The organism is Stenotrophomonas sp. YJH_SMC_46, assembly GCF_059370315.1.
Genome location: NZ_JCAFTO010000004.1, coordinates 1 through 56,311, shown reverse-complemented (window position 1 = coordinate 56,311; position 56,311 = coordinate 1). Strand labels below are relative to the sequence as shown.

The 56,311-nt window shown below is 66.6% G+C and carries 51 protein-coding genes and 2 rRNA genes (1 of these 53 cut by a window edge); 20 read left to right on the top strand and 33 right to left on the bottom strand.

Translation table 11 applies throughout. From position 1 onward, the window contains the following. Positions 1-408, bottom strand: partial view of a bifunctional [glutamate--ammonia ligase]-adenylyl-L-tyrosine phosphorylase/[glutamate--ammonia-ligase] adenylyltransferase gene (gene glnE, locus AC5P8C_RS13915; RefSeq protein WP_495218948.1) — the 5' portion only. It extends 2,388 nt beyond the left edge of the window; 408 of the gene's 2,796 nt are visible here — the first part of the coding sequence; the start codon lies at positions 406-408; its stop codon lies beyond the left edge, outside the window. 385 nt (positions 409-793) lie between these two features. Between glnE and scpC the strand changes: the two genes are divergently transcribed. Further along, complete coding sequence (scpC, locus tag AC5P8C_RS13910) at positions 794-2,308, top strand: succinyl-CoA:acetate CoA-transferase ScpC (protein WP_043399952.1); 1,515 nt, start codon at positions 794-796, stop codon at positions 2,306-2,308. A 134-nt stretch (positions 2,309-2,442) separates the two neighbouring features. Here the strand turns inward: scpC and hglS are convergent, their stop codons facing one another. The 9 genes from hglS to AC5P8C_RS13865 all read right to left on the bottom strand — a co-directional run bounded on the left by hglS (position 2,443) and on the right by AC5P8C_RS13865 (position 13,360). Beyond that, a complete protein-coding gene (hglS, locus tag AC5P8C_RS13905) occupies positions 2,443-3,804 on the bottom strand; it encodes a 2-oxoadipate dioxygenase/decarboxylase HglS (protein ID WP_019662194.1) in 1,362 nt (453 codons plus the stop codon). A 164-nt stretch (positions 3,805-3,968) separates the two neighbouring features. Next, positions 3,969-4,457: a hypothetical protein gene (locus tag AC5P8C_RS13900; RefSeq protein WP_019662195.1), complete on the bottom strand. Its 489-nt coding sequence runs from the start codon at positions 4,455-4,457 to the stop codon at positions 3,969-3,971. A 31-nt stretch (positions 4,458-4,488) separates the two neighbouring features. Further along, complete coding sequence (locus AC5P8C_RS13895; protein ID WP_019662196.1) at positions 4,489-5,238, bottom strand: HAD family hydrolase; 750 nt, start codon at positions 5,236-5,238, stop codon at positions 4,489-4,491. A gap of 84 nt (positions 5,239-5,322) precedes the next feature. Continuing rightward, positions 5,323-5,739 (bottom strand): EF-hand domain-containing protein, encoded by a 417-nt coding sequence (locus AC5P8C_RS13890; RefSeq protein WP_019662197.1) that lies wholly within the window; start codon positions 5,737-5,739, stop codon positions 5,323-5,325. Between the two features lie 232 nt (positions 5,740-5,971). Beyond that, positions 5,972-6,343: a hypothetical protein gene (locus AC5P8C_RS13885; protein ID WP_019662198.1), complete on the bottom strand. Its 372-nt coding sequence runs from the start codon at positions 6,341-6,343 to the stop codon at positions 5,972-5,974. Between the two features lie 211 nt (positions 6,344-6,554). Continuing rightward, a complete protein-coding gene (locus tag AC5P8C_RS13880; protein WP_019662199.1) occupies positions 6,555-7,268 on the bottom strand; it encodes a M15 family metallopeptidase in 714 nt (237 codons plus the stop codon). Next, positions 7,201-8,757: a serine hydrolase domain-containing protein gene (locus AC5P8C_RS13875; RefSeq protein WP_495218947.1), complete on the bottom strand. Its 1,557-nt coding sequence runs from the start codon at positions 8,755-8,757 to the stop codon at positions 7,201-7,203. Before AC5P8C_RS13875 ends, AC5P8C_RS13880 begins: the two co-directional genes overlap by 68 nt. Before the next feature lie 55 nt (positions 8,758-8,812). Next, the gene (locus AC5P8C_RS13870) at positions 8,813-11,836 is read right to left on the bottom strand and encodes a TonB-dependent receptor (protein ID WP_495218946.1); all 3,024 of its coding nucleotides are present in this window, start codon (positions 11,834-11,836) and stop codon (positions 8,813-8,815) included. A gap of 51 nt (positions 11,837-11,887) precedes the next feature. Then, positions 11,888-13,360 carry a transglutaminase-like domain-containing protein gene (locus tag AC5P8C_RS13865; protein WP_197597674.1) on the bottom strand — a complete coding sequence of 491 codons (1,473 nt, stop codon included), beginning with the start codon at positions 13,358-13,360 and terminating at the stop codon, positions 11,888-11,890. A gap of 132 nt (positions 13,361-13,492) precedes the next feature. On the opposite strand from AC5P8C_RS13865, the gene AC5P8C_RS13860 reads away from it, so the two are divergent. The 6 genes from AC5P8C_RS13860 (at position 13,493) to AC5P8C_RS13835 (ending at position 19,739) form a co-directional block, all read left to right on the top strand. Beyond that, positions 13,493-14,932, top strand: coding sequence for a C40 family peptidase (locus AC5P8C_RS13860; RefSeq protein WP_019662203.1), 1,440 nt, complete (start codon positions 13,493-13,495; stop codon positions 14,930-14,932). Next, positions 14,929-16,023 carry a dipeptide epimerase gene (locus AC5P8C_RS13855; RefSeq protein ID WP_058981456.1) on the top strand — a complete coding sequence of 365 codons (1,095 nt, stop codon included), beginning with the start codon at positions 14,929-14,931 and terminating at the stop codon, positions 16,021-16,023. Before AC5P8C_RS13860 ends, AC5P8C_RS13855 begins: the two co-directional genes overlap by 4 nt. Before the next feature lie 358 nt (positions 16,024-16,381). Next, positions 16,382-17,230 carry a MurR/RpiR family transcriptional regulator gene (locus tag AC5P8C_RS13850; RefSeq protein WP_019662204.1) on the top strand — a complete coding sequence of 283 codons (849 nt, stop codon included), beginning with the start codon at positions 16,382-16,384 and terminating at the stop codon, positions 17,228-17,230. A gap of 15 nt (positions 17,231-17,245) precedes the next feature. Next, positions 17,246-18,007 carry a L,D-transpeptidase family protein gene (locus AC5P8C_RS13845; RefSeq protein ID WP_495218945.1) on the top strand — a complete coding sequence of 254 codons (762 nt, stop codon included), beginning with the start codon at positions 17,246-17,248 and terminating at the stop codon, positions 18,005-18,007. Then, on the top strand, positions 18,004-19,305 hold the full coding sequence (locus AC5P8C_RS13840; protein ID WP_005407814.1) for an APC family permease: 1,302 nt from the start codon (positions 18,004-18,006) through the stop codon (positions 19,303-19,305). Before AC5P8C_RS13845 ends, AC5P8C_RS13840 begins: the two co-directional genes overlap by 4 nt. 110 nt (positions 19,306-19,415) lie before the next feature. Continuing rightward, entirely contained in the window at positions 19,416-19,739 is a 324-nt protein-coding gene (locus tag AC5P8C_RS13835; RefSeq protein ID WP_019662206.1) for a hypothetical protein, read from the top strand. Positions 19,740-19,846: 107 nt separating this feature from the next. Here the strand turns inward: AC5P8C_RS13835 and yiaA are convergent, their stop codons facing one another. Then, positions 19,847-20,299, bottom strand: coding sequence for an inner membrane protein YiaA (gene yiaA, locus AC5P8C_RS13830; protein ID WP_495218944.1), 453 nt, complete (start codon positions 20,297-20,299; stop codon positions 19,847-19,849). Positions 20,300-20,467: 168 nt separating this feature from the next. On the opposite strand from yiaA, the gene AC5P8C_RS13825 reads away from it, so the two are divergent. Beyond that, positions 20,468-21,637 (top strand): PQQ-dependent sugar dehydrogenase, encoded by a 1,170-nt coding sequence (locus AC5P8C_RS13825; protein ID WP_241875234.1) that lies wholly within the window; start codon positions 20,468-20,470, stop codon positions 21,635-21,637. A gap of 115 nt (positions 21,638-21,752) precedes the next feature. On the opposite strand, the gene AC5P8C_RS13820 is transcribed toward AC5P8C_RS13825, so the two are convergent. The 4 genes from AC5P8C_RS13820 to folB all read right to left on the bottom strand — a co-directional run bounded on the left by AC5P8C_RS13820 (position 21,753) and on the right by folB (position 26,460). Continuing rightward, entirely contained in the window at positions 21,753-22,310 is a 558-nt protein-coding gene (locus AC5P8C_RS13820) for a hypothetical protein (protein WP_233653321.1), read from the bottom strand. Between the two features lie 130 nt (positions 22,311-22,440). Further along, positions 22,441-24,615, bottom strand: a complete 2,175-nt coding sequence (locus tag AC5P8C_RS13815) for a glycoside hydrolase family 3 N-terminal domain-containing protein (RefSeq protein WP_019662210.1) — start codon at positions 24,613-24,615, stop codon at positions 22,441-22,443. Between the two features lie 128 nt (positions 24,616-24,743). Further along, entirely contained in the window at positions 24,744-26,015 is a 1,272-nt protein-coding gene (locus AC5P8C_RS13810) for a mechanosensitive ion channel family protein (protein WP_019662211.1), read from the bottom strand. Positions 26,016-26,106: 91 nt separating this feature from the next. Then, a complete protein-coding gene (gene folB / locus AC5P8C_RS13805) occupies positions 26,107-26,460 on the bottom strand; it encodes a dihydroneopterin aldolase (RefSeq protein ID WP_019662212.1) in 354 nt (117 codons plus the stop codon). 357 nt (positions 26,461-26,817) lie between these two features. On the opposite strand from folB, the gene AC5P8C_RS13800 reads away from it, so the two are divergent. After that, positions 26,818-27,483, top strand: coding sequence for a hypothetical protein (locus AC5P8C_RS13800; RefSeq protein ID WP_019662213.1), 666 nt, complete (start codon positions 26,818-26,820; stop codon positions 27,481-27,483). Between the two features lie 33 nt (positions 27,484-27,516). Here the strand turns inward: AC5P8C_RS13800 and tsaD are convergent, their stop codons facing one another. Continuing rightward, on the bottom strand, positions 27,517-28,542 hold the full coding sequence (gene tsaD, locus AC5P8C_RS13795; protein ID WP_019662214.1) for a tRNA (adenosine(37)-N6)-threonylcarbamoyltransferase complex transferase subunit TsaD: 1,026 nt from the start codon (positions 28,540-28,542) through the stop codon (positions 27,517-27,519). A gap of 166 nt (positions 28,543-28,708) precedes the next feature. Here tsaD and rpsU point away from each other — a divergent pair, with 166 nt between their 5' ends. From rpsU to AC5P8C_RS13765, 6 genes are all read left to right on the top strand, one after another. Then, positions 28,709-28,924 carry a 30S ribosomal protein S21 gene (gene rpsU, locus AC5P8C_RS13790; protein WP_002808376.1) on the top strand — a complete coding sequence of 72 codons (216 nt, stop codon included), beginning with the start codon at positions 28,709-28,711 and terminating at the stop codon, positions 28,922-28,924. Between the two features lie 133 nt (positions 28,925-29,057). Beyond that, positions 29,058-29,501, top strand: a complete 444-nt coding sequence (locus tag AC5P8C_RS13785; RefSeq protein WP_005415013.1) for a GatB/YqeY domain-containing protein — start codon at positions 29,058-29,060, stop codon at positions 29,499-29,501. Between the two features lie 104 nt (positions 29,502-29,605). After that, a complete protein-coding gene (locus AC5P8C_RS13780; RefSeq protein WP_019662215.1) occupies positions 29,606-30,526 on the top strand; it encodes a YihY/virulence factor BrkB family protein in 921 nt (306 codons plus the stop codon). 61 nt (positions 30,527-30,587) lie between these two features. After that, positions 30,588-32,327, top strand: a complete 1,740-nt coding sequence (gene dnaG, locus AC5P8C_RS13775; RefSeq protein ID WP_019662216.1) for a DNA primase — start codon at positions 30,588-30,590, stop codon at positions 32,325-32,327. 29 nt (positions 32,328-32,356) lie between these two features. After that, positions 32,357-32,857, top strand: coding sequence for a protein tyrosine phosphatase family protein (locus AC5P8C_RS13770; RefSeq protein WP_019662217.1), 501 nt, complete (start codon positions 32,357-32,359; stop codon positions 32,855-32,857). A gap of 28 nt (positions 32,858-32,885) precedes the next feature. Beyond that, a complete protein-coding gene (locus tag AC5P8C_RS13765) occupies positions 32,886-33,857 on the top strand; it encodes a bile acid:sodium symporter family protein (RefSeq protein WP_483017513.1) in 972 nt (323 codons plus the stop codon). Positions 33,858-33,972: 115 nt separating this feature from the next. Here AC5P8C_RS13765 and AC5P8C_RS13760 read toward each other — a convergent pair whose 3' ends face one another. From AC5P8C_RS13760 to AC5P8C_RS13740, 5 genes are all read right to left on the bottom strand, one after another. Then, positions 33,973-34,779, bottom strand: a complete 807-nt coding sequence (locus tag AC5P8C_RS13760; RefSeq protein ID WP_019662219.1) for a hypothetical protein — start codon at positions 34,777-34,779, stop codon at positions 33,973-33,975. Positions 34,780-34,919: 140 nt separating this feature from the next. Continuing rightward, entirely contained in the window at positions 34,920-35,813 is an 894-nt protein-coding gene (gene cyoE / locus AC5P8C_RS13755; protein ID WP_019662220.1) for a heme o synthase, read from the bottom strand. Positions 35,814-35,817: 4 nt separating this feature from the next. Beyond that, positions 35,818-36,981: a COX15/CtaA family protein gene (locus AC5P8C_RS13750; RefSeq protein WP_495218941.1), complete on the bottom strand. Its 1,164-nt coding sequence runs from the start codon at positions 36,979-36,981 to the stop codon at positions 35,818-35,820. A 10-nt stretch (positions 36,982-36,991) separates the two neighbouring features. After that, positions 36,992-37,561 (bottom strand): redox-active disulfide-containing membrane protein, encoded by a 570-nt coding sequence (locus AC5P8C_RS13745; protein WP_495218940.1) that lies wholly within the window; start codon positions 37,559-37,561, stop codon positions 36,992-36,994. A 108-nt stretch (positions 37,562-37,669) separates the two neighbouring features. Then, the gene (locus AC5P8C_RS13740) at positions 37,670-38,383 is read right to left on the bottom strand and encodes an SURF1 family protein (protein ID WP_495218938.1); all 714 of its coding nucleotides are present in this window, start codon (positions 38,381-38,383) and stop codon (positions 37,670-37,672) included. A gap of 57 nt (positions 38,384-38,440) precedes the next feature. Between AC5P8C_RS13740 and AC5P8C_RS13735 the strand changes: the two genes are divergently transcribed. After that, positions 38,441-38,659 carry a twin transmembrane helix small protein gene (locus AC5P8C_RS13735; RefSeq protein WP_010484233.1) on the top strand — a complete coding sequence of 73 codons (219 nt, stop codon included), beginning with the start codon at positions 38,441-38,443 and terminating at the stop codon, positions 38,657-38,659. A gap of 20 nt (positions 38,660-38,679) precedes the next feature. On the opposite strand, the gene AC5P8C_RS13730 is transcribed toward AC5P8C_RS13735, so the two are convergent. Genes AC5P8C_RS13730 through AC5P8C_RS13705 form a run of 6 tightly spaced genes read right to left on the bottom strand, consistent with a single transcriptional unit; the run spans position 38,680 to position 43,494 of the window. Continuing rightward, positions 38,680-39,555: a cytochrome c oxidase subunit 3 gene (locus AC5P8C_RS13730; RefSeq protein WP_005412024.1), complete on the bottom strand. Its 876-nt coding sequence runs from the start codon at positions 39,553-39,555 to the stop codon at positions 38,680-38,682. A 13-nt stretch (positions 39,556-39,568) separates the two neighbouring features. Further along, positions 39,569-40,159: a cytochrome c oxidase assembly protein gene (locus AC5P8C_RS13725; RefSeq protein ID WP_019662223.1), complete on the bottom strand. Its 591-nt coding sequence runs from the start codon at positions 40,157-40,159 to the stop codon at positions 39,569-39,571. Then, positions 40,156-40,374 (bottom strand): hypothetical protein, encoded by a 219-nt coding sequence (locus AC5P8C_RS13720; protein ID WP_019662224.1) that lies wholly within the window; start codon positions 40,372-40,374, stop codon positions 40,156-40,158. Before AC5P8C_RS13720 ends, AC5P8C_RS13725 begins: the two co-directional genes overlap by 4 nt. Positions 40,375-40,382: 8 nt before the next feature. Beyond that, positions 40,383-41,990, bottom strand: a complete 1,608-nt coding sequence (gene ctaD / locus AC5P8C_RS13715) for a cytochrome c oxidase subunit I (protein WP_005407790.1) — start codon at positions 41,988-41,990, stop codon at positions 40,383-40,385. A 59-nt stretch (positions 41,991-42,049) separates the two neighbouring features. Then, positions 42,050-43,006 (bottom strand): cytochrome c oxidase subunit II, encoded by a 957-nt coding sequence (gene coxB, locus AC5P8C_RS13710; RefSeq protein ID WP_495218937.1) that lies wholly within the window; start codon positions 43,004-43,006, stop codon positions 42,050-42,052. A gap of 11 nt (positions 43,007-43,017) precedes the next feature. Next, positions 43,018-43,494, bottom strand: a complete 477-nt coding sequence (locus AC5P8C_RS13705; RefSeq protein WP_004153894.1) for a DUF2244 domain-containing protein — start codon at positions 43,492-43,494, stop codon at positions 43,018-43,020. 274 nt (positions 43,495-43,768) lie between these two features. Between AC5P8C_RS13705 and putA the strand changes: the two genes are divergently transcribed. Beyond that, positions 43,769-46,987, top strand: coding sequence for a bifunctional proline dehydrogenase/L-glutamate gamma-semialdehyde dehydrogenase PutA (putA, locus tag AC5P8C_RS13700; protein WP_495218935.1), 3,219 nt, complete (start codon positions 43,769-43,771; stop codon positions 46,985-46,987). Positions 46,988-47,105: 118 nt separating this feature from the next. Here the strand turns inward: putA and pnuC are convergent, their stop codons facing one another. Continuing rightward, positions 47,106-47,705, bottom strand: coding sequence for a nicotinamide riboside transporter PnuC (pnuC, locus tag AC5P8C_RS13695; RefSeq protein ID WP_019662228.1), 600 nt, complete (start codon positions 47,703-47,705; stop codon positions 47,106-47,108). Positions 47,706-47,839: 134 nt separating this feature from the next. After that, entirely contained in the window at positions 47,840-49,267 is a 1,428-nt protein-coding gene (locus tag AC5P8C_RS13690; protein WP_495218933.1) for an outer membrane protein transport protein, read from the bottom strand. A gap of 227 nt (positions 49,268-49,494) precedes the next feature. Between AC5P8C_RS13690 and AC5P8C_RS13685 the strand changes: the two genes are divergently transcribed. Then, positions 49,495-50,187, top strand: coding sequence for a rhomboid family intramembrane serine protease (locus AC5P8C_RS13685; RefSeq protein WP_019662230.1), 693 nt, complete (start codon positions 49,495-49,497; stop codon positions 50,185-50,187). Between the two features lie 84 nt (positions 50,188-50,271). Here AC5P8C_RS13685 and AC5P8C_RS13680 read toward each other — a convergent pair whose 3' ends face one another. Both AC5P8C_RS13680 and AC5P8C_RS13675 read right to left on the bottom strand, forming a co-directional pair. Beyond that, complete coding sequence (locus AC5P8C_RS13680) at positions 50,272-51,720, bottom strand: S41 family peptidase (RefSeq protein ID WP_019662231.1); 1,449 nt, start codon at positions 51,718-51,720, stop codon at positions 50,272-50,274. Positions 51,721-51,827: 107 nt separating this feature from the next. Beyond that, on the bottom strand, positions 51,828-53,129 hold the full coding sequence (locus tag AC5P8C_RS13675; protein ID WP_495218932.1) for a murein hydrolase activator EnvC family protein: 1,302 nt from the start codon (positions 53,127-53,129) through the stop codon (positions 51,828-51,830). A gap of 95 nt (positions 53,130-53,224) precedes the next feature. Here AC5P8C_RS13675 and AC5P8C_RS13670 point away from each other — a divergent pair, with 95 nt between their 5' ends. Continuing rightward, a complete protein-coding gene (locus AC5P8C_RS13670) occupies positions 53,225-53,887 on the top strand; it encodes a DUF4097 family beta strand repeat-containing protein (protein ID WP_019662232.1) in 663 nt (220 codons plus the stop codon). An 84-nt stretch (positions 53,888-53,971) separates the two neighbouring features. Continuing rightward, positions 53,972-55,687 (top strand): M28 family metallopeptidase, encoded by a 1,716-nt coding sequence (locus tag AC5P8C_RS13665; protein ID WP_495218931.1) that lies wholly within the window; start codon positions 53,972-53,974, stop codon positions 55,685-55,687. A gap of 259 nt (positions 55,688-55,946) precedes the next feature. Here the strand turns inward: AC5P8C_RS13665 and rrf (AC5P8C_RS13660) are convergent. Then, positions 55,947-56,061: ribosomal RNA gene (gene rrf / locus AC5P8C_RS13660) — 5S ribosomal RNA — on the bottom strand. Between the two features lie 132 nt (positions 56,062-56,193). After that, a 5S ribosomal RNA gene (gene rrf, locus AC5P8C_RS13655) occupies positions 56,194-56,308 on the bottom strand. Positions 56,309-56,311: the final 3 nt, after the last annotated feature.

Genomic DNA, 56,311 nt, shown 5'->3' with positions numbered 1-56,311 from the left:
GAATTCCTGCTGCAGGGCGTCCAGTGCCAGCCGCAGGCAGTCTTCGGCCAAAGCGGTGGCGCCGGCGAGGGTCTGCGGCACGTCGTCGAGGCCGACCAGGTCGCGCCAGATCAGCCGCGTGGACATGGCGGTGCGCCAGCGCCGTATCTGCGCCGGCCAGTCGCTGGGCTGTAGCGGATCGAGCACCGGCGCCGGGATCGGCGGGCAACCGGGCGCGGCCAGCTGCGCCAGCAGCGCCGGTTGCCGCACGAGGGTGTCCAGCGCGAAGTCACTGGTCACCGCCAGCCGGGTCAGCAGCGGCAGCAGCTCGGCAGGAACGGGCTCGGGCAGGACCTGGGCCAGGCGCGCCAGGGCGCGGTCGACAAGGGGCTGCAGCGGGGCGGGCAGGTCAGCGGGGGCGAGGGTCATGGGCGGATTGTATCGACCCGGTCGGGACGCGACGGACCCGGTAGTGCCGGCCGCTGGCCGGCAGATCCCATGATCCTGCCGAAGGTTGCTGCAGTTGCCGGCCAGCGGCCGGCACTACCGATAATGGAGGCCGCGCATTCATACTGGGCGACAGGCAGTAAAAAAGCCCGCTTGCAGCGAACTGCCAGCGGGCTCTGCTCCCTCCCCCACGTCGGGATGCAGGGCCATCGTGCGGGCTGCGAAAGCACTTTGCACGCTGCACTGCAAAACAAAACCGGCGGGTATGGGTGAGCCCTCCGGGGAAAAGCCATTCCACGAAGGTAGAACCCCCCGTACGGATGAGGATGGCCGATAATCGGAATTCCCCCCAGCAACACTTGTCGTCATGTCTGTTGATCGCATCGCCAACGCGCGTCTCCGTGACCGCGTGGTCTCCGCAGAGGCCGCAGCCGCGCTGATCCAGCCCGGTGAAACCGTGGCCATGAGCGGCTTTACCGGCTCCGGGTATCCCAAGGCCGTTCCCGTGGAACTGGCCCGCCGCATCGAAGCGATGCATGCCCAGGGCCAGCCCTTCCAGATCAGCCTGATGACCGGCGCCTCCACCGCGCCGGAACTCGATGGCGCGCTGGCCAAGGCTGATGGCATCGCCATGCGCATGCCGTTCCAGAGCGACCCGGATGCGCGCAACCGCATCAACGAGGGCAAGCTGGATTACATCGACATCCACCTCAGCCACGTTGCCCAGCACGTGTGGTTCGGCTTCTACGGCGAGATCGATACTGCGGTGATCGAAGTCTCGGCCATCCGCGAAGATGGCTCGCTGGTGCCCTCCACCTCGGTCGGCAACAACAAGACCTGGTTGGACCTGGCGAAGAAGGTGATCGTCGAGGTCAACGAATGGCAGCCGGCCGGCGTCGACGGCATGCATGACATCTACTACGGCACCGCGCTGCCGCCGCACCGCAAGCCGATTCCGCTGGTGAACGCCAACGACCGCATCGGCGACACCGCGCTGCGCTGCGACCCGGACAAGATCGTGGCGGTGGTGCGCACCAACGGCCCGGACCGCAACAGCCCGTTCAGCCCGATCGATGCAACCAGCGAACAGATCGCCTCGCACCTGATCGAGTTCCTCAAGCACGAGGTGAAGAAGGGCCGCCTGCCGCCGAACCTGCTGCCGCTGCAGTCGGGCGTGGGCAACATCCCCAACGCGGTGCTGGCCGGCCTGGCCAAGAGCGGTTTCCGCGACCTGGCCGCGTTCACTGAAGTGATCCAGGACGGCATGCTCGACCTGCTGCGCGATGGCGTGCTGAGCTATGCCTCGTGCACCGGCTTCGCGCTGAGCCCGCAGGCCAACGAGACGTTCAAGGAGAACATCGATTTCTACCGCGAGCGCATCATCATGCGCACGCAGGAAATCTCCAACCACCCCGAACTGGTGCGCCGCCTGGGCTGCATCGGCATGAACGGCATGATCGAGGTGGACATCTACGGCAACGTCAATTCGACGCACGTGATGGGCACGCGGATCATGAACGGCATTGGCGGTTCGGGTGACTTTGCCCGCAATGGTTTCCTGTCAGCGTTCCTGAGCCCGTCCACCGCCAAGAACGGCACCATCTCGGCGATCGTGCCGATGGCCAGCCATGTCGATCACACCGAGCACGATGTGTCGGTGATCGTCACCGAACAGGGCTTGGCCGACCTGCGCGGGCTGACCCCGCGCAAGCGCGCGCAGGTACTGATCGACAACTGCGCGCACCCGGATTTCCGGCCGCAGTTGCAGGATTACTTCGACCGTGCCAGCCGCGAGAGCTACGGCAAGCACACCCCGCATCTGCTGCCGGAAGCGCTGTCGTGGCACCAGCGCTGGCTGGATACCGGCACGATGAAGGGCTGACGCCCGCGGCTGTAGAGTCGAGCCATGCTCGACTCTCCATCCCAGTGCAGCCGAGCATGGCTCGGCTCTACAAAGGGGCCGCTCCGCAGAATCCCTGTAGAGCCGAGCCCACGCTCGGCTCCACGGCAAGCGGTTTACCCGCGCAGCGCCGCCAGCGATTCGGCCTGCAGCCGCTCGTAGATCTCGAACTCGTCGTTCACCGCCACGCCCAATGCCTGCTCGAAGGCCTCGCGGTTGGCATGCGCGGCATAGGCGCGCTGTTCTTCGCCACCCAGGTTCGACTGGAAGATGCCCGCGGCGCTGACCGGCAGGAAATCCTCGTAGACGATCGGGTCAGCCGTCGCCAGGCCGGCGGCCACCAGCACTTCAGCGGGCAGATCGGCCACGCGCTCCGGCGCGGCGCGGCCGGCGTCGGTCAGCTGGTAGCGGTAATACCCCAGGCCTTCCTGGCGCAGCGTGTCATGGTCATCCGGGAAGCTGGCGAACACCGCCTGCAGGCGCTGGCCGTAGTCGCCGCCGGTGCTGCCTTCGCCACCGGCGTCGCGGGCCTGCGACAACAGTTGGTCGTACAGCGCGCGGCCCTTCGGGGTCAGCGCCAGGCCGCGTTGTTCGATCTCGCCGAAGCGCGCGGTATGCGTGCCGGCGTCACCACCTTCGGCATCCGGGAAATGAACGGCTTCTTCCAGGGCCTTGAAGCTGGTCTGGCGCAGCAGGATCGGGCAGGCACGGCGCGGCGGACCTTCGATGACCGCCTTGGCCGCCATGCCGTGCTCGATCATTGCCGCCTGCGCCGCGTCGATGTCCAGCGTTCGCGGGGTCAGGTGGTTGATGTGCGGGCCACGGAAGCTGACCACGTCGGCCACCAGCCGGTGCGCGTTGTGCAGCGCGCGGTAGGTCGGCAGGTCGACCGTGGCGTCACCATGCCAGCGGAAGGTTTCCAGTGCTTCATCGACGAAGCGCTCGGCATCGGCCTGCGACAGGCCGCCGTCACGCTCGGCCTGCTCGATCAGTGCCAGTGCGCCGTCGGTAAAGATGCGGCGGCGTGACAGGATCTTCGCCGACTCGGCACGCAGCGCTTCATCCTCGATCAGTTCCAGGCGCAGCAGCGAGGTGAACACGCGGAACGGATTCTGTGCCAGCGCCGCGCCGGTGAGTGGGCGGAACGCGGTGGAGTGCACCGGCACGCCGGCCACCGACAGGTCGTAGTAGCCGACGGGGTACATGCCCATCACCGCGAACAGGCGGCGCAGCGTCGCCAGCTCCTGCGCGGTGCCGACGCGGATCGCGCCATGACGCTCTTCATCCAGCCGCGCACGCTCGTCGTTGCGCTGCAGCTGCGCGGCCAGCGCCGGGTCATTGGCAAGCACCTGCGCGTTGATCCGCTCCACCAGTTCCACCAGCGTGCCATACAGCGGAACTTCGGTGCGGTACATGCGGGACATGGCCTGCGCAAACAGGCGGCGGATCACATCAGGCGAAACGAAAGAGGCGCTCATCAGTCACTCGATTACGGAAACGGGGAACAGCTCGGAACCGTATTGTCGCCGGAGCGCCCGGCGGCGGCGATACGCAGAGCAACATAAGGAAACCGGTAGTGCCGGCCGCTGGCCGGCAACCTCCGGATGCCTGGAATGGTGCAGGCGCCGGCCAGCGGCCGGCACTACCGCTTGAGCTGGCGCTTCAGGGTGGCATCCAGCGTGATCGGCCGGTCCCAGTGCTGGTAGCTGGCCACGATGGCATGGCGCACAGCCCGGTAGTGCAGATTGTCCGGCTTGGTGGGCATGCGCTTGACCAACGCCTCCCAGCCGCCCTCCGGGTCCTGGCTGAAGGCACGCACGCTGTCGCGGCAGGTCTGGCCACTGGCCTTGGCCCAGAAGCAGGCGAAATAGATGTCTCCGGCCTGCCAGCCGTGGGTGGTGAACAGCGCGCTGATGTAGCCGCGCGGCACGTCGGCATAGCGCGACACTTCGTCGAGGAAAGCGTCGGGGTAGCGTTCGGCGTAATGGTTGATGTCCCGCAGCTGGGCATCGACCCAGCTGTCGCCGGTGTCCACTTCGTAGGCGCTTGAGCGCTCGGCGGTCTGCTGGGCCAGCACGGTGGCCGGCGCCAACAGCAGGGACAACATCAGCGCGCGCAGTCGGTGGTTCATGCCCCGATTCTGCCGCAGCCGACGGGCCCTGTCAGGCCGCAGCGGCCTTGGCCTCGATCGCCGCCAGTGCGGCCGGCCAGTCGTGGGCGGTATCGGCAGTGACCATGCGCGGTTCGTCGTCGGCCACGCCATGCTGGGTCTCGTGGGCCCAGGTCACTGCGTACGGGGTATGCACGCCCCAGCCACCCAGGGTGACCACCGGCTCGATGTCCGAGCGCAGCGAGTTGCCGACCATCACGAAGCGCTGCATCGGCAGGTCGAATTCGGCCAGCACGCGGGCGTAGGTCTCCGGGTCCTTCTCGGAAACGATCTCGATGCGCGGGAAGAGCTCGGCCAGGTTGGCGACCTTGATCTTCGATTCCTGGTGGAACAGGTCGCCCTTGGTGATCAGCACCACCGGGTAGTGCTCGGCGATGGCCGCCACCGCTTCGCGCACACCGTCGATCAGCTCGACCGGGTGGCGCAGGGTGTCGTGGCCAATCTCCAGGATGCGCTGGATGTCCTTGGCCTCGATGCGCTGGCCGGTGATGTCGATGGCCGCTTCGATCATCGACAGGGTCATGCTCTTGACGCCGTAGCCGAAGGTGCCCAGGTGGCGCTGCTGCACTTCCAGCAGGTGGCGCGCGGTCTGGGTGTCATGCACGTCGACGTAGCGCGACAGCAGGTCAAGATAATCCTGCTCGGCCTTGCGGTAGTAGTCCTCGCTCTTCCACAGCGTATCGTCACCGTCAAAACCGACCAGGCCGATGGCGCGCGACGGCGCAGGCGTGGAGGTGTTCATCGTGCAAGGATACAGGGGCCGTGGTGACGAAAAAAACCCGGGCGGCCGAAGCCGCCCGGGTTCCCATACGCCCCGATACAGGTCTTACCTGCCCTGCGCACCCTGCGCTGCGCCGCCGGCGCCGGCCTGCTGGGCGGCCACATAGGCCTTGTACTCATCGGCGCTCAGCTCACCGTCCTTGTTGGTATCGGCCTGGTCGAACACCTGGGCCAGGCCGGCGTTCACCTGCGCCTCGGTCTTGCTGATGGTGCCGTTGCCATCGGTATCGATGCTGGCCCAGGTCTGGCCACCGCCGTTGGCCTGGGCCGAGGCCGCTGCGGCCGCATTGGTTGCCTGGTCAGCCGCCTGGCCCGCCTGTGCCGCTGCCTGCTGCGCCTGGGCGGCCTCGTTCTGTGCCTGCGCGGCCTGCTGCTTGGCCGACTGGGCCATCGCCGGGATGGCCAGCACGCTGCCGGCGGCGACGATCAGGGCGATCAGGGGCTTGCGGTTGCGAATAGTCATCAGGGGTGTCTCCTACCGATTGGGTGGTGTTGCGCGGCGTGTTGATTCCGCACGGCACCTACCCTGCCACCGCGTTTCTGAATCGATTTTGCGCCGCGATCGGCGCCCACACGCGCGATTAACCACTGGCCTCCACGCATGCTTTAGCGCGGTGGTTAGGGTGAAGTGAGTGGCTCATAAGATGCGCATTCAGCGCCTCTGCATTTAACCGGCAGGCAACGAAAAACCTGCGTCAGTCGACGGTTTTTTCCGATGACCGCGAACTGAACAACACCCATGCAAGAGCAACACCGGCGAGCGCACCGGCGATTTCCAGCACCACACGGCTGCCGAGCTCGTTGGGATCGTGGATGGTGGCCAGGAAGATGCGCGCGTACAGCGGCGATTCCAGCCGCACGATGCCCATGTAGAACAGCTTCCATGCATCGATGCCGGCGGAGATGATCACGGCGATGACGCAGGACCAGCCGATCGCATGCCCCGCTGTCCAGTGCAGGAGCCGGCACAGCTGCGACCACAGGAAGTACACCAGCAGCCCGACCAGCATGGCGATGGCGCCAGCTTCCAGGGTACCGAGCAGGCCGAAGTGCAGAGGAAGGTTCATCGGGTGGGCAGGGATGAAGAGGCGGCCAGTGTAAGGGATCTGCCCCGGACCCGATCCGGTAGCCACAGTAGATCCACGCCATGCGTGGATGAATCTCCATCCAAATCGAATATCTCGACGATTGAACAAGGAGCAGCCGAGCATGGGCTCGGCTCTACAACGGACCACGCGGGAAACTGTCAGAGGCGGGGCGGTGCCCTGCCGATACCGCCTAAAGCACTGGCACGTCGTACGCGGTGCCGGAATCCGGTTCGGGCTGCAGGGTGTAATGCCACCACTCCTGCGGATAGTTGACGAAGCCACGGCGCGCCATCGCCTGCACCAGCTGCTGGCGGTTCGCCTGCTGCACAGTGCTCAGCCCGCTCGTCTGCGTATGCGCACGTGGCCCGAAGAAGTCGAAGTCAGTGCCCATGTCCAACGGCGCACATGCACCGCTGCGGCAATCCAGCAGGCCCAGATCCACCGTGGCACCGCGGCTGTGGCCGGAGCGCTCGGCGATGTAGCCGTCAGCCAGCAGGCGTGGCTTGTCCAGATCCGGGTACTGCTGCGCCTTGCGCGAGAGCTCGCGCGGATCGTTCACCCAGGCCATGAACGCCTGCACCGAACGCACCGGCCGGTAGCAGTCGTAGAGGCGCAGGCCGAAGCCATCGGCGCGCAGGTCCTGTTCCACCTGTGCCAGTGCCTTTGCCACCGGCGCCAGCAGATAGCACGATGGCGCCTCGTAGCCGGGCACGCGCGCACCGGTGAAGTTGTTGGCACTCGCATAGCGGATATCGAGCTCGATGCGCGGCGACAAAGTGCGGATCTCCACCAGTCCGGCGCTGGCCGCGTCGGTGGCCGGTGAAACGCGCGGTGGCTCAGCGGCGCCGGTGGTCGCCGCCAGGGCAATCGCCAGTACGAGTGAAATGCAGGTCCTGGAAGTCATAGCTGAAGTCGATGTCCGGATCGATGGCGCGCAGGTCCAGTGTCGGTGCCGGGCCCTCGCCCGGCCGCAGCCACGCCTGTGCATCGTCACCCAGCGTATCCCAGCGCAGCAGCCAGCGCCCCTGCAACTTCAGCACGGCCGCCTGCAGCGCTGGCGACTTGTCGACGCTGAAGCGCAGGCCGTCCTTGCCCGGGCACAGCGAGGCCGGGCCCAGCCAGGGATCGGCGTAGCGGCCCTGCCAGCGCTGCAGATCGGAAGCCGCGAGTCGCTGCGCAGATGAAGTCACAGGTCGCTGATGCCCGGTTGCCGCACGAGCGGCCTGGTCCGCCTTCAGTTCGGCCAGGTATTCCATCGCCGGGCGCGCATCATTGGGGGCGGTGAAGCGTTTCAGTGCGGCCTGCATCAATGCCGTGCGCGCATCCTCGCCTTCACCGTTGATCAGCATCACCACGCCCACCTTGCGGTCAGGCAACAGCGCCAGCGACGAGTACATGCCCGACAGGGTGCCGGTGTGCGCCACCTTCCACTGCCCATCCATGTCCGACACCCGCCAGCCATAGCCGTAGCCATAGAAATGCGCGTTGTCCCAGCGCCGCTGGCGCTCGCCCAGCGGCATGGGCATGTGCAGGGTCCACAGCGTGCGGCGCTGCTCAGCGCCCAGCCATTCCGGCACCAGCGCAGGATCCAGCAGCACCTGCATCCAGCGCGTCATGTCGCGCAACGAACAGCGGATGCCCCCAGCCGCCATCGAGGGTTGGTCCGGGCTGATCGCTCCATCGGCGTTCACCACTTTATTATTGCGATCACCGCGCCGGGCATGCGGCTGCGCCACGTTGCCCACGCGCTTCACCGACCACGCCCCCACCTGGCAGCGCGTCATGCCCAGTGGTTCGAACACCTGCTCGCGCATCAGCTGGTCGTACGGCTTGCCACCCGCTGCCGCCGCCACTTCCCCGGCCACCACGTACATCAGGTTGTCGTAGGCGTAGCGGCTGCGGAAGCTGCTGACCGGTTTCAGGTGCGCCAGCCCCGCGATGATGTCCGCACGGGTGAACGCGTTCGGTTCCGGCCACAGCATCAGGTCACCGGCGCCCAGGCCCAGGCCGCTGTTGTGGATCAGCAGGTCGCGCACCTGCATCTGCTCGCCCACCCACGCATCGTGCATGCGGAAGCCCGGCAGATATTGCTGCACCGGATCATCCCAGCGCAGCTTGCCCTGCTGCACCAGCCGCGCCAGCAGCGCGGCGGTCATCGCCTTGCTGTTGGAGGCGATCTTGAACAGCGTGTCCTGGTCGATGCGGCCGCCGTCGCCACGCGCGCCTTCGGCGTGGCGATAGACCACCTGCCCGTTGTCGACCACCGCCATGGCCAGCCCGGGCAGGTGCTCGTGCTGGACCACGGCGGCGACGTCGGCATCGAGGGAGGCGATATCGGTCGGCGAAGCGGACGGTGCGGCCAGTGCCGCCGCGACGATCAACAGGTGGTACATGCGAGCAGCCCCTCCATTGCCCGCGCCGTCACGGTGGGCGGCGCGGATCGTGGCCTCAGAAGTTCCAGGTCACCACCAGCTGTGTATAGCGAGGGGCCTGCCAGCGCGTCCCGGTGGCGAACGTCGCTTCGCGGTACTGGCCGGGCTGCGCTTCATAGCGCTGGTGCACGTTGATGGTCTTCTGGTTGTTGAACAGGTTGTACACCGACAGCCGTGCACTGAGATCGATGCCCTCCACCGGCAAACGCCAGGTCACGTTGGCGCCCATGGTCCAGGTCCACGGCAGGCGACCGAACGCACCGCGTGGGCTGTACTCGAACTGCCGCTGGTTGTACGGGCCGGAACAGTTGGCCACGCACAGCCAGCCGGTACCACCGCCGCTTCCCTCGCTGGAAGTACTGCCACCGGCGATGGAATCGTTTGGCCACATCACGCCGTAGGCAGTGATCGGGCCACCGGACTGCACCTGCAGCGTGGTACCGAACGACCATTGCTTGTTCAGCGCGTAAGCGGCACGCAGCTTGAACTGGTGGCGGAAGTCGTTGAACAGCACGCCATAGCGCTCGTTGGTGGCCGGATGGTCCCAGAACTGGACCATGCCGGTGTCGCCGTAGTTGGTATCGGAATTCACCGGGCCTTCGAAATTGCCCTCGCTCTTCGACCACAGGTAGGACGCGTTGAACATCCACTTCTCGTCCCAGGCACGGTCGATCTGGAACTCCAGTGCCTTGTAGGTGCGCTTGGGCTTGGAGTAACCGATCACCTCGCCGCTGCCGCCCTTCCGATAGCCGCTGTTGGCGGTGTCAATGGTGATCCAGCCTTCGTTGGCGCAGCCGATGCTCTTGTCGCCCCAGATCGTCAGGCTCTCGCCCGGGTTGGCGATCGGCCACAGCGTGCTGGGGGTCGGGCCGCACGGGGTGTAATTGATGCGGATGTCGTCCAGCGCACGGGTCATCCGTCGATAGGTGGCGTTGACGCCCCACGACCATGCCTGGTTGATCATGTTCTGGAAGCCCAGGATGTACTCGTCCTGGTAGACCGCCTTGAGGTCGCGATCCACACTCTGGCGCAGGTCGGCACCGCCGGTGTTCATGCGGGTGTCGGTCGGGCCGATCTGCTGGCCGACGATCGGTGCCATGTACGGTGAGCCTGTCGGCGAGGTTTTCCGCTCCCAGCCGTTGAGCACGTAGTAGCTGTATTCGTCAGTGAGGCCACCGGCGAAGTTCACGTTGATGTTGTTGGTGACCGGCAGGTAGTAGCGGCCAGCGTTGCCGAACAGCTTGGTGCTGCCGTCACCGCGCATGTCCCACGAGAAGCCGACACGTGGCGCGATCAGGTCGTCCATCTTGATGAACGCCTTGCCGGCGGCGGTGCGGTTTTCGAAACGGTCCCAGCGCACGCCGAGGTTGAGCATCAGATTCGGCGTGATGTTCCAGATGTCCTCCACGTAGAAGGCATTGGCTTCAGTCTCGAACGTGCCGCCCGATTTGCGGTTTCGCGCACGCAGCATTTCGGTAACGCCCGCCGGCACGTAGGCGTTGGCGCCATCCCAGACTTCATCGCCCGGTCGCGCCACGTAGGCGGTATAGCTCAGTTCGGTCGGACCGGGGTAGCGTGTGGATTGCTTGGTGGTCATCAACTCACGGTCGACACCGAAGCGCAGCAGGTGGTCACCCAGCTGCCATTCGAAATCCAGTCGCGCCACGTCACGGGTATCGTCACGCTCGGCCACTGCCGTGCCCGTGGGGTGGCAGCCTGCGCGCAGGCCCTGCAGCTTGCCCAGGCGCGGGCCGTAGGTACTGTCGGTGAACACGGGGCTGCAGGCCTGATCCAGCGATGAATTGGTGAACGCACGCTGGTTGTTCTGGCCGACCATGGCGCGCGCGGTGAAGTTCTGTCCGAAGTGGCCGGTGTAGGTGGCCGACCAGTTGCGGCCGCCGGTCTCGGTGACCGAATCGCCGCCCCAGGCGCCGAGCTGGTCGGCGTTCCAGTTGTAACCGTACGACGCATTGGTGACATCGCCCTCATCCGAGAACGCCAGCAGCGCCAGGCTGTGGTTGTCGTTGATGTTCCAGTCCAGCTTGGTGCCCCAGAAGCCGTTGCCGGAGTCGTTCTTGAACCAGGTACTGCCATCAGACGAGGTGTTGTGTCCCTTGTCGCTGCGGTCTTCGTACATCGCGAACAGGAACAGCTTGTCCTTGACGATCGGGCCGGAGCCCCACACGTTGGTCTTCAGGAAGGAGTTGTTGTCGCGGCTGCCATAGGAATGCGGGGTGCCGTCGCGGTGGAAATGATCGCCGCCACTGGCGCGCCACGCACTGGGCTCGGCGGTGACTTCAACACCGCCCTCGAATTCGTTGCTGCCCGAACGGGTCACCGCATTGATCACGCCACCGGTGGAGCGGCCGAACTCGACCGAGTAGCCACCGGTCTTGACCTGGAACTCCTTGAAGAAGGCGAACGGCGCGGTGCTGAAGCCGCGACGGGTATACATGTCGGTGACATTCAGGCCATTGATGAAGACCGCATTCTCGGCCACCGATGAACCAGCGAATGACAGGCCGCCGAATGACGAGTTGCCGCCGACCACGCCCGGCGCCATCAGCGCGACCGCAGACAGGTCCTGCGCCACCGGCAGCCGCGAGATCTCCTGGCGGTTGATGTTGAAGGATGTCTCGGTGGAGTAGACATCCACGCGGTTGACCACGCGGGTGCCGACCACCTGCAGCGCATCGAGATTGGTGACGCCGCCGCCACTGGCCAGGTTGACCGTGGTGGTTCCGCCTACTGCCACACTGACAGCAATCTGATCGCCCAGCTTCTGGCCATCGCGGCTGAGCTGCAGCTGGTAGTCACCTACCGGCAGCTGGCCGAGGCGGTAGCTGCCGTCGGCGCCGACGGTGACGGTACGCGTCAGACCCGTACTGTTGCTGACCACGGTCACCTGGTCGCCCGCGGTTGCACGGCCGGCAACTGCGCCGCTCACGTTCTGTGCCATCGCGATGCCGGGCAGCACTACGCCCAGACACGCCCCAAGGGCGACGCACAACGCCGCCCGCTTGATGCTGTAAGCCTTCATCCCCTGCTCTCTCCTGCAAGAATTGAATGGTGTGGAATGCGGTGTGTCGCGCTAGCGTTGCCTGGCTGGCAGTACCCGCCACTGGAAGTCGTAGCTCCATTGGTCGAAGTACAGGTTGCCGCCTGCCCACTCGGCCTCGCCGCGCTGCGAGTCGACCGTTTCCGAGCGGAAGTGCTGCTTGGCCGGCACGAAGGGCTGGCCGAAATCGTCGTTGAAGGCGATGCGGTAGCCGTCGAGGCCACCCAGGTAGAAATCGCGCAGTGCAGGCACATCGCTGGCAAGCGCGCCGGTGGTCACGTCCATCGGCAGCCAGCCATACGGCGCCAGGTAGACCTGCCCCCAGTCATGCAGGTTGTTGTAGCCGCTGCCATCGCCGGAGAACACCATGCCCGACTGCCAGCGCGCGGGAATGCCGTTCATGCGCAGCAGCGCGATCAGCAGCAGGGTCTGTTGGCCGCAGTCGGCATGGCCGGCATGCAGCGCGTAATCGCTGATGTTGCTGAGCGTGGAGTATTCGCGCGCACCGGCCCAGGGAATGCGATCCACGGCAGCAAACAGCTTGCGCAGCACTTCATACGGACGTGTCTCGCCCTGCAGTACCTGGTCGGAGAACAGCTTCAGCGCCGGGGTGAAGCGCACATGCGGCAGCTGCTCGGCCAGATAGGGCTTCAAGGCCGGATCAGCCGGGGTTGGCTGTACCTTGGCCGGGTCGATCGCGGTATGCCGGGCGAGGATCGTGACCGCGTAGCGGATCTCGAAGCGCGTCGGCTGCCCAGCCACTGCCTTGGCTTCCAGGTACGCGGTGCGCTGCAGGGTACTGGCCGGTGCCACCCGCGCCTTGCCCGGGGTGCTGCCCAGCCACTGCACCTGTTCCTGCTGCCCGGGGATTTCGCGCGGGTACGGAATCCACGCGCGGATCGTTTCACCGGCGGGCACCACATCGGATTTCACCGTGAGCGACTGGGTGAATTCGTAGCGCTGCGGCAGTACCGACGCCTGGCCACTCTGTTCGGCCGCGGCAACCACGCCTGCGTGGTGGGCGTTGAGCACTTCGTTGGGGCCCGGAGGCGGCATCGGTGCATCCGTGCGGCGGCGCGCGCGTGCTTCGTCGCTGAGCAGGAACAGGTTCGACGGTGCGCGCTTGAAGTACCAACGCTCGCCATCGGTATCGAGATGCTCGATCAGGCCGAGTTGGTCCCAGCGCGCAAATTCCTCGTCGGTCAGATCGGGAATCCAGCGGCGCACGGCCGCCTTGGCCGCGGCCTCGTCGAGGGAAAAATCCAGGCGGATGCGGCGCATGCGCTCGCGCTGGAAGGTCCCCTCGGTGGTATCGCCTGCCGTTGCCAGCAGCGCTTCGGCATCGCTGAAGCGACCGCTGTCGATCAGGTCGATCACCTGCGTCTGGCGCGCCCGCTGCTGGCTGCTATGCCCATCCGTCGCCTGCGTGGCCGACACCCACAGCAGCAACACGGCACCCAGGCCGGCGGCGGCAGTCAGACGCGGTTTGCGAACGGCAGGATCCACAGCGACACTTCCCCAGCGCGGGTGGTAACGGCTGTGTAACACGGGCCGGGATGTTGGTCAATAATTTATTCTTGCTTTCGGAGCCAAAAGGAATAAATATTCCAACAGGCATTCGAGGAGGGTGTGCACCGCATGAGCCTGGCTTTCCGCGAACGGCACCGGCATTGGCCGCGCCGCTTGACCCTGGCCCTGTGCCTGCTGGCCGCTCCGGCCTTTGCACAGGCGGCCCCACCGCCCGACCCGGGTGCGCCGCTGCCCTATGTGATCGGCCTGCACGAGGCCTATCTGACCCCGCAGTACTGGGCCGCGCGCCTGGACAACGCCGATGCGCCGATTCTGGATCGCGCGCAGATCGAAGCACAGAACGCGCGGATGCGGGCGCAGGACAGCCACATCCAGGACATCGCCGCACTGCCCGCCCAGCTTGATGCGGCGACGGTTCGCGCCAGCATCACCGCGCTGTCGAGCTGGCCCACCCGCGCCCTCTACAACGACAAGGGCCAGGCGATCGCACCCGCGCTGCGCAGCGCGATCGAAGCCACCCTCGGTCTCGATGCGATCCCTGCCAAGGTGGCACCGGCCTACGGGCTGGTGGTGAAGCGCGCGGCACTGCGTACCTTCCCCACCCGCGAGCGGGTCTTCAGCACTGCCGGTGACACCGACATCGACCGCTTCCAGGAATCGGCACTGTTCCCCGGCGACAAGGTCGCCGTGGTCCACCGCAGCGCCGACGGCCGTTGGCTGTTCGTGCACAGCGAGCGCTACAGCGCGTGGATCGAAGCCGACACCATCGCCGGCGGCGACAAGGCCACGGTGCTCGGTTATGGCACGAAGGGCCCTTACCGCATCGTCACCGGCGCGACCGCGCAAACCGCCTACACCCCGGAGGAACCGCGCGTATCGCGCCTGCAGCTGGACATGGGCGTGCGCCTGCCGGTGCTGGCCGACTGGCCCGCTTCAGAACCGGTGAACGGCCAGCAGGCGCACGCCTCGTGGGTGGTGCAGTTGCCGGTGCGCGAAGCCGATGGCCGCCTGAAGCTGGTACCAGCGCTGCTGCCGCGCTCGCAGGACACCGCCGCCGACTACCTGCCACTGACCCCGCGCCTGCTGCTGCAGCAGGCCTTCAAGTTCCTCGGCGAGCGCTACGGTTGGGGCCACGACTACGACACGCGCGACTGCAGCGGTTTCGTTTCCGAGATCTACCGCAGCTTCGGCGTGCTGCTGCCGCGCAATACCAGTGCACAGGCGGTCAGCCCGGCACTGGATCGCCTGCCGTTCACCGACAAGGTCGGCAAGGCACTGCGCGACCGTGCCGTCACCGACCTGAAGGTCGGCGATCTGGTCTACATCCCCGGCCACGTGATGATGGCCATCGGCCACGTCGACGGCCGCACCTGGGTGATCCACGATACGGCGGGCGGCAGCTGGTTCGGTGCCGACGGCACGCGCGTGCAGGCCCATCTCAATGGTGTTTCGGTCACGCCGCTGGAGCCGATGATGGCCAGCGACACCGTCCGCTACATCGACCGCATCACCAACATCCAGCGCCTGCGGGCCAAGACTCCCGAATGAAGATCACCGCCATCGAACTGGGCATGCTGCGCGTGCCGTTGAAGACACCGTTCAAGACCGCGCTGCGCACGGTGGAAACCGTGGAAGACGTGGTCGTACTGATCCGCACCGACAGCGGTAACACCGGTTACGGTGAAGCCCCGGCCACCGCCGTGATCACCGGCGATACGCACGGCTCGATCATCGAAGCGATCCGCCACTTCATCGCCCCGCGCCTGATCGGCCAGGACGTGGTCAACCTCAACCATCTGTGCACGCTGGTGCAGACCGCCATGGAGCGCAACACCAGCGCCAAGGCGGCGGTGGAGATCGCGCTGTACGACCTGTGGGCGCAGCTGCACGGTGCGCCGCTGTACCAGATGCTCGGTGGCGGTGACCCGGTGATCACCACTGACATCACCATCAGCGTGGACTACATCGACAAGATGGTGGCCGATTCGTTGTCGGCGATCGAACGCGGCTTCGAGTCGCTGAAGATCAAGGTCGGCAAGGACATCGGCCTGGACATCGAACGGGTCAAGGCGATCCATGCCGCCGTGGAAGGCCGCGCCCTGCTGCGCTTGGACGCCAACCAGGGCTGGACCGCCAAACAGGCGGTGCATGCGATGCGTACCCTGGAAGACGCCGGAGTGGTGCTTGAACTGCTGGAGCAGCCGGTGAAAGCGGCCGACATCAGCGGCCTGAAGTACGTCACCGACCGCGTCAACACGCCGGTGATGGCCGACGAAAGCGTGTTCAGCCCCAGCCAGGTGATGGACCTGATCCAGCAGCGCGCGGCCGACATCATCAACATCAAGCTGATGAAGACCGGCGGCCTGTCCAACGCGATCCGCATCGCCGACATCGCCGGCATCTACGGCGTGCCGTGCATGATCGGCTGCATGATCGAGTCGAGCATCAGCGTGGCCGCAGCCGTGCACCTGGCCGTGGCCAAGAGTGATGTGATCACCAAGGTTGACCTCGACGGTCCCTCGCTGGGCCAGTTCGACCCGGTCAGCGGCGGCGTGCATTTCAACGAATCGGAGATCAGCATCAGCGACGTGCCGGGGTTGGGCATCACCGAAGTGCGTGGGCTGGAGATGCTGGGTTGATTTCTGCCTTGCGGCTGACGTTGCGTGCCACTGGCGTTGGGTCGCGCGTTACTTTTCTTTTCGCGAAAAGAAAAGTAACCAAAAGAAACGCTCCGCCGGCCGCGAGCCGGTGCTACGCACCGGTTCCCTGCGCTCCTCGGCCCGTCGAGGGACGGCGCGGGAACTCGCTACCCTCAGACACCCGCGCCTCTTCGCCCTCGCCGGACCTGCGGTGCCCGGCTCGCTTGAAGGCGGACTCAACGTCAAAAGCAACAACTGCGCTCCGTAACCTCTTCGAGGCTGGAACCCGCTCGACCCATTCCATGACACGCTCTACGCTGCCAGCCGCAACGCGCCCACACATGCCCGGACACCCCGCATGCCGCCCCTGCTGAAGATCCGCACCGAGCGCGGGCAGATGTCGGCCATCGAGCGCCGCATCGCCGACTTCATCCTCGACAACGCCCACCTGCTGCGCGACTACTCGTCACAGCAGCTGGCCAGTGCGCTCGGCATCAGCCAGTCCAGCGTGGTGAAGTTCAGCCAGAAGCTCGGCTTCAAGGGCTACCCGGACCTGAAGTACTCCATCGGCCAGGACGTCGCCCGCGCCGGTGCCGATCCGCAGCAGGCGCCCGACGAACCCGACAGCGGCGATGACTACCTGCGCCTGGGCGAGGCGCTGCGCCGCAGCAAGGCGCAGGCCGAGGAGGAAACACGCCAGGCCAATCCACGCGCGGAGATCGAGCGCATCGTGCAGCTGCTCGACGGTGCGCCCAAGCTGTTCGTGTACGGCCTGGGAGACGACGGCCTGTTCGCCCGCGAGTTTGCCATGCGGCTGTCGCTGCTCGGGCTGCTGGTGGTACCCCACACCGACCCGATCCTGATGCTGGCCAACCTCTCGGCCGCGCGCCCGGGCGATGCGCTGCTGGTGTTCTCCGAATTCGGCAACCTGCCGCAGCTATCGCAGCTGTCGCGCCAGTTCCAGGACATGGGTGGCAAGATGATTTCCATCACCCGCCATACCGCCAACCCGCTGCGCGCGCATGCTGACGCAGCGCTGGTGGTGTGCGCGCACGATCGCACGCCGCAGGTCGCGCAGCTGCTGTACCGTAGCGCCATGCACGCCCTGCTCGATTTCCTGTTCGTGCTGCTCTGCCACACCAATCCGGACCGCCAGCAGCAGCTTGCGGTGAACCTGGAGCGGATCGACCACCTGCTGGATTCCTGACCGGAGCACCTGTTGATGAAATCACTGGTCCGTCTCGCTACCGCTGCACTGCTGCTTGCTACGGCGGTGTCCGTTCACGCGGCGCCGCTGGATGGCGCGCGCCAGCTGATCGTGGTCACCAGCGAAGGCTGGGACAGCACCCAGGGGCAACTGCAGGCCTATGTGCGCGACGGCAAGGGCTGGCACGCGCATGGACAGGCGTTCCCGGTGGCGCTCGGCCGCACCGGCAGTGCCTGGGGCCTGGGCCTGCACCCGGCGCAGGCCGACGGCCCGCAGAAGCAGGAAGGCGATGGCCGCAGCCCGGCCGGCATATTCGCGCTCGGCAGTGCGTTCGGCTATGCCGTCACCCGCCGCGGCACCGCCATGCCCTACCAGCCGATGCTGGACAGCAGCTACTGCATGGACGTGCCCGGTTCGCCGTTCTACAACCGCATCGTTGATGAAAAGAAGGTCGGCAATGCAGCGGTCAAGGGCTCCACCGAGCCGATGCGGCTGGATCTGCACAACAAGGGCGACGTGCGCTACCGGGAGGGCTTCGTGATCACCCACAACCCGGACAACCAGCCCGGCAAGGGCAGCTGCATCTTCGCCCATCTGTGGCGCCAGCCCGGCGAGGCCACCGCCGGCTGCACGGCCATGCCGCAGGAACGCATGCAGGCACTGCTGGACTGGCTGCGGCCGCAGGACGCGCCGCGTTTCGTGCTGCTGCCGCGCGCCGAGTACAGGCGACTGCAGGCGCAATGGGGGCTGCCTTCATTGAATGGAGACGGCCATTGAGCGCACAGGACGAACCGCAGCTGCAACGCGCGGTCAGCCGCTGGCAGATCGTCGGCCTGTCGATCAATGATGTGATCGGCAGCGGCATCTACCTGCTGCCGGCCGCCACCGTCGCCCTGCTCGGCCCCTTCAGCCTGTGGGGCGTGGTCGCCGCCGGCATCGTCGTGGCCTTGCTGGTGCTGTGCTATGCGCAGGCCGCCAGCTACTTCGATGAACCCGGCGGCAGCTACCTGTATGCACGCGAGGCGTTCGGGCGCTTCGCCGGTTTCGAGATCGGCTGGATGATCTGGCTGACCCGCATCAGCTCGGCGGCCGCACTCAGCAACGCGCTGGCCGATGCCGTCGCGCGTTTCTGGCCGTGGGCCGGTGCCGGCATGGGGCGCATCGCGGTGATCGTGGTGTCACTGGGCTTCCTGACCGGCGTCAACATCATCGGCGTGCGCTCGGCCGCGCGTACCGGCGTGGTGCTGGTGATCGGCAAGATGCTGCCGCTGCTGCTGTTCGTGGCCATCGGTGCGTTCTACATCGACCCACAGCTGGCCTTCTCCGGCCAGCGTCCGGACCCGCATGACCTGCAGCGCATGGGCGAGGCCGCCTTGCTGCTGCTGTACGCCTATGCCGGCTTCGAGAACATCCCGGCCGCCGCCGGCGAGTACCGCAATCCGCGTCGCGATATTCCGTTCGCGCTGATCACCATGATCATCACCGTCACCGTCATCTACGGCGCGGTGCAGGTGGTGGCACAGGGCACGCTGGCCGGCCTGGCCAGCTCGGCCACGCCGCTGGCCGATGCTGCTGCCGGCTTCGGCGGCGAAGCACTGGCGCTGATCCTGACGGTCGGCGCCACCATCTCCATCCTCGGCACCAACAGCAACACGATGATGATGGGCCCACGCTTCCTGTTCGCACTGGCCCGCGATGGCTATGGGCCGAAGATCCTGGCGCAGGTGCATCCGCGCTTCCACACGCCGGCCGCGTCGATCCTGTGCCAAGGCCTGATCGCGCTGGGCCTGGCCCTGTCCGGTTCGTTCGTGCAGCTGGCCCTGCTGTCGATGACCACGCGCCTGTTCGCCTACATCGGCACTGCAGCAGCAGTCCTGGTACTGGCCAAGCGCTACGCCGACCGCCCGGGCGCGTTGAAGCTGCCGGGTGGCCCGCTGATTCCGGTACTGGCGCTGCTGCTGTGCCTGGCCCTGTTCGCCAGTGCCAGCTGGCAGAACATCGCTGCTGCGCTGGTGGCGTTCGCCATCGGCGCGGTGATCTACAAGCTGCCGCGCAAGGATGCCGACGCCGGATGACCGATAGCGCCGGGCCATGCCCGGCGGATTGATCTGGTGATCACGCTGCCGGACCGGGCCGTTAACCGCCACGCAGGCAGGATCAGGCTTCGTCCACAACGGAGCCTTCCATGACCGAGTACCAGATCCCCGGCCGCGTACCGGACGACAGCACGCCGCGCGATGCGGTCAGCAATTACTGGCGCGAGCGCTACACGGCCGAGCCGTACTACGACGACCAGCTGTTCTTCGAGGACTACGAGCCGGCCTACCGCATCGGCCACGCCGCGCGTGCGCAGGACATGATCCGCGCCTACGAACAGGTCGAAGCTGAACTGGAGTCGCGCTGGGCCAGCGAGCGTGGCCGCAGCCGGCTGGAATGGGCGCAGGCACGCAATGCCGTGCGCCGTGGCTGGGACGAAGCGCATCTGGCGGACCCGCTGTTGAAGCGATAGCGCCATGCTTCTGTAGAGCCGAGCCTACGCTCGGCTCTCGCACCACGCCTGTAACGTCGAGCCATGCTCGACTGAGCCGAGCATGGCTCGGCTCTACACCGGATCGATCACTCCTGTTCCGGCAGCGGCGGCACGATCGCGCTGTGCTTGCTCCCGCCACCACCGGCGGCGATCAGGTCGCGGGTGTTCTTCTGCACGGCCACCGCGCCGAACAGCGACAGTGCATACGCCATCACGTAGAAGCCCTTCTCGCTCGGTGCCAGCGTGGCATTCCACAGGCCAACCAGCAGCAGCATCAGCGCCGACAGCAACGCGAACCAGCACAGCGCGTAGTACAGGCCACTCACCGGAATGCCTTCCACGCGATCGCGCACGCTCTTCTGCAGCGACACCGCCGCGAACAGGTCGAACAGCAGCAGGGTCAGGTAGTAGCCCTTCTCGTTGAGCGCCATCGTGGCGTTGAACAGGCCGATCAGGTAGGCCGCCGCACCCAGCAGCAGCGCCACCCATGAGGCGGCGATGAAGGCGGTGGAGGGCTTGTGGGGCATGGCAGTGTTCATTGCAGGTCCTTGGCAGGCAGACGGGCACGCTTTGCCCGGGCGTGCCCACCCTAGACGATCCCGCCGCGCTCGCACAGGGGTCGCAGGACCTTCGGGCCACGACGCTCACGGCGCCAGTGGTATACAAGGGACAGCCCGGCCATCCGCATCCCCGCACTGGAGATACCCATGACCCGCACGCCCCTGCTGCTCGCCCTCGGCCTTGTGCCGATCCTTGCCACCTCCGCCTGCAATGCCGCTGACCCCGCCGCCAACGGCGCCCAGACCGCAGCGCCCGCTGCCTCCACCACTGCCGACCAGCGCCCGTTCACCGCCACCGAAATCAGCCGGTTCGACCAGCCGTGGGCGATGACCTTCCTGCCGGACGGCGGCCTGCTGGTCACCGAAAAGCGCGGCAAGCTGCAGCACCTGGACCTGGCCAGCGGCCAGAAGCATGAGATCACCGGCGTTCCGAAGGTCGCTTACGGCGGCCAGGGCGGCTTCGGTGACGTGATCCTGCACCCGCAATTCGCGAGTAATCACGTGATCTACCTCAGCTACGCCGAGGAAGGCACGCTGGACACCCGCGGTGCTGCCGTGGCCCGGGCCACGCTGGCACTGGATGCCAACGGCGGTGGCCAGCTGAAGGACCTGAAGGTGATCTGGCGGCAGAGCCCCAAGGTCAGCGGCGAGGGCCACTACGGGCATCGCCTCGCGTTCGGCCCCGACGGCAAGCTGTGGATCAGTTCCAGCGAGCGCCAGAAGTTCGATCCGGCGCAGGACATGGGCGGCAACCTCGGCAAGATCATCCGCCTCAACGACGATGGCAGCCTGCCCGCCGACAACCCGTTCGCCTCACAGGGCGGCGTTGCCGCGCAGGTGTGGTCGCTGGGCCACCGCAACATTCTGGGCATGGCCTTCGACGCGAACGGCAAGCTGTGGGCACACGAGATGGGCCCGGCCGGCGGCGACGAACTGAACCTGATCGTGCGCGGCGCCAACTATGGCTACCCGATCGTTTCCAATGGTGACCATTACGACGGCCGGCCGATTCCCGACCACGACACGCGCCCGGAATTCGCCGCGCCGAAGGTGACCTGGACGCCGGTGATCTCGCCGGCCGGCTTCGTGATCTACAGCGGCAACCTGTTCCCGCAGTGGAAGGGCAGCGGCTTCATCGGTGGCCTGTCGTCGACCTCGCTGGTGCGTGTGGCCTTTGATGGCGACGGCGCGCGCGAAGCTGAGCGCTTCAGCATGGGCGAGCGCATCCGCGAAGTGGAACAGGGTCCGGATGGCGCCCTGTGGCTGCTGGAAGACGGCAGCAAGGCGCGCCTGCTGAAGCTCACCCCGAAGACCTGATGCCCCGGTAGTGCCGGCCGCTGGCCGGCACCTGGATCCTTCCGGCACCCGGCGGTTGCCGGCCAGCGGCCGGCACTACCCTGCCAAACGGCCCCGCACGCGGGGCCGTCTGCGTTTACTGGATGGTGATGACCTTCACCTCGGTCTTCGTGCAGGCCTGGTCCAGGCACTGGCCGCTCAACCACACCTGGCCGCTGCCGATCATCACGCCCTGCTGGTTGACGAACACCTTGCCGAAGTCCTGCTCGGACACTGCCTTGACCACCTCCGGCGTGATGATCTTCTCGTAGTTGCGCTGGAACTCTCCGGGGCCGGAGATCTTCTTTCCGCCGCTGATGTTCAAGGGGAATCGCACTTCTTCGACCACCGCAGCGCGATCACCGCCAACCACGGCGGTCTTGAACGCATTGAAGACCTTCTCGAACTGCGCGGCATCGCCAAGCAGCGACTCGATGCGCGCACGCGCATCCTCGGCGGGCGCCTCGGCTGCTGGTGCGGGCGGTGCTAAGTCGGCGGGTCCAGCAGCCGGCGCTGTCGGTTCAGCGGAAGGCGTCGCTGCCGCGCTGGCCTCCATCGGCGGCGGCGCATCCGCCGCAGGCTCGGCCGGCGGTGCCGCCGGCTGCGAACAGGCGGCCAGCATCAGGGCGGGAATCAGGTAGGCCATCCGGCGCATGCGCGCACTCCATCGAAACAGGAAGCCCGATGGTAGCGCCGCCACAGTGACGGCAACAAAAAGGGGACGGAGGGGATTAAGTCGTTTGTGCCACTAACGACTTAATCCCCTCCGTCCCCTTTTTCTTCAATCAGGCCTTCAGCAGTTCGAACTGCACCGCTTCGCCAGCCGCCGAGGACGCGCACACCCACAGGTCGAACAGGCCCGGCTCGGCACGCAGCACGCCGTCGCGGCCGGTAAACGCCAGCTGCTCGCGGGTCAGGGTGAACACCACGTCGGTCGACTCGCCCGGCTGCAGTGCCACCTTGCGGAAGTCCTTCAGTTCGCGCACCGGACGCACGCGGCTGGCCACACGGTCGTGGATGTACAGCTGCACGACTTCCTCGCCAGCAACGCTGCCGGTGTTGGTCAGCGTGGTGGTGATGGTCAGGGTGTCGTCCCAGCCGAGCTGTGCAGTGCTCAGCTGCGGCACGCCGTAGGCGAAGGTGGTGTAGCCGATGCCATGGCCGAACGGGTACAGCGGTTCGTTCGGAATCTCGCGCCAGCGGGCCTTGAACTCCGACATCGTCGGCAGTTCCGGGCGACCGGTGCGCGGGTGGTTGTAGAAGTACGGCTGCTGGCCGGACACCTGCGGGAAGCTGACCGGCAGGCGGCCGGACGGGCTGTAGTCGCCGAACAGCACATCGGCCACGGCATGGCCGGTCTGCGTGCCCAGGTACCAGGTCACCGCCACAGCCTGTGCATTGCGCACCGCGCCCTGCAGCGCCAGCGCGCGGCCATTGCGCAGCAGCACCACCAGCGGCTTGCCGGTCATCGCCACGGCCTCGGCCAGCGCCTGCTGTGCCGGCGGCAGGGTAATCTCCACGCGCGACTGTGCTTCACCGCTGTAACGCTGCGGTTCGCCCAGCGCCAACACCACCACATCGGCTCGCAGCGCGGCAGCCACCGCCGCTTCGGTACCGCCTGGAATGGCCGCTTCCAGTTCGCAGCCCGGCACGATTTCCAGCAGCGCTTCGTCGCCGATGGCGGCACGCACGCCGGTCTCCAGGTCCACGTAACGCTGCTTGTCGCCGAACAGCGTCCAGCAGCCTTCGATGTTCTCGCGGTCCTGCACGAACGGGCCGATCAGCGCGATCTTCTGCCCGGTCTTCTGCAACGGCAGCACGTTGTCGCGGTTGTTCAGCAGCACGATCGAACGCCGCGCGGCGTCGCGCGACAGTTGGTCATGCGCGTCGAGGTACGAGGTATCGGCTTCGCGTGCCGGGTCAAGCGAACGGTACGGGTCGTCGAACAAGCCGATGGTTTCCTTCAGCCACAGGATGCGCCGCACGCCCTCATCCAGCACCGCCATCGGCACCTCGCCGCTCTCGACCAGGCCCGGCAGGTGCTCAGCATAGAAGCCGCTCTGCATGCTCAGGTCCAGGCCGGCGGTGAACGCCTTGGCGGTGGCATCGCGGTCGTCGGCGGCATAGCCGTGGGCGACCAGCTCCATGTCGGCGGTGTAGTCGGAGATCACCACGCCCGGGAACTTCCATTCGCCGCGCAGGATGTCGGTCAGCAGTTCAGCGTTGGCACTGGCCGGCACACCATTGATGTCATTGAACGAGGACATCACGGTGATCGCGCCGGCATCGAAGGCGGCCTTGAACGGTGGCAGGTGCACGTCGCGCAGGGTCTGCGGCGAGATGTCCACCATGTTGTATTCCATGCCGGCCATCACCGCGCCGTAGGCGGCGAAGTGCTTCGGCGTGGCCAGCAGCGAATCGGCGGCGCGCAGGTCGCTGCCCTGGAAGCCGCGCACGCGGGCGGCGGCGAACGCACAGCCCAGCACCACGTCCTCACCGGCCCCTTCGGCGCCACGGCCCCAGCGCTGGTCGCGGGCGATATCCACGGCCGGGGCGTAGGTCCAGTGCAGGCCAGCGGCCGTGGCCTCGATGGCGGTGGCGCGCGCGGTGCGCTCGGCCAGGTCCGGCTCGAAGCTGGCGGCCTCGCCCAGCGGAATCGGGAACACGGTGCGCATGCCGTGGATGACGTCGGCGGCCAGGATCACCGGGATGCCCAGGCGGCTCTCCTCGGTGGCGACCTGCTGGATGCGACGGCCCAGCTCGGCGCCCACGCCATTGAACAGCGAGCCGACCTTGCCCTCGCGCACCTGCTGCAGCACCTGGTCGGCATTGCGCACGTTGGCTTCCGGGTTCACGTCCGGGGCGAACGGGCGGACCATGTCCGCGAAGACACCCAGCTGGCCGACCTTTTCCTCGACGGTCATCTGGGCAATGAGGGATTCGATGCGTTCGGAGGCCACCGGCAGTCCTTGATGAAAACGTTTACAAGCCCGGCATTCTAGCGATCCCGAGCCATTTGGCGAGAGGTTTCTTCATTCAGTTTCAGCCACCAGCGGGGTCCGTATGGCTCCGTCGGGGCCACCGCAGCTTACTCCGAGCCGGCCAGCTGGCGCTGCCCGGCCATCAACATGGCGTCGCTGGACGCCTGGAACACGCGCAGCCCGAAGGCTGGCAGGATCGCCAGCAGGTGGTCGAAGATGTCCGACTGCACGGCCTCGTACTCGCCCCAGGCGGTGCTGCGGGTGAAGCAGTACAGCTCCAGCGGCAGGCCCTCGGTGGTCGGCTGCAGCTGCCGCACCAGCAGGGTCATGTCGGTATGGATGCCCGGATGGCTGCGCAGGTAGCGCTCCACATACGCGCGGAACGTGCCCAGGTTGGTCACCCGGCGGCTGTTGACCTCGGCCATGCCCTGCTCGCGCAGGCGCCCGTTCCACTGCCCCAGTTCCTGTTCCTTCTCCTGCAGGTAGTCGCGCAGCAGCGCGAACTGGCCGAGGAAGGCCAGGTCGCCCTGGTCCAGGAAACCGACGCTGTGCTGGTCCAGGTACAGCGCGCGCTTGATCCGGCGGCCACCGGCTTCCTGCATGCCGCGCCAGTTCTTGAACGACTCGGTCACCAGCTTCTTGGTCGGGATGGTGGTGATGGTCTTGTCGAAGTTCTGTACGGTGATGGTGTGCAGCGCGATGTCGATGACGTCGCCGTCGGCGTTCTGGCTGGGCATCTCGATCCAGTCGCCAATGCGCACGCGGCCATCGCCACTGATCTGCACGCTGGCCACCAGCGACAGGATGGTGTCCTGGAAGATCAGCATCAGCACCGCCGTGGCTGCGCCCAGGCCGGTGACCAGATAGCGCAGGTCGACGCCCGCCAGGGTGGCAACGATCGACAGGCCGGCGATCACGAAGAGGACGATCTTGGCGACCTGCAGGTAGCCCTTGATCGGCTTGTTGCGTGCCTCGGGGCGGCGCTCGTACAAATCGTTGGCCGCATCCAGCGCATGCGAGATGGCCAGCACCACGGTCAGGATCGCCCACGCCTGGCAGGCGCCGATGATGAAGCTGACCAGGCCCGGCGGCAGGTCCGGCACGATGCGGATGCCCGAGGCGATCACCTGGCTGGGCACCACGTTGGACAGGCGCGAGATCACCCGCATCAGGTGGCTGCCGCGGCCGGTGTCAGCGCCGGGGAGGCGGCTGAGCAGGCGCCGCAGGCCACGTAACAGGATGCGTTTGGTCACCCAGTTGGCCAGGCCAGCGGCGATCAGCAGCGCCGAGATCATCAACGCCAGGTAGGCGCCGGGATAGGGTTCCAGTGTGTTCTGCAGCCGTTCCAGCCACTGTACCGCCACCACCGCGTCCACCATCGGTTGTCTCCTGTCTGTTTCGTTGTTGCCAAGGTTGCCGGCCAGCGGCCGGCACTACCGGGGTCGTCGGCCAACGGCCGGCACGACCGGGTCAGTCCCGCATGCGTTCGATGATCACGCCCACCGCACGCGCGCCGCGCACTGCGCCCGGCTTGCTCAGCTTCAGGCGCAGCCACTTCACGTCGAATTCGTCCAGCACGATCTGCGCGCAGCGCTCGGCCAGCGTCTCGACCAGGCCGAACTCCGACTCGCGCACGAACTGTTCCAGGCGCTTGCTCACCGCCTTGTAGTTCAGGGTGTGGGCGATGTCATCGGTGGCTGCGGGGCGACGGTTGTCGAAACCCATTTCCAGGTCGAACACCAGGTCCTGGCGGATCCGTCGTTCCCAATCGTAGATACCGATCAGGGCGTCGATCGTCAGCCCTTCGATGAAAACCTTGTCCATTGCGCTTACCGGCACGAATACAGGCGGCCATGGTAACGGCACGGCGGTGAGCCTGCCCGGAACGGGCGGTGGGCCACCGGCGTGGGGCGGCCCGGAAAAAACAAAGGGCCCTGCTAGCGGGGCCCTTTGGTACTACCGTTTGTCCCCAGGGGGAGCTGGAATCCAGCCGCGAGTCCCGGTGGCGCAGGCACGCAGATTAGGCAAGGACCAGATCGCCGGTCAAGGCCAAATCCGACAGGACAGGTCAGGTATTCGTCCGAGGCAAAACGCAGAAAATCAGCCGCGCGGACAAGGACGTTCCCTGATGGTCGCCGCCGCCCACTCTCGCGAACATCGATCCCTCCTTCACCACCGCACATGACGATGGCTCCATACGATGTACTGCGGCGCGCGTTGTCAGCGGAGCGTCTGTCTACTTACGAGAGAATCGCATCGACCTGCGGCCCCGACGTCACAGCCGAATCCCTCTACCTCTGGAACATGCGGCTGTGCAGTGCACTGATGATGCCGGTCCATCTGTGCGAGGTGGTCACCCGCAACGCCGCGGCAATGGTTCTTGTTCGGCAGCACGGTCCACGTTGGCCCTGGAATGATGCCTTCAGACGCAGGCTGCCAACTTCGTCCAGTACTTCTCCACGCACGGCACTGGAACAACTTGCCAGTCGCGCAAGCGATACACCTGAAATCGTCGCCAACCTGCCTATGGTGTTCTGGCAGCAGCTATTCACATGTCGCTTCGATTCCACGCTGTGGATACCGGCACTCAGCGGAGTCCTGCGCCATGCGCCTTGCGCCCACCCCAGTGTCATCCGGAAAGTCATCCACGCGGATATTGGCCGCATCCGCCACCTGCGCAACCGCATCGCCCATCACGAGCCCATCCTCGAGCGCGACATCGGCGCCGACCTGGCCGCGATCGGGCGGCTGATCCATGCCCGCTGCCCACACACCCTGGGCTGGCTGCAGCGCCATGAGCGGGCGACAACCGTGCTGGCGGCGTCGCCGTTGGCAGTGCATCGGTAATGCGTCCGCCGGGCATGGCCCGACGCTATCGGTTCACACCGCCGGCAGGGTCGCCATGTCCCAGCGCGGGGTCACGTCCACCTTCGGCGGGCTGTGCTGGCCAGCCTGCAGCCGCAGCGCGCCAGCGAAGGCGATCATCGCGCCGTTGTCGGTGCACAGTGCAGGCCGCGGGAAGCAGGCGCGGCCGCCGAGGCGCTCGGCCATCTGCTGCAGGCGGGCGCGCAGGCGCTTGTTGGCACCTACACCGCCGGCAACCACGATCACGTTCGTCCCGGCCGCTTCCAGCGCGCGCTCGCACTTGATCGACAGGGTCTCGACCACCGCGTCCTCAAAGCCCCGGGCAATATCGGCGCGGGTCTGGTCGCTCTGGTCGCTGTCGCGCCAGGCCATCAGGACCTGGGTCTTCAGGCCGGAGAAGCTGAAATCCAGCCCCGGGCGGTCGGTCATCGGCCGCGCGAAGCGGTACGCGCCCGGCGTGCCCTGCTCGGCCAGCCTGGCCAGCTGCGGGCCGCCCGGGTACGGCAGGCCCATCAGCTTGGCGGTCTTGTCGAAGGCCTCGCCAGCCGCATCGTCCAGGGTTTCGCCCAGCAGCCGGTACTGGCCGATCGCATCCACCGCCACCAGCTGGGTATGGCCACCGGACACCAGCAGCGCAACGAACGGGGCCTGCGGCGGGTCGTCTTCCATCAGCGGTGCCAGCAGGTGCCCCTCCATATGGTGTACGCCGACGGCCGGGACCTCCAGCGCCCAAGCCAGTGATCGGGCCACGCCCGCACCCACCAGCAGCGCGCCGACCAGGCCGGGACCGGCCGTATAGGCGACGCCATCGATATCGCCTACACCCAGACCGGCGTCGGCCAAGGTCTGGCGCACCAGCGGCAGCAGCTTGCGGACGTGGTCGCGGCTGGCCAGCTCGGGCACCACGCCACCGTATTCGGCGTGCAGGGCGATCTGGCTGTAGACCGCATGGGCGCGCAGGGCTGCGCTGCCGGCCAGGTCGGTGTCATACACCGCCACGCCGGTCTCATCACAGGAAGATTCGATGCCAAGGACTCGCATGCCTGCTATTATGACGCCCCTGCCGTCCCCTCGGGGAGCGTGCAGATCTCACTGCTTTCGAACCGCCGGCCCGTATTCAGGGTTGGCCGCTTGCAGTTTGTCGATTCGCCGCTATAATGTGCGGCTCGCCGGGCGTGACCCGGTTCTACTGTGTCCCGGAGATTCCATGCCCAGCGTCAAAGTCCGCGAGAACGAGCCCTTCGAGTTTGCTCTTCGCCGCTTCAAGCGCACTTGCGAAAAGGCCGGTGTGCTGGCCGAAACCCGCAAGCGCGAGTTCTACGAAAAGCCGACCCAGGAGCGCAAGCGCAAGGCCGCCGCTGCTGTGAAGCGTCAGCTGCGCCGCTCGTCGCGCGACGTCACCAAGCGTCAGCGCCTGTACTGATCGGACGCATCTTCATTGCGGCGGGCCTGCCCGTTGCGATGGAGCCGAAGCCGGCACGCGCGAGCGTCGCCGGCTTTTTGCGTTTCCGGGTTCGGGCATCCGCCCCGCCCCACCTACCACCACGAGGTTCCTCATGAGCATGAAGCAGCAGCTCACCGAAGACATGAAGGCCGCCATGAAGGCGGGCGAGAAGCACAAGCTGGGCGTGATCCGCCTGATCAATGCCGCCATCAAGCAGCGCGAAGTGGACGAGCGCATCGAGCTGGACGACACCGCCGTGATCGCCGTGCTCGACAAGATGGTCAAGCAGCGCAAGGACTCGGTCAGCCAGTACGAAGCCGCCAACCGCGAAGACCTCGCCGAGATCGAGCGCGCCGAGATCGTGGTCATCGAAGCCTACCTGCCGGCCAAGATGGGCGAAGCCGAGATCGTGGCCGCCATCCAGGCCGCCATCGCCGAGACCGGCGCCTCCGGCCCGGCCGACATGGGCAAGCTGATGGGCGCCCTGAAGCCCAAGCTCGCTGGCCAGGCCGACATGGGCCTGGTGTCCAAGCTGGTCAAGCAGCAGCTGGCGTAATCCGGCAACGGGGTCGGATCCCTTTCGCAACGCGAAAGGGCTCTGACCCCATTGATGTACCCGTTTCACCGCACCTTCGTCGGTCGCCTGCTACAACCGCACACATGGTTGAACCCGAGCTCAACGTTCCCGTGTCCCTGCACAAGTATCTCAAGCGCCTGCAGGACAGCTTTCCGATGGCGGTGGCCAAGCGCTTCATCGACGTCGACGTGCTGACCCAGGCCGCCTCCGTCTCGTTCTACGCCCTGCTGTCGATGGCACCGCTGCTGGTGCTGCTGCTGTGGTTGACCGCTTCGCTGTACCCGCCGGCACAGCAGGCGCTGGTCGACCAGATCAGCTCGGTGGCCGGCAGCAGTGCTGCGATCGTGGCCGAGACCGTCCTGAAGAACGCCGACAACCAGCCCGACGTCGGCTCGTTGGCAGGGCTGTGGAGCACGCTGCTGCTGTTCGTGGGCGCCACCGCCGTGTTCGCGCAGCTGCAGAACGCACTGAACCTCATCTTCCGCACCAGCGGCGAGCGCCTGGAGGGCCTCAAGGCCTGGCTGCGCAAGCGCGTGTTCTCGTTCGGCGTGGTGCTGGCCCTGGGCTTCCTGCTGATCCTGTCGATGACTGCCACCACGGTACTGCAGGTGGCCTTCGCGCAACTGCCCTCGATCCTCCCCGCGCTGGGTTACGTCACCAGCCTGCTGCTGTACGCGGTGGGGTTCGCTTTCATGTACCACTACCTGCCCGACCGCCGCGTGGCTTGGCGCCAGGCCTTCATCGGCGGTGCCATCACCTCGGCGTTGTTCGCACTGGGCCGCTACGGCATCGGCGTCTACATCGCCACCGTGGCCCCCGGCAGTGCCTACGGCTCGATGGGTGCGCTGGTGATCTCGCTGGTCTGGATCTACTACGCCACCGTCGTGTTCTTCGTTGGCGCCCTGATGACGGCGGTGATCGATGAGCGCCTGCGCGCGCGCCATCACCTGGCCGCAGCCGGCATCGATCCGGCAACCGCCAGCCAGGTGCCCGACAGGGGGTAAACTAGGCCGACCGCCCCCGGTTCCGTCGCGTGGTCCTGCACCGCGCCCTGCCCTGTTGCCCATGGCCCGTATCCCCGACGCTTTCATCGACGACCTGCTCGCCCGCACCGACATCGTCGAGGTGGTGGGCAGCCGCGTGCCGTTGAAGCGCCAGGGCAAGGAGTACGCCGCGCGCTGCCCGTTCCATGACGAGCGCTCGGCCTCGTTCACGGTCTCGCCCACCAAGCAGTTCTATCACTGCTTCGGCTGCGGCGCGCACGGCACCGCGATCAGCTTCCTGATGAACTACGACCGCCTCGAGTTCCTCGACGCGGTGGATGAGCTGGCCAAGCGTGCCGGCATGGAAGTACCGCGCAACGAAAACCCGCGCAGCCCCCAGCAGCAGGACGACAGCCGCGAGCTGTACTCGGCGCTGGACGCCGCCACCAAGTTCTTCCAGAAGAATCTGGAAGGCAGCGAGAAGGCACGCGCGTATCTGGAAAGCCGTGGCGTGGACGAAGCGAACCGCGCGCGCTTCCAGATCGGCTACGCACCGGATGGCTACAGCGGCCTGCGCGATGCGCTGGGCAAGGACGAGCGCCGCATGAAGCTGCTCGACCGCGCAGGCCTGTTCTCCAAGAATGATCGCGGCCACGTCTACGACAAGTTCCGCGACCGGGTGATGTTCCCGATCTTCGACCGTCGTGGCCGGGTGATCGCCTTCGGCGGGCGCGTGTTCGAGAAGGACGACGGCCCCAAGTACCTCAACTCGCCCGAAACCGCGCTCTTCCACAAGGGCCGCGAACTGTACGGCCTGTGGCAGGTGCGCCAGGCCAACCAGAAGATCGAGCGGTTGATCGTGGTCGAGGGCTACATGGACGTGGTCTCGCTGTTCCAGTTCGGGGTCACCCAGGCGGTGGCCACGCTGGGTACGGCGACCACGCCGGACCACGCCGAGCTGCTGTTCCGCAACGCACCGGACGTGTTCTTCTGCTTCGACGGCGATGCCGCCGGCCGCCGCGCCGGCTGGAAGGCGCTGGAGTCGGTGCTGCCGCGCATGAAGGATGGCCGCCAGGCCTTCTTCCTGTTCCTGCCCGATGGCGAAGACCCCGACACCATCGTGCGCAAGGAAGGCGCCGGGGCCTTCAACGAGCGCCTGAAGCAGGCCACGCCGCTGTCGCAGTTCTTCTTCGATGAACTGACCCGCGAGATCAACCTGGGCACGCTGGACGGCAAGGCGCGCCTGGCCGAACGCGCAAAGCCGATGCTGGCGCAGATTCCCGACGGTGCCTTCGGCGACCTGATGAAGCAGCAGCTGGCGCAGCTGACCGGGCTCGGCGGCAACGCCCCGTCTGTGCGCGCACCGATGCCGCAACGCCAGCCACAGCGGGCGATCCAGCCGGTGGCCAGGCGCAGCCTGGTGCGAGGCGCGATCGCTGTGCTGCTGCAGCAGCCCTCACTGGCGCTGACCCTGGGCGGCCAGCACCACTTCCAGGGCCTTCGCCTGCCCGGTGTGGAACTGCTGCTGGAACTGCTGGGGCTGGTCGAACAGCGCCCGGACATCAGCACCGGCGCCCTGCTGGAACACTTCGACGGCCGCGAGGAACAGGCGTCGCTGCATACGCTGGCCGCTCAGACGCTGCCCGGCACCGAGGCCAGCTGGACCCAGGAACTGCACGATGCTGTGGCCCAGTTGGAGAAACAGCTGCTGGTGCAACGCCTGGAGGAGTTGTTGGCAAAGCAGCGCCAGCAGGGCCTGGACGATACTGACAAATACGAACTGCGCGAGCTGTTGAAGGCCCGCGCCGGGCTGCGCCTGTAGAGGGGCAGGACGCTTTCACGGAGAGGACCATGCTGCTGCGCCTGACCTGCCTGCTGTTGCTGTCGCTCTGCCTGCCACTGGCGGCCCTGGCCGCAGATGGCCCGCTCAATGAAGTCCGCCCCGGCCTGTATGCCGCCGGCCAGCCCAGTGCCGCACAACTGCGCGAACTGGCTGCACAGGGTGTGCGCACGGTGATCGACCTGCGTCAGCCCGACGAAGACCGCGGTTTCGATGAAACCCACGTGGCCGAATCGCTGGGCCTGCGCTATGTGCGCATTCCGGTGGCCGGCGCAGAGGGGCTGGATGCGGCCAATGTGCGCGCCGTGCATCAGGCCCTGCGGCAAAGCCAGGGACCGGTGCTGCTGCACTGCGCCTCCGGCAACCGTGCCGGTGCCGTGCTCGGCCTGGTCAATGCACGTTACGAACACGCCAGCCCGGAACAGGCCCTGCAGCTCGGCCAGCGTGCCGGCCTGAAGTCGCTGGAAGCCGCCACCCGCCAGCGCCTGGCCACGCCATCCATTTCGCCCTGACTCCACCGCACCAAGGACTCTGCCCACCATGACCCGCTGGTGGTCGCGCCTGCGACCGGACAACTTCACCCTCGCCCTGCTGTGCACCGTCGGCCTGGCCTCCCTGCTGCCGATGAAGGGCGCCGCCGCCATCGTCCTCGACGATGTCACCACGGTCGCCATCGCGGCGTTGTTCTTCCTGCATGGCGCACGCCTGCCGCGCGAGTCGATCATCGGCGGCCTGCTGCACTGGCGGCTGCACCTGACCATCCTGGCCTGCACCTTCCTCCTGTTCCCGCTGCTCGGGCTGATGTTCAAGCCGCTGTCGGGCTGGCTGCTGACGCCGGAGCTGTACCTGGGCGTGCTGTTCCTGTGCACCCTGCCCTCCACCGTGCAGTCGTCCATCGCGTTCACCTCGATGGCGCATGGCAACGTGCCCGCAGCGGTGTGCAGTGCTTCGTTGTCGAGCATCCTCGGCGTATTCCTGACCCCGCTGCTGCTGACCGCGCTGGCGGGCACCTCCGGCGGCGTGCACGACCCGCTGCATGCGATCGGCGGCATCATGCTGCAGCTGCTGGTGCCGTTCGTGGCCGGCCACCTGCTGCGGCCGTGGATTGCCGGCTGGGTGGAAAAGCAGCGCGCGCTGCTGCGTTACACCGACCAAGGCACGATCCTGCTGGTGGTGTATTCGGCGTTCGGCGAGGCGGTGACCGAAGGACTGTGGAGCAAGACGCCGCTGCTCTCGTTGCTGGCCGTGGCGGTCGTGGCCGCCGTGCTGCTCGGCATCGCCATGCCTCTGATCACCTTCATCGCCCGCCGCCTGCGCTTCAACCGCGAGGACGAGATCGCCATCGTGTTCTGCGGCTCGAAGAAGAGCCTGGCCACCGGCGTGCCGATTGCCAAGGTGCTGTTCGCCGGCGGCAGCCTCGGCGCCATCGTGCTGCCGGTGATGATCTACCACCAGATCCAGCTCATCGTCTGCGGCGTGATCGCGCAGCGGTACGCGAAGCGCGCGCCCTGACCCGACGGGAGGACATCCACGCATGGCGTGGATCTGCTGTAGAGCCGAGCCCGCGCTCGGCTAACACCTGTGATCCGGAGTAGATCCACGCCATGCGTGGATGGTTTGCCTGACGCTACGGATCCACCAGCGTCCCGACGCTCAGTTCCGGCATCCATACCCATAGGTCGTACGGCCGTTCCGCACCGGCAGCGACCCGCGGCCCCGTGGCAACCTGCTCTCGAAGTGGCCGCGCCATGCAACCGCCCGCGCATCCCCACGTCTGACCACGTTGCGCGCCCAACCGTACGCTGTAGATATCCAGGTCCCGCAGCTGCGACGCCATCGGATGCATCTGCATTTCTGGCGGCATACCTTGCGGCCTTTGCAGCATCGCGTGCACGTTACCAGTCAGCACCAGCATGCGCGCATTGGCCGGTAGGCCTCGATAGAGCCGCCGCAACTCGGCTGCCATGAGGTCATCGCGTACCTGGTTGCCGCCTTTGCTGGCGTTGACGTCATAGCCAACGACGTCGATCACACGTCCCTGCGACTTCAGCACGCGCAGGCTTTCGATCATTGCCAGCATGTCGCGGCTGCGACGGCCGTCATGCTGGTCATCGCGCAGGGTCCAGAACGCACGCCCGCGCAGATGCTGGCGTGCCTTCTCCCCGCCATCGGAAGCCAGGTAATCGCGCAGCGTGGGGGTTTCCCCGCGTGGCAGTTCCAGCGCCAGCAGGACCGGCCCGGTGCGGCTGTAGCCGTCCACCAGCTGCCGCACCAGCAGCGGCGTCTCGCGGGTTCCATGGAATTCGCCCAGCACCAGCAGGCGGTGATCACCGGCGTGCTGGTGGATCTGCGCGGCGGTGTCGTCGGCATGCGCGGTCACGGCCATGCCCAGCGCCAGAATCAGCGCGGTGGTCCAACGGACGATCGTATGCATCCCTGCTCACTCCTTTCCTTGGGGTCAGGAACAGCAATGGCGACGCCGCTGGAAGAGATCAAGTGCAGAGCCGAGCCCACGCTCGGCTGCTCTTCCAATCCCCCTCAGCGGAGCATGGGCTCGGCTCTACAGGTGGTGCTTCACAACCAGGGCAGGATCCAGTGGTCGACCAGCAGGAAGGCGAACAGCGCCATCAGGTAGACGATGGAGTAATAGAACATCTTCATCGAGAACAGCTCATCCGGCGGGTTGAGCATGCGCCAGGCGTACCAGAGGAACACGGCGTTGAGCACGATCGCGCCGCCCAGGTAGAACGCACCGCTCATGCCCACCAGGTATGGCAACAGGCAGACCAGCGCCAGCACCACCGAATACACCATGATCTGCTTGCGGGTGTGCACCACGCCGTGGGTCACTGGCAGCATCGGGATCTCCGCCTTGGCGTAGTCCTCGCGGCGGAAGATCGCCAGCGCCCAGAAGTGCGGCGGGGTCCAGATGAAGATGATCAGCACCAGTAGCGACGAGTACGCCCAGTCCGACGAACCCTGCATGCCGGTCACCGCGGCCCAGCCCAGCATCGGTGGCATCGCGCCGGCCAGGCCGCCGATGACGATGTTCTGCGAGGTCGCGCGCTTGAGGTACACGGTGTAGATCACCGCATAACCGATCAGCGAGGCGAAGGTCAGCACCGCAGTGATCAGGTTCACCCACAGCACCAGGAGGGTCATCGACAGCACGATCAGTACGCCGGCGAACACCAGCACCTGCCACGGCTTGACCTTGCCCACCACCAGCGGACGCCACGAAGTGCGCGCCATCTGCGCATCGATGTGCGCATCCAGCAGCTGGTTGATCGCGGCGGCGGCCGAAGCGGCCAGCCAGATGCCGAGGAAACCGAGCACGCCGGCGCGTACCTGCTCCCAGCTGGGCACGCCGGGGATGGCCAGGACCATGCCGACCAGGGCAGTGAAGACGATCAGCGCGACGACCTTGGGCTTGGTCAGGTCCCAGTACTGGCGGTAATTGGAAAACATGGAGTCAGTCCGGGGCGCGCAGGCGGGCCAGCAGGCTGACCAGCACGAACAACAGGGCAACGGCCACGCCGTTGTGGGCCACCGCCACTTCCAGCGGCAGCGCCAGCTTCACATTGAGGATGCCGAGGGTGACCTGCAGCACCAGCAGCGCGATCAGCGCGCTGGCCCAGCCGCGCATGCTCGGCAAACGGAACAGGCGCACGCCCAGCCACAGCAGGTAGACGGCCACCACCACGGCGAACAGGCGATGGGCCATCTGGATGGCGATACGCGAGGCGCCATCGAGCACGCCGCCTTCGTAATCCACGCCGATGCCACGCCACAGCGTGAAGCCTTCGACGAAGTTGTGCTGCGGCCACCACTGGTTGGCGCAGCGCGGGAAGTTGTCCAGCGAGGCGCTGCCACCGCCGCAGGCCAGCGCCGCGTAGTTGGCGCTGACCCAGCCGCCCAGGGCGATCTGGGTGACCAGCACGGCCAGGCCGATGCGCAGCAGCCACTTCAGCTTCGGCGCCTCGGCCAGGGTGATCGGCATGTGCGTGGCACGCCACGCCATCCAAGCCAGCAGCGCGAACATCAGCATGCCGCCCAGCAGGTGCCCCATCACCACGATGGGCTTGAGCAGCAGGGTCACCGTCCACATGCCCAGCAGGGCCTGGAAGATCACCACGGCCAGGGTCAGCAGTGCAGCGCGCGTCAGGTCGATGTTGCTCCAGCGCAGCGCGGCGATCAGCAGGATCGCCTCGCCGATCAGAGCCAAGGTACTGGCGGTGCCATGCCAGCCCATCATGTACAGCGGTATGCCGGCGGCCACCAGCACGCAGGCGGTCACCACCGCCGTGCTTCCGAATCGCCGCTTGCGCGTGGCCAGCAGCGCCAGGGTCAGGATCTCGATGCCCAGTGCGCCGGCCAGGAACCGGTGCACCTGTTCACGCCAGGCCTTGTGGGTCTCCAGCGGGCGGATCTCCGCCGCCGGGTGGCCGATGGTCTCTTCCACGTGCTGCGGCCAGGTGGCCTGGCCATAGCAGGTCGGCCAGTCCGGGCAGCTCAGGCCGGCATCGGACAGGCGCACGAAGGCGCCGAACATGATCGTGCTCGCAGTCATGATCATGGCGAACCACGCCAGGCGGTGGAAATTGCGGTGCAGCGCCGGACGCGCGGAAAGGCTCATCAAACGGGACTCACTTCAGTTTCAGCAACGTGGCCATGTCCTTGCGCAGGCCGCCCAGATCACTACCAGGGGCATGGCGCATGATCACGAAGCCGTTCGGATCGATCACGTAGACCGGCAGTCCAGCCGGATCATCGACGCCGGGCAGCGCCGCGCGCAGGGCTGGCGACGGAGCCAGCGGCCGCAGCGCAGGCAGCGAGGCGATCGACGCCGGTGGCGTTCCCAGCCACAGGATCTCGACATTATCGGCGTTATGGCCGAACAGCTGCCACACCTTGCCCAGTCCCTGCGACAAAGTGACGCACTGCGCGTCGCAGACTCCGGCCGGCGCCACCAGCAGGCGCCAGGTACGGGCTTCGGGGTTCCAAGGGTACGGCTGGCCGTTGGCCAGGGTCGGCGCCTGCTGGCGCAGGTCCACCGGCGGCTTCAGCAGCTGGCCGGCATTGCGGTGCCCGGTGGGCTGCCAGCCAGAGAAGCGCAGCACGGCGGCCAGCGCCATCGCCCCGAAGAACACGGCAAACAGCAGCACCAGGGTCCGGCGGCCGGAGCCGCGCGCCTGCGGGGACGTAGCAGTGTTCATGCGGGGCATTTTCTCATGGTTGGGTGAGGGATGCGGGTGTGACGCCGCGGTAGTGCCGGCCGCTGGCCGGCATCCAGGAATGCGGGGGTTGCCGGCCAGCGGCCGGCACTACCGGGCGGCACGTCGCCTGCGCCACTCCAGTACCAGCACGACCACCAGCACGGTCAGGGCCAGGCCGAACCACTGCACGGCGTAGCCCAGGTGGCGCTGCGGCGGCAGCGTGTTCGGCAGCAGGTCCAGGTCGCGCTCATCGCCGAAGGGCAGCGCCGGGTCCAGGCGCAGGACCCGTTCCGGCAACGCCGGCACACCCAGTGCTGCGGCCAGGCCCTCGGCCGGCAACCGGCTGGCCAGCCAGCGCCCGGCCTCATCGGTAGCGGAGAACGCCGGGCCCAAGGCCAGTCCCGCCGACGGTGGCGGCGCGAGCAGCCCGCGCACGGCCACCGGCGAAGGTGGCGACGGCACATCCGGCAGGGTGCGATCAGGCGGCAGCGCGCGCCATCCCAGATCGACCAGCAGCACGCTGCCCTCGTCACTGCGGAACGGGCGGTAGATCTTCACGCCGGCACGGCCGTGCCGGGTCTGGTTGTCCAGCAGCACCACGCCGGGCAGGAAGCGACCGTGGTCGGCCACGCCATGCAACGCACCGGGCGCTGCCAGCGCCTGCGCCAACGACAGTACCTGCGCTGCGGCTGGACCCTGTGCATCCAACATTGCCTGTTTGGCATGCATGCGCTGCAGCTGCCACAGCCCCAATGCGGTGAAACCGGCCATTGCCAGCACGGCCAGCAGCCATCCGAGCACGCGCGTGTGCTGGCGCATCATGACAAGTCCGCGCAAACGCGGTCAGATAGGCACATCCACCCTGCCCTCGAGCCGCGCATGAGTGATTCGCTGAAGACCCTGCTGGTAATCGCGTTTCTGATCGTCATCGTCTGGAATCTGGGCGCCGGCCTGTATTACCTGCTGGTCGACCGCGGCCAGACCAAGCGCACGGTCAACGCACTGACACGCCGCATCGGGGTGTCGGTGGCCTTGATCGTACTGGTGATCGTGAGCATCTACATGGGCTGGATCAAGCCGCACGGCATCGGCGGCTGAGGCCACCGATGCGTGCGCGGTCAAAGCACGTAGACGAACATGAAGAGCATCAGCCACACCACGTCGACGAAGTGCCAGTACCATGCGGCGGCTTCGAAACCGAAATGGTTGTCGCGGGTGAAGTGTCCCTTGGCCGAACGCAGCCACATCACGATCAGCATGATCGTGCCCAGCAGCACGTGCGCGCCGTGGAAGCCGGTCAGCATGAAGAACGTCGAACCATAGATACCCGAGCCGAGCGTCAGGTTCAGTTCCTTGTAGGCGTGGATGTACTCTTCCGCCTGCAGGGTCAGGAAGCCGAGGCCGAGCACCACGGTCAGGCCCAGCCAGATCAGCAGCTGGCGGCGGTTGCCGGCCTTCAGTGCATGGTGGGCGATGGTCAGGGTCACGCCGGAGGTGAGCAGGATCAGCGTGTTGATCAGCGGCAGGCCCCAGGCCGGGATGGTCTGGAACGCACCGCCGATCGCCGCCGGCCCGTTGGTCGGCCAGCCGGCGGAATAACCCTGCCAGAGCAGCTCGTTGGTCATCACCCCGCGGCCTTCGCCGCTCAGCCACGACAGGCCCAGGTTGCGGGTGTAGAACAGCGCGCCAAAGAAGGCGCCGAAGAACATCACTTCGGAGAAGATGAACCAGATCATCCCCATCCGGAACGAGCCATCGACCTGGTGGTTGTAGTTGCCCGCCTGCGATTCGCGCACCACGTCGCTGAACCACCAGAACAACGTCAGTACCAGCATCGCGATACCGATGTAAAACGTCCAGCGCCCCCAGCTGGCATCGTTGAGCCAGCTGGCCACGCCCACCATGGTCACCATCATCGCGATGGAGCCCACGAACGGCCATTTGCTCTGGGCCGGGACGAAGTACACGTTGGCGTCGGTCGGTGTCTGGGCCATGTCGGTATCCGGGTCAGGGTGCGGCGTGCGCGCCGTCCGAGGTGGCGGCCGGGGCCAGCCGATCGGACAACGCGTCGTTGCGGTAGAAGGTGTAGGACAAGGTGATCGTCTTGATCTCTGGCGGCAGGTCCGGATCGACGATGAAACGCACCGGCATGTCGCGCTTCTCGCCGGCCTGCAGCGTCTGCGCGGTGAAACAGAAACATTCGGTCTTGCTGAAGAAGCCCGAGGCACGCGCCGGCGCCACCGAAGGCACCGCACTGCCGACCACCGCCTGCTGGCTGTCGTTGCGGGCGAAGTACAGCGCTTCGTTGAGTTCGCCCGGCACCACGTCCATGGTCAGCTGTTCGGGATGGAACGACCACGGCAGGCGCGAATTGACGCCGCCATCGAACTCCACCCGCACGGTGCGCTTGCCAGCTGCAGCACCCGTACTGGCTTCACCACCCGGGCCGCGTTCCAGGCGCACGCCGAATACCTTTTCGCAGGCAATGCGGTACAGCGGCACCAGCGAGAAGGTCAGCAGGAACACCGCCACCGCCACGCCGATCAGGCGCGGCAGCCCGGCACTGCGAGACGGTGTGCTGGCTGGCGCCTCGCTCATCGGCCGATCACCCCGCTGAGGATGAAGCCGACGTAGACCAGCACCGCGATGGCGCCGACCCACATCGCCGTGCGCCTGGCGCGCTGGCGCTGCTGTTCGATGCCGTTTTCCGGGGCGTCGCCCGGGCTGTTGTAGAGCCGAGCCATGCTCGGCTGCTCCACGTCAGCCGAGCATGGCTCGGCTCTACAGGTCTGCAGTGGGCTCTCGCTATGCATACCCCACCTCAATGCGTGATGTCGTCATGCGCCAGATCCCCCGGGCGGATGGTCGGCGGCGTGGTGAAGGTGTGCGCCGGTGCCGGCGACGGCAGCGTCCACTCCAGGCCGCGCGCACCCTCCCAGGAACGGGCCTCGGCCTTCTCGCCGTTGCGCAGCGACGACAGCAGGATCGCGGCCATCATGAACGGGGTGACGAACATGCCGAACGCACCGATCGAGCTGATCAGGTTCCAGTCGGCAAACGCCACGCTGTAGTCGGGAATGCGCCGCGGCATGCCGGCCAGGCCGAGGAAATGCTGCGGGAAGAACAACAGGTTGACGAATACGATCGACCACCAGAAGTGCACCTTGGCCCACTTCTCGCTGTACATCCGCCCGGTCCACTTCGGCCACCAGTAGTACACCGCGGCGATCAGCGCGAACACCGCACCGGTCACCAGCACGTAGTGGAAGTGGGCGACCACGAAGTAGGTGTCGTGGTACTGGAAGTCGGCGGCGACGATCGCCAGCATCAGGCCGGAGAAGCCACCGATGGTGAACAGGATGACGAAGGCCACCGACCACAGCATCGGTGCCTCGAACGTCAGCGAGCCACGCCACATGGTGCTGACCCAGTTGAACACCTTCACGCCGGTCGGGATCGAGATCAGCATGGTGGCGAACATGAAGTAGATCTCGCCGCCCAGCGGCATGCCCACGGTGAACATGTGGTGGGCCCAGACGATGAACGACAGGAACGCGATCGCGGCGGTGGCGTACACCATCGCCTGGTAGCCGAACAGCGGCTTGCGGCTGAAGGTCGGGATGATCTCGCTGACCACGCCGAAGGCGGGCAGGATCATGATGTAGACCTCGGGATGGCCGAAGAACCAGAAGATGTGCTGGTACATCACCGGGTCACCGCCACCGGCGGCGTTGAAGAAGCTGGTGCCGAAGAACTTGTCGGTCAGCAGCATGGTCACCGCACCGGCCAGCACCGGCATCACCGCGATCAGCAGGAAGGCGGTGATCAGCCAGGCCCAGCAGAAGATCGGCATCTTCAGCAGGTCGATGCCCGGCGCGCGCATGTTGAGCACAGTGGCGATGATGTTGATCGCACCCATGATCGAACTGATGCCGGCCACGTGGATGGCGAACACGCTGAAGGCCACGTTGTAGCCGCCCTGCAGCGACAGCGGCGGATACAGCGTCCAGCCACCCGCCGGCGCACCACCGGGTAGGAACAGCGTCAGCAGCAGCAGGCTGAAAGCCACCGGCAGCAACCAGAACGACCAGTTGTTCATGCGCGGCAGCGCCATGTCCGGCGCGCCGATCTGCAGCGGGATCATCCAGTTGGCCAGGCCGACGAAGGCCGGCATTACGCCACCGAAGATCATCACCAGCGCATGCACGGTGGTCATCTGGTTGAAGAACTCGGGCTTGACGAACTGCAGGCCCGGCTGCGCCAGCTCGGCGCGGATCACCACGCTCATCGCCGCGCCGATGATGAACATGATGAAGCTGAAACCGAGGTACAGCGTGCCGATGTCCTTGTGGTTGGTCGAGAAGAACCAACGCTCGAAGAAGCTCTGGTGGTGATGGTGATCGTCGTGCCCAACTGCCGAGTGCGCCATTGCAAAACACCTCTCAGAATCGGTTGTCACCACGGCCGCGAGCGGCCGCGGGCTTTACATCACGCTCCGCTGGCCGCGCTGGCAGGCGCGCTGCCCGCTTCGGCAGCAGCAGGCGCAGCCGGTGCCTCGCCCGCCGGTGCAGCCGGTTCGGCAGGTGCCGCAGGCGTGGCGGGCTCGGCGGGCGGCGCCGGCTTGCGCTGCGCCAGCCACTTCCTGAAGTCCTCCTTGGACACCGCCTCGACCACGATCGGCATGAAGCCGTGGTCCTTGCCGCACAGCTCGGCGCACTGGCCGCGGTAGACACCGGGCTGCTCGATGCGGGTCCAGGCTTCGTTGATGAAGCCGGGGATGGCGTCCTGCTTCCAGCCCAGCGCCGGCACCCACCAGGCGTGGATCACATCATCGGAAGTGATGACGAACCGCACCTTGGTATCGACCGGCAGCACCAGGCGGTTGTCGACATCCAGCAGGTAGTGCGGATGGCTTTCGCGGGTCGGCACGATGCCACTCTGCCGCACGCGGTCGGACTCGCGGTCCAGGCGGCTGGTGAAGGTGACGTTCTCGCCAAGGTATTCGTATTTCCACATCCACTGGTAGCCGGTGACCTTCACCGTCATCTCGGCATCGCGGGTGTCGTACATCTTGATCAGGTTGGCGGTGGCCGGCCAGGCCATCACGATCAGGATGATCACCGGGATCACCGTCCAGATTACTTCGGCCTTGGTGTTGTGGCTGAAGGTGGCGGCGACCGCGCCCTTGGATTTGCGGAACTTGAAGATGGCATAGGCCATCGCGCCGAACACGATGACGCCGATCACCGTGCAGATGATCAACGAGAGATTGTTCGATTCCCAGGCCAGGCGCGAGGTCTGGGTCACCCCCTTGCCCATGTTCAGCTGCCACGGCTTCGGATCGGCCGCCTGGGCCCAGGCCAACGCCGGCATCAGTCCCCCGGTCGCCAGCACTGCGGCAATCGCGTTCACGCACTTCGTGCCCCACCTGCTGCTTTGCTTCATTGCCTAGACCCTTAGCGTCGTCGGTTGCCGCCATCGCTGGCGGCGAGCAAGCTTTCAAGTGTCTCTGCAAGCGTCTGACGTTCGGCCGGCGCGAGGAAACTCCCCACCTCCACCTGCCGGCCGCTGGACGCCAGCCGGACCCTCTCATCGTCGGTGAGCAGGCGCACCCAATGGGGGTGGGCCCGGAACACCGGCGATCCACCGGGTACGGGGATGACCTCCACGTACGCCGGTACTACCCGGATCTCCTCCTGCCGTTCACCGCTGCGCCACAAGGCACGCAGCGCCGCCGCCAGCACCAGGCTGTACAGCAGCGCGAACAGGGGGGCGAACGCATTGCCGGCCAACCACCCGAGGGCGGACACCAGCCACATCGCACCCGACAACACGGTGAACAACAGGACGAACTGCCGGGCATCGAGCGCCCGTGGGGGACGCAGCCGCAGCTGCGTACCTGACCCATCCGGAGCTGGAAGCACCTCGATCATGTCGCAACCGCGTTCCTGCCGCGGGAAACGTCTCGATGGTAGCCCCGCCCTCTCGCCGGTAGCAAGGGTGCATTCACACATTTTCCGATGCTGCAACACAGCATGAGGTCGGCGGCACGAATGACGAATTCAGCACAAATATTGCCGAGCTTGCTGAACACGCTGAATGCACCGCAGCTAGGGACTATCAGCGCGTCATGAAGGTGTCTCCGCGGCACTTCCGATGGGCTCAAAAATGATTAAAATCGCCAAGTTTTCCACTGGCCGGACCGGCATGAACGCACCTTCCTCCTCCCCTGCCGCCCACGACGCTCCGCGTCCCGGCGCGCTGCTGTCGCCGGAACTGCCGGCGCCCCCCAACCCGTTCCGCCAGGCCATCACCGATGCCTGGTTGAAGGACGAGGCGAGCCACGTGCGTGAACTGCTGGCGCAGGCCCGCCTGCCCGCCGACGAGCAGGCCCGGGTGCAGGCACTGGCCGCCGACCTGGTCGGCCGCGTGCGCGTGCGCGCCAAGGACCAGGGCGCCATCGAAGCCTTCATGCGCCAGTACGACCTGGGCAGCGAGGAAGGCGTGCTGCTGATGTGCGTGGCCGAGGCACTGCTGCGTATTCCGGACCAGGACACCGCCGACAAGCTGATCCGCGACAAGCTGGCCGATGCCGACTGGGAAAAGCACCTGGGCGGCAGCGACTCGGTGCTGGTCAACGCCTCCACCTGGGGCCTGATGCTGACCGGCAAGCTGGTGCAGATGAACGACGCCACCCGCGCCGATGCCCCCAGCGCGTTCAAGCGCCTGGTCGGCCGCGTCGGTGAGCCGGTGGTGCGCCTGGCCGTGCGCCAGGCCATGAAGATCATGGGCCACCAGTTCGTCATGGGCCGCACCATCAGCGAAGCGCTGGCGCGCTCGCACAAGGGCGACAACGCCAGCTACCGCTACTCGTTCGACATGCTGGGCGAAGGCGCGCTGACCATGAAGGACGCGCTGCGCTACCTGGAAGACTACCGTCGTGCGATCCACGCCATCGGCGGCGATCACAAGGCCCGCGGTGGCCGTCCGGACGGCGACGTCAACAACGCGCCGGGCATCTCGATCAAGCTGTCGGCGCTGTACCCGCGCTACGAGCACGCCAAGCGCGAGCGCGTGCTGAAGGACCTGGTGCCGGGCGTGCTGGAACTGGCACAGCTGGCCAAGAGCTACGGCATCGGCTGCACCGTCGACGCCGAAGAGTCCGACCGCCTGGAACTGTCGCTGGACATCATCGAGCAGGTGTTCTCCGACGCCTCGCTGGCTGGCTGGGATGGCTTCGGCGTGGTCGTGCAGGCCTACCAGAAGCGCACGCCGTACACGATCGACCACCTGGCCGACATGGCACGCCGTGCCGGTCGCCGCCTGCAGGTGCGCCTGGTCAAGGGCGCCTACTGGGATGCCGAGATCAAGCGCGCGCAGATCGAAGGCTACCCGGGCTACCCGGTGTTCACCCGCAAGCAGAACACCGATGTGTCCTACCTGGCCTGCGCCAAGCGGCTGTTCACCCATGCGGACGCGATCTACCCGATGTTCGCCACGCACAACGCGCACACCATCGCGGCCGTGCGCAGCATCGCCAACGGCGGCGTGTACGAGCACCAGAAGCTGCACGGCATGGGCGACGACCTGTACGCCGAAGTGGTGCCGGCCGATCGCTTGAACCTGCCCTGCCGCGTGTACGCCCCGGTCGGTTCGCACGAAGACCTGCTGCCGTACCTGGTGCGCCGCCTGCTGGAAAACGGTGCCAACTCCAGCTTCGTCAACCGCATCACCGACGAGCGCGTGCCGATCGCCGACCTGATCCGCGATCCGGTCGAGATGGTCGCCTCGTTCGAATCGATTCCGCATCCCAAGATCCCGCTGCCGGTTGACCTGCTGCGCAGCCAGAACCACGACAGGAAGAACTCCATGGGCGCCAACCTCGCCAACGACAACGAACTGCGCGCCCTGGCCGAGCAGCTCAACGCCGCCGTGAAGCCGTGGCAGGCCTCGCCGCTGGTACCGGGTGCCAACCCGGCCGGCGCCGCGCTGCCGGTGACCAACCCGGCCGACACCCGCGAAGTGGTCGGCCAGTGGCTGGCCGCCGATGCCGCCACCGTGCAGAAGGCCCTGGCCAACGCCGTGGCCGCACAACCGGCCTGGAACCGCACCCCGGCCGCCAGCCGCGCCGCCATCCTCGAACACGCCGCTGACCAGCTGGAAGCGCGCATGCCGGAGTTCATGGCGCTGTGCGTGAAGGAAGCCGGCAAGAGCCTGCCCGACAGCATCGCCGAAGTGCGCGAAGCCGTGGATTTCCTGCGCTACTACGCCAAGCAGGCGCGCGAGCAGTTCAGCCACGCCGAGAAGCTGCCGAGCCCAACTGGTGAAACCAACGAGCTGCAGTTGCACGGCCGGGGCGTGTTCGTCTGCATCAGCCCGTGGAACTTCCCGCTGGCGATCTTCCTGGGCCAGGTCGCTGCCGCCCTGGCCGCCGGCAACAGCGTCATCGCCAAGCCGGCCGAGCAGACCAACCTGATCGGCTACTACGCGGTGAAGCTGCTGCACGACGCCGGCGTGCCGGCCGAGGTGGTGCAGTTCCTGCCGGGCGACGGTGCTACCGTCGGTGCCGCGCTGACCGCCGACCCGCGCGTGGCCGGCGTGGCCTTCACCGGCTCCACCGACACCGCCCGTGCGATCAACCGCGCGATGGCCGCGCGTGACGCCGCCATCGGTGTGCTGATTGCCGAGACCGGCGGCCAGAACGCCTTCATCGCCGATTCGTCGGCGCTGCCGGAACAGCTGGTCAAGGACGCGATCGGTTCGGCCTTCACCTCCGCCGGCCAGCGCTGCTCGGCCGCGCGCGTGCTGTTCGTGCAGGACGACATCGCTGACAAGGTGATGACCATGCTGGCCGGTGCGATGAAGGAGCTGAAGGTCGGCAACCCGGGCCTGCTGTCCACCGACGTCGGCCCGGTGATCGACGCAGATGCGCTGAAGATCCTGCAGGACCACGCTGAGCGCATGGACCGCGAAGCACGCCTGATCGCCGCCGCCGAGCTGTCCTCCGAAACGGCGCACGGCACCTTCTTCGCGCCGCGCGCATACGAACTGAAGGATCTGGGCCAGCTGCAGAAGGAAGTGTTCGGGCCGGTCCTGCACGTGATCCGCTGGAAGGGCGACCAGCTCGACGCGGTGATCGACCAGATCAACGCTACCGGCTACGGCCTGACCCTGGGCGTGCATTCGCGCATCGACGAAACCGTTGACCGCATCAGCAACGGCGTCCACGTCGGCAACGTGTACGTCAACCGCAACCAGATCGGTGCAGTGGTCGGCGTGCAGCCGTTCGGCGGCCAGGGCCTGTCCGGCACCGGCCCGAAGGCCGGCGGCCCGCACTACCTGCTGCGCTTTGCCACCGAAAAGACGGTGACGGTGAACACCACCGCCGCCGGCGGCAACGCCTCGCTGCTGACCCTGGGCGACTGATCGCCTGCTTGGTGCGGTAAACAAGAAACCCCGCGAATGCGGGGTTTCTTGTGTTTTGCTTCCTGTAGCGCCGGGCCCATGCTCGGCTTTTCCGGCGCAGCCGAGCGTGGGCTCGGCTCTACAGGAATTCAGGTGCCGTCGTGGCCTCGGCCCGCATCAGATTGCGCCAGTGCCCGAGAGCAACAAGTGCATTGACCCAGAAACCGATGTACAGGATCGAGGTCAGGTGCAGGCCACGGCTGTAGTACAGCGGCACTGCAACGGTGTTTACCAGCAGCCAGACCCACCACGACTCCAGCTTGCGCCGCATCATCAGGATCTGCGCGATCACGCTCAGCACCAGTACCGCCGAATCGATGTACGGCGCATAGGCATTGGTCAGTCGGGTCAGCATCCAGCCGTAGCCGAAGGTGGCCACTACCGCCAGCGGCGCCAGCCAGGCCCAGGCACGCGGCCGCAATGAAGTAATCGGCAACGGCGCACCATGATCGCCGCGCAGCCACTGCCACCAGCCCAGCACGCTGATCGCGATGAAGAAGAACTGCAGCACCATGTCCGCGTACAGGTGCGAGCGTTCGAACACGGCAGCAAACAATGCACAGCCGACGATGCCCAGCCACCAGGTGTGCACGTTGTTGCGGCCGGCCAACAGGATCGAGCCGGCGACGGCGATGTTGGCGGCCAGCTCCAGCTGGAAGCTCGGGTCGGACAGGTTCATCGCACCATTGTCGCGTAGATCCGCGCCCTGCGTCGTCGGACCAGTAGATCCATGCCATGCGTGGATACCCTCCACAAAAAGAAAGCCCCGCTTGCGCGGGGCTCTCCTCGTACTGCTTCAGGCAATCGCCCGAATCAGAACTTGTACTGCATCGACGCCGCCAGCACGTCGCCGCTCACCTTGTACTTGCCGGTCACGGTGTTGGCAGTGGCCGAGGTCGAGGTGATGTTCGGATCCTTGGTGAACAGGTGGGTGTAACCCACGCTGTATTCCATCTTGTCCGAAGCGGCGTAGGTCAGGCCCAGCGACAGCCACTTGCGGGTGGTGTCCGGCACGCGCACGTCACGGTGGGCGTCGGTGGTCGGGGTCTGGTCGTATGCCAGGCCACCACGCAGGGTCAGCTTGTCGTTCACGCGGAAATCGGTACCGATCGACGCGAAGGTGGTGTCGCGGTAGTGGAACGGCAGCACGCTGTCCGGCTGGTTGGAGTCATAGTCGACGGTGACCTGGTCGAACTTGCTCCACGCCGTGCGCGTGACCTCGGCCATGATCTGCCACTGGTCGTTCACGCGATGGGTGAAGCCCATGGTGGCGCTGGCCGGCAGGGTGATGGTGGCGCGGCCGTTGCTGTCGATGAAGGTACCCGGGGCGGCAGTGGCCAGGAAGGCGGCAGCGTTCTGCGGGATGGTGAAGTCGGCCTTGCCGTCGGTGATCTTGTGCTCGACCTTCGAGCGGTAGCTGAAGGCGATGTTGGTGCCTTCCACCGGGGTAACCGTCATGCCCAGGGTGTAGCCGACCGACACTTCGTCGCCCTTGATGCGCAGGTAGCCATCGGCGGTGCCCGGCGAGAAGCCGAGCTGGGCGGCCTGGCGTGCAGCCGCCTGCGACGCCGCCGCAGCCTGGGCCGCAGTGCCGCCGGCAGCCAGCACACGCGCCGCAGCGGTGCGCTGGGCCGTGGCGTTGATCGCGGTGCCGGTATCGACAGCGCTGGTCAGGTCGACGTTCAGGCGCTCAGCGAACACCGAAGCACCGAACGACAGGTACGGGTTGACGTCATAGGAGAACGCCACGCCCAGGTCGATCGCCTGCAGCTCGGTCTTGACGCCATTGTAGCGGCCGACCCAGTCGCGGTCGTATTCGGTCTTGAAGCCGAACGGCACGGTCAGCGATGCACCGAAGTGCATGTTGTCGTTCTCGCCGAACGGCACGTGGAAGTACGCGGCCGGAACCGGGGCGATCATGCCGGCGTCGCCGCCGTTGCCACCGGAAATCGGCGCGCCGTTGCCGTACTGTCCCTGGCCGCGGAACTTGGCGCCGAAGCTGATGGCGCTGACGTCGCCCTGGACCAGGGTGCCGTCGAGCAGGCGCATGGAGGCCGGGTTGGTGGCGATGACCGAGGCGTCACCTTCGGTCGAGGTGGAGCCGGCGAACGCGCGGCCCAGGCCCTTGGCGCTGTTTTCCTTCAGCTGGAAGGCGGCAGCAGTGGCATCGGCGGCGGCCAGCGCACCGGCAACGCCGACGGCCAGCAGGGTCAGTCGGGCAATGGTGGAAGCGGTTTGCATCGTAGTTCTCTCTCTCCGGTAAGCGGTGATGGTGCTCTGAGTGCGCCTGCGCCCGCCAAGTCCTGGGACCCATCGGAGCGCGCCGGATTCCCCTCCCGACATACGACGCCGTATGCGAGTATTACCCAGAGCCGTTAATGAAACAATAACGGTGCGGTCGGTTTTCTCGTCTCGAAAGCTGAACAGGACAATCCCCGCCGCAAGCGCCCGCACGCTAGGCTAGTGCCATGTTCGTCTCCCTCCCGTCCCGCAAGAAGGCGGCCCTGCGCTGGGCCACGCCCGTGCTGTTTGCGGCACTGTGGTTGGCGTTCCTGTGGTCGATCTCGCGGCCGGACGATGCCCGCGGCAGCCTCTGGCTGGACTGGGGCGCCCTGTCCACCGGCCTGACCCACCCGCTGGACTGGTGGGCGACCCTGCAGGACGGCAGCGTGCTGCGCCTGTTCACCGCGCTGTTCCTGCACGCCGACTGGTCACACCTGCTGGGCAACCTGGTGTTCCTGCTGATCTTCGGCCTGCCCGCCGAGCGGGTGCTGGGGCCGTGGCGGCTGCTGCTGCTGTTCCTGGTCGGCGGCGCAGTGTCGAACCTGGTGGCGATCTACACCATGGGCAGCCCGGACCAGATCATCATCGGCGCCAGTGGCGCGGTGTCGGCCCTGATCGGTGCGTATCTGGCCCTGTTCCCTGGCGCGCGGCTGGGCGTGGTGATCCCGCTCGGCCTGTTCCTGGAGTTCGTGCGCGCGCCGGCCTATCTGTTGATCGGCGTCTGGGCGGCACTGCAGGTGGTGTTCGCCCACATCGGCCCCAGCTTCGGCATGGTGGCCTGGTGGGCGCACATCGGTGGCTTCGTGTTCGGCGTGGTGTACGGAGTCTACGTGCGGGCGGCCATCGCCCGCCGCCTGCGCAAGCGCCACGGCTTCTGACCGCCCGGGTAGTGCCGGCCGCTGGCCGGCATTTGTTTTCTTCTTCCGCCCTTGAGCCGACGCCGGGCATGGCCCGGCGCTACCTCACGGCTTCGCTGGGGCCGGTGCGGGCTTTGCTTCCGGCTTTGCTTCCGGCTTAGGTTCGACCTTCGCTTCCGGCTTCGCCGCAGCGGCCTTCGCGGCCTTGGCCGCATCCGCCTTGGCGGCCTCGGCCTTCAACCGTGCGGCCACCGAGCCTGGGTTCTTCAGCTCGGCCAGCGCGTCGTTGATCGGGCCATCGCCCGGCAGCACCGCACCGGCGTGGTAGCCCTCGGTGCCTTCGTCGTCGCCACGCAGATGGCCCGGCAGGGTCGCTTCGCTGTAGTCGCTCAGGCTGGCCGGCAGGGCATCCTCCGCCGGGGTGGCGGCGGGCTTCAACTCGACGTCCGGCACGATGCCGGTGGCCTGGATCGACTTGCCGCTGGGCGTGTAATAGCGCGCGGTGGTCAGCTTCACCGAATCGCCGTTGTCCAGCGGCAGCACGGTCTGCACCGAGCCCTTGCCAAAGGTGCGGCTGCCAACCACGCGGGCGCGCTTGTTGTCGCGCAGCGCGCCGGCGAGCACTTCCGAGGCACTGGCCGAACCGGCATCGGCCAGTACCACCACCGGTGCACCCTTCAGCAGGTCGCCTGGGGTCGCGTCGAATCGGGCATCGCTGATGCTGATGCGGCCACGGGTGCTGACGATGTTGCCCTTGTCGAGCAGATCGTCGGCTACCTGCACGGCGGCCGTCAGCAGGCCACCCGGATTGCTGCGCAGATCCAGCACCAGGCCCTTGAGCTGGCCACCGGACTGCTTCTGCAGCTGCTGCACGTGCTTCTGGAAGTCCGAGCCGGTATCGGCCTGGAAGGTGCTCAGGCGGATGTAGCCATAGCCGGGTTCCAGCAGGCGGCTGCGCACGCTGGTCACGCGGATGGTCTGGCGGGTGAGGCTGACATCGAACGGCTTCGGCTTGCCTTCGCGCACGATGGTCAGCACCACCTTGCTGCCGGCTGGGCCGCGCAGCGGTTCACTCGCATCGATGGCGCTGATCGGCTTGCCGTCGATGGCGATGATCAAATCGCCGGCAAGGATGCCGGCCTTGGCTGCCGGCGTGTCGTCGATCGGCGCGATCACCTTCATGCTGGCGTTGTCCGGCTGCTGCTGCAGCTCCACGCCGATGCCCTCGTAGGCACCGTTGGCCTGCTCGTCGAAAGCCTGCGCGTCTTCCTTGTTGAAGTAGGTGCTGTGCGGATCAAGGTCGAGCAGCAGGCCACGCACGGCTGACTGCATCAGCTTCTTGTCATCGACCGGGTCGACATAGGCGGCGCGCACCGCGTTGTACACGGCCACGAACCGGCGGATTTCCTCCAGCGGCACCTTCGAGGTCACCGCCTCCTCGCTGTTCGCTGCCTGCCCGCTGGTTTCCTGGCTTGGGGCAGGCGCGGTCTGCTGCGCCCAGGACAGCGCTGGCAACAGGGCCAGCAAGAGGGTGGCGGTACGGGCTGCGCGCATGGATCACTCCTGTCGACGGTGGCATGGTGCCCAAGGCACATGCACCGATTATGCGCGAAGCACAGCTAAATTCCCGTTGAATCCGGCCCGTGCGTAACGAGCCGGGTTCAGCGCCGCTGCAGCCAGCTGTCCGGGTTGACCGGCTGCCCGCCACGACGCAGCTCGAAGTACAGCGCGGTGACACCTTGGCCACCCGAATTGCCGACCTTGGCCACTGCATCACCGCGGCTGACCCGCGCACCGGCATCCTTCAGCAGGGTGTCGTTGTGCGCGTACAGGCTCATGTAGCCGTTGCCGTGGTCGACGATCAGGATCATGCCGTAGCCGGTCATCCAGTCGGAGAACACCACGGTGCCATCGGCCACGGCGGTGACCGTGCTGCCAGCCGGTGCGCCGATCAGCACGCCACTGCTGGTGCGGCCATCGGGCAGCTTGCCGCCATAGCGGGCCAGCAGGTTGCCGGACAACGGCCAGCCCAGGCCGCCCACCTTCGGCGCCGGTGCCGATGCGACCGCAGGCGGCACCTTGGTCGGTGGCGGTGGCGGCCGGCCCTGTGCGGCGGCCTGGCGTGCAGCACGTTCGGCGGCGGCCTTCTCCGCTGCCGCACGGCGTGCAGCCGCGCGGCGCTCGGCCTCGGCACGGGCAGCGGCCGCTCGCAGGTTGGCCAGCAATGTTTCCAGCGCCTTGGCGTCCTGGCCCAGCGCCTGTTCCTTCTCGCGCTGGTCCTTGAACCGCTCTTCCAGCGAGGCAACGGTCTTTGCGCGATCGCGGCGGTCCGCTTCCAGAGCGGCTGCCTGCTGTTTCTGGTCCTGCTGCGTCCCCTGCAGCTTCTGCTTGCGCTCGGCGATCTGCGCCTGCAGTGCTTCCAGTTCCTTCAGGTCGGCGGTCAGCGTGGTGATCCGCTGCGCACGCTCGCGCTGCAGGTAGCGATGGTAGGCCAGGGCGCGGTTGGCATCGGCCACCGTGTCTTGCGACAGCAGCAGCTTCAGCGGTGCGTGGTTGCCCAGCTGATACGCCGCGCGCAACAGCCCGGCCAGTTCGCGGTGCTGCTGGGCCAGGTTGCCCTGCAGCGTGCTGCGGCGCTGCTCGGCTTCGGCCAGGGCGCGGCCCTGCTCGCGCAGCGCGGCTTCCGTCTGCGCAAGGGCACGGCCGGTGCGGGCTACCTTCTCGTCGGCCTCGCGCAGCTGCCGCGATGCCTGCCCGCGCTGGCCCTCGATCTGCCGTCGCTCCTGCGCCACGCCCTTCAGCTCACTGCGCAGTTTCTGCAGCTTGCGCTCGGTCTCGCGCGTAGTCTGTGCGGCACCTGGCAGCGGCAAGGCCAGCGCCAGGGCCAGCCCCAGCAGCAGGCAGCGCCCGCCGCGGGCAGCGGCGATGTGATGTCGGCGTGATGGGAAGGCATTGTCGCGCAAGGGCTTTCCAGTGACTTCAGGCAGTTGCGGGGGTTACCGGGGAATGGTGACATCTCCGCACGCGGCCTGCCAGCCGCACATCCATCGAGGTCGCCATGAAAATTCTTTCCATTCCGCTGCTGTTGGGCGTACTGCTGGCCACCGGGCCGGTCTGTGCGCAGGAGAACATCAGCAAGGTCAACGGCAGCATCAGCGCCGAACCCGGCCAGCGCTACGGCAAGCTGGACACCGTCAACGGCGGCATCCGCGTCGGCGAAGGCGTCGAGACCGGCAGCATCGACACCGTCAACGGCGGGGTCAAGGTCGCCGACGGCGCGCGCACCGGCAAGATCGAAACGGTCAACGGCGGCGTACGCCTGGGCCGCGAAGTGATCGCCAGCGGCGGCGTCAGCACCGTCAACGGCAGCATCTTCACCGATCGCGGCAGCCAAGTCGAAGGCGGTGTCGAGACCGTCAATGGTGGCATCGGCCTGGTCGAAAGCCGCGTCGGCAAGGACGTGGAGACCGTCAACGGTGACATCACCGTCGGTATCGGTTCGCAGGTCAACGGCGGCGTGCATGTGCGCAAGCCGAACTTCAGTGTCTCGCTGACCGCCAGCCGCAAGCCGCGTGTGATCATCGGCCCGAATGCCGTGGTCAAGGGTCCACTGCAGTTCGAACGCGAAGTGGTGCTGTACGTGCATCGCACTGCGCGCATCGGCCCGGTCACCGGCGCCGAGCCGATCCCGTTCGACACCGAAACCGCTCCGGCGGACTGAGCGCACCGCCTTCGGGTTCGGTGATACTCGCTGACACCGGTCGTGCACGACGCGCGGCCGCCCTTTGTTACCCAGGAATCGACGATGCCCCGCAAACTCCTCCTGTGCCTGGCCGCTGCGGCCGCGCTCAGTGCCTGCAAAGGCGAAGACACTCCGGCGCCCGCGCCGGCCACCGACACCACAGCTGCCAAGCCGGCTGCGCATGCGTTCTCCCCGGAGATCAATGCCGGCGACTTCGCCGAGATGGTCAAGACCCTGGCTTCGGATGAGTTCGAAGGCCGCGCGCCGGGCAGCAAGGGCGAAGAACTGACGGTCAACTACATCCGCGACCAGATGCAGCGCATCGGCCTGCAGCCCGGCAACGGCGACAGCTGGTTCCAGGATGTACCGATGACCGAGACCACGGCCGACGAATCGACCGTGCTGAAGATCACCCAGGGTGGCAAGACCACCGAACTGAAGTTCGGCACCGACATGGTGGTCGGCACCCGTACCGGCCAGGCCGAGGTGAAGGTCGATGCCAGCGATCTGGTGTTCGTCGGCTATGGCGTCGATGCGCCGGAGCAGAAGTGGAACGACTACGCCGGCCAGGACTGGAAGGGCAAGACCGTCGTGATGTTCGTCAACGATCCGGGCTTCCATATCGACGACGACAAGCTGTTCGACGGCAAGCGCATGACCTACTACGGGCGCTGGACCTACAAGTTCGAGGAGGCTGCCCGCAAGGGGGCCGCTGCCGCGCTGATCGTGCACGACACCGCCGGCGCGTCCTACGGCTGGGACGTGGTGAAGAATTCCTGGGCTGGCCCGCAGTACGACCTGCCAGCCAAGGATGACCCGGAAGCCCGTATTCCGGTGCAGGGCTGGCTGAGTGCCGACGCGGCCAAGGCGCTGTTTGCCGGAGCCGGCCTGGACCTGGCGCAGGCCTACAAGGATGCCAGCAAGCGCGGTTTCAAGCCGGTGCCGCTGAAGGCCACCGCTGCGGTCGACCTGAAGAGCCAGATCGCACAGAAGCAGTCGCGCAACGTGGTGGGTGTGCTGCCGGGTAGCAAGCGCGCTGCCGAGGCGGTGCTGTACATGGCGCACTGGGATCACCTGGGCAAGCATGAGGGCGAGACCGGCGACAACATCTACAACGGCGCCGTCGATAATGCGACCGGCGTCGCCGGTATTCTCGAAGTGGCCGAAGCCATGGCGCACCAGGATCCGAAGCCGGAGCGCTCGGTGGTGTTCCTGGCGGTGACCCTGGAAGAATCCGGCCTGCTGGGTTCGAAGTACTACGTTGCCCATCCGACTTTCCCGCTGGACAAGATTGCTGGCGTGATCAACATCGACGCGATGTCAGTGGCCGGCCGTGCCAAGGACGTGACCGTCACCGGCTTCGGCAGTTCGGAGCTGGAGGACATCCTCAAGCCGCTGGCCGCTGCCCAGGACCGCACGCTGCATGGTGAGACGTCGGTGCAGAGCGGCTTCTACTTCCGCTCGGACCACTTCAACTTCGCCAAAGCCGGCGTGCCGGCCCTGTACGCCGATGGCGGCGAGGACCTGCGCGAGGGCGGCGTTGACGCTGGCCGCAAGGCCGCAGCCGACTACGGCGCCAACCGTTACCACGGCCCGAAGGACGAGTTCGACGCGGCCACCTGGAAGCTGGACGGTACCGTCGAAGACCTTCAGTTGATGTACGGCGTGGGCAAGGAACTGGCCGGTGGCGATCGTTGGCCGAACTGGTACGAAGGCAACCCGTTCAAGGCTGCCCGCGACGCGATGATGAAGGACAAGGCTGCGGCCGCTGCAAAGTAGGGTCGAGCCATGCTCGACTGAACATCGTTGAGGTCAAAGCGGCGCCCCGTGGGGCGCCGCTTTTTTTGTACGCTCTGCCATTGGTGGGTGCCAACCTCGGTTGGCACCGCCTTCCGTGGGGACCATCTCGCCCACGCATGGCATGAATCTACCGGGCGATGTAACGCCATCGGGTTGCCGGCCAGCGGCCGGCACTACCGGCGTTTGCTACGCACAAAGAAAAACCCCGCTGCGTAAGCAGCGGGGTTTTGGGTGTAAACCCTGGCGATGACCTACTCTCGCATGGCTTGAGCCACACTACCATCGGCGCAGCTGCGTTTCACTTCCGAGTTCGGGATGGGATCGGGTGGTGCCACAGCGCTAATTTCACCAGGGAGACGGTTGCAGCAGCGCTTGCAGCGCCAGCTCGCGATCTTGCCCTTGGGGCGGAAGGAACCCGGAAAACGCAGTGCCTTCACTTATAAAGAAAAACCCCGCTGCGTAAGCAGCGGGGTTTTGGGTGTAAACCCTGGCGATGACCTACTCTCGCATGGCTTGAGCCACACTACCATCGGCGCAGCTGCGTTTCACTTCCGAGTTCGGGATGGGATCGGGTGGTTCCACAGCGCTAATTTCACCAGGGAG

Excerpts from the sequence above, each read along its gene's own strand:
- scpC (WP_043399952.1), top strand. The coding sequence starts at position 794 with ATGTCTGTTGATCGCATCGCCAACGCGCGTCTCCGTGACCGCGTGGTC.
- hglS (WP_019662194.1), bottom strand. The coding sequence starts at position 3,804 with ATGAGCGCCTCTTTCGTTTCGCCTGATGTGATCCGCCGCCTGTTTGCG.
- AC5P8C_RS13900 (WP_019662195.1), bottom strand. The coding sequence starts at position 4,457 with ATGAACCACCGACTGCGCGCGCTGATGTTGTCCCTGCTGTTGGCGCCG.
- AC5P8C_RS13895 (WP_019662196.1), bottom strand. The coding sequence starts at position 5,238 with ATGAACACCTCCACGCCTGCGCCGTCGCGCGCCATCGGCCTGGTCGGT.
- AC5P8C_RS13890 (WP_019662197.1), bottom strand. The coding sequence starts at position 5,739 with ATGACTATTCGCAACCGCAAGCCCCTGATCGCCCTGATCGTCGCCGCC.
- AC5P8C_RS13885 (WP_019662198.1), bottom strand. The coding sequence starts at position 6,343 with ATGAACCTTCCTCTGCACTTCGGCCTGCTCGGTACCCTGGAAGCTGGC.
- AC5P8C_RS13880 (WP_019662199.1), bottom strand. The coding sequence starts at position 7,268 with ATGACTTCCAGGACCTGCATTTCACTCGTACTGGCGATTGCCCTGGCG.
- AC5P8C_RS13875 (WP_495218947.1), bottom strand. The coding sequence starts at position 8,757 with ATGTACCACCTGTTGATCGTCGCGGCGGCACTGGCCGCACCGTCCGCT.
- AC5P8C_RS13870 (WP_495218946.1), bottom strand. The coding sequence starts at position 11,836 with ATGAAGGCTTACAGCATCAAGCGGGCGGCGTTGTGCGTCGCCCTTGGG.
- AC5P8C_RS13860 (WP_019662203.1), top strand. The coding sequence starts at position 13,493 with ATGAGCCTGGCTTTCCGCGAACGGCACCGGCATTGGCCGCGCCGCTTG.
- AC5P8C_RS13855 (WP_058981456.1), top strand. The coding sequence starts at position 14,929 with ATGAAGATCACCGCCATCGAACTGGGCATGCTGCGCGTGCCGTTGAAG.
- AC5P8C_RS13850 (WP_019662204.1), top strand. The coding sequence starts at position 16,382 with ATGCCGCCCCTGCTGAAGATCCGCACCGAGCGCGGGCAGATGTCGGCC.
- AC5P8C_RS13845 (WP_495218945.1), top strand. The coding sequence starts at position 17,246 with ATGAAATCACTGGTCCGTCTCGCTACCGCTGCACTGCTGCTTGCTACG.
- AC5P8C_RS13835 (WP_019662206.1), top strand. The coding sequence starts at position 19,416 with ATGACCGAGTACCAGATCCCCGGCCGCGTACCGGACGACAGCACGCCG.
- yiaA (WP_495218944.1), bottom strand. The coding sequence starts at position 20,299 with ATGAACACTGCCATGCCCCACAAGCCCTCCACCGCCTTCATCGCCGCC.
- AC5P8C_RS13825 (WP_241875234.1), top strand. The coding sequence starts at position 20,468 with ATGACCCGCACGCCCCTGCTGCTCGCCCTCGGCCTTGTGCCGATCCTT.
- AC5P8C_RS13820 (WP_233653321.1), bottom strand. The coding sequence starts at position 22,310 with ATGCGCCGGATGGCCTACCTGATTCCCGCCCTGATGCTGGCCGCCTGT.
- AC5P8C_RS13810 (WP_019662211.1), bottom strand. The coding sequence starts at position 26,015 with ATGGTGGACGCGGTGGTGGCGGTACAGTGGCTGGAACGGCTGCAGAAC.
- folB (WP_019662212.1), bottom strand. The coding sequence starts at position 26,460 with ATGGACAAGGTTTTCATCGAAGGGCTGACGATCGACGCCCTGATCGGT.
- AC5P8C_RS13800 (WP_019662213.1), top strand. The coding sequence starts at position 26,818 with ATGACGATGGCTCCATACGATGTACTGCGGCGCGCGTTGTCAGCGGAG.
- tsaD (WP_019662214.1), bottom strand. The coding sequence starts at position 28,542 with ATGCGAGTCCTTGGCATCGAATCTTCCTGTGATGAGACCGGCGTGGCG.
- rpsU (WP_002808376.1), top strand. The coding sequence starts at position 28,709 with ATGCCCAGCGTCAAAGTCCGCGAGAACGAGCCCTTCGAGTTTGCTCTT.
- AC5P8C_RS13785 (WP_005415013.1), top strand. The coding sequence starts at position 29,058 with ATGAGCATGAAGCAGCAGCTCACCGAAGACATGAAGGCCGCCATGAAG.
- AC5P8C_RS13780 (WP_019662215.1), top strand. The coding sequence starts at position 29,606 with ATGGTTGAACCCGAGCTCAACGTTCCCGTGTCCCTGCACAAGTATCTC.
- dnaG (WP_019662216.1), top strand. The coding sequence starts at position 30,588 with ATGGCCCGTATCCCCGACGCTTTCATCGACGACCTGCTCGCCCGCACC.
- AC5P8C_RS13770 (WP_019662217.1), top strand. The coding sequence starts at position 32,357 with ATGCTGCTGCGCCTGACCTGCCTGCTGTTGCTGTCGCTCTGCCTGCCA.
- AC5P8C_RS13765 (WP_483017513.1), top strand. The coding sequence starts at position 32,886 with ATGACCCGCTGGTGGTCGCGCCTGCGACCGGACAACTTCACCCTCGCC.
- AC5P8C_RS13760 (WP_019662219.1), bottom strand. The coding sequence starts at position 34,779 with ATGCATACGATCGTCCGTTGGACCACCGCGCTGATTCTGGCGCTGGGC.
- cyoE (WP_019662220.1), bottom strand. The coding sequence starts at position 35,813 with ATGTTTTCCAATTACCGCCAGTACTGGGACCTGACCAAGCCCAAGGTC.
- AC5P8C_RS13750 (WP_495218941.1), bottom strand. The coding sequence starts at position 36,981 with ATGAGCCTTTCCGCGCGTCCGGCGCTGCACCGCAATTTCCACCGCCTG.
- AC5P8C_RS13745 (WP_495218940.1), bottom strand. The coding sequence starts at position 37,561 with ATGAACACTGCTACGTCCCCGCAGGCGCGCGGCTCCGGCCGCCGGACC.
- AC5P8C_RS13740 (WP_495218938.1), bottom strand. The coding sequence starts at position 38,383 with ATGATGCGCCAGCACACGCGCGTGCTCGGATGGCTGCTGGCCGTGCTG.
- AC5P8C_RS13735 (WP_010484233.1), top strand. The coding sequence starts at position 38,441 with ATGAGTGATTCGCTGAAGACCCTGCTGGTAATCGCGTTTCTGATCGTC.
- AC5P8C_RS13730 (WP_005412024.1), bottom strand. The coding sequence starts at position 39,555 with ATGGCCCAGACACCGACCGACGCCAACGTGTACTTCGTCCCGGCCCAG.
- AC5P8C_RS13725 (WP_019662223.1), bottom strand. The coding sequence starts at position 40,159 with ATGAGCGAGGCGCCAGCCAGCACACCGTCTCGCAGTGCCGGGCTGCCG.
- AC5P8C_RS13720 (WP_019662224.1), bottom strand. The coding sequence starts at position 40,374 with ATGCATAGCGAGAGCCCACTGCAGACCTGTAGAGCCGAGCCATGCTCG.
- ctaD (WP_005407790.1), bottom strand. The coding sequence starts at position 41,990 with ATGGCGCACTCGGCAGTTGGGCACGACGATCACCATCACCACCAGAGC.
- coxB (WP_495218937.1), bottom strand. The coding sequence starts at position 43,006 with ATGAAGCAAAGCAGCAGGTGGGGCACGAAGTGCGTGAACGCGATTGCC.
- AC5P8C_RS13705 (WP_004153894.1), bottom strand. The coding sequence starts at position 43,494 with ATGATCGAGGTGCTTCCAGCTCCGGATGGGTCAGGTACGCAGCTGCGG.
- putA (WP_495218935.1), top strand. The coding sequence starts at position 43,769 with ATGAACGCACCTTCCTCCTCCCCTGCCGCCCACGACGCTCCGCGTCCC.
- pnuC (WP_019662228.1), bottom strand. The coding sequence starts at position 47,705 with ATGAACCTGTCCGACCCGAGCTTCCAGCTGGAGCTGGCCGCCAACATC.
- AC5P8C_RS13690 (WP_495218933.1), bottom strand. The coding sequence starts at position 49,267 with ATGCAAACCGCTTCCACCATTGCCCGACTGACCCTGCTGGCCGTCGGC.
- AC5P8C_RS13685 (WP_019662230.1), top strand. The coding sequence starts at position 49,495 with ATGTTCGTCTCCCTCCCGTCCCGCAAGAAGGCGGCCCTGCGCTGGGCC.
- AC5P8C_RS13680 (WP_019662231.1), bottom strand. The coding sequence starts at position 51,720 with ATGCGCGCAGCCCGTACCGCCACCCTCTTGCTGGCCCTGTTGCCAGCG.
- AC5P8C_RS13670 (WP_019662232.1), top strand. The coding sequence starts at position 53,225 with ATGAAAATTCTTTCCATTCCGCTGCTGTTGGGCGTACTGCTGGCCACC.
- AC5P8C_RS13665 (WP_495218931.1), top strand. The coding sequence starts at position 53,972 with ATGCCCCGCAAACTCCTCCTGTGCCTGGCCGCTGCGGCCGCGCTCAGT.